The 56,990-nt window shown below is 67.0% G+C and carries 54 protein-coding genes and 1 tRNA gene (1 of these 55 cut by a window edge); 41 read left to right on the forward strand and 14 right to left on the reverse strand.

Annotated elements, in window-relative coordinates; all coding sequences use genetic code 11:
* Positions 1-354: 354 nt before the first annotated feature.
* From ASF72_RS10475 to xerD, 11 genes are all read left to right on the forward strand, one after another.
* Entirely contained in the window at positions 355-660 is a 306-nt protein-coding gene (locus ASF72_RS10475) for a hypothetical protein (RefSeq protein WP_056598683.1), read from the forward strand.
* Between the two features lie 421 nt (positions 661-1,081).
* On the forward strand, positions 1,082-1,771 hold the full coding sequence (locus ASF72_RS20795; protein ID WP_200933643.1) for a hypothetical protein: 690 nt from the start codon (positions 1,082-1,084) through the stop codon (positions 1,769-1,771).
* A 68-nt stretch (positions 1,772-1,839) separates the two neighbouring features.
* Positions 1,840-2,775 carry a hypothetical protein gene (locus ASF72_RS20800; RefSeq protein WP_235504705.1) on the forward strand — a complete coding sequence of 312 codons (936 nt, stop codon included), beginning with the start codon at positions 1,840-1,842 and terminating at the stop codon, positions 2,773-2,775.
* 5 nt (positions 2,776-2,780) lie between these two features.
* Positions 2,781-3,770 carry an HAD-IIA family hydrolase gene (locus ASF72_RS10485; RefSeq protein ID WP_056598689.1) on the forward strand — a complete coding sequence of 330 codons (990 nt, stop codon included), beginning with the start codon at positions 2,781-2,783 and terminating at the stop codon, positions 3,768-3,770.
* Between the two features lie 9 nt (positions 3,771-3,779).
* The gene (locus ASF72_RS10490; protein ID WP_056598692.1) at positions 3,780-4,019 is read left to right on the forward strand and encodes a hypothetical protein; all 240 of its coding nucleotides are present in this window, start codon (positions 3,780-3,782) and stop codon (positions 4,017-4,019) included.
* Positions 4,019-4,834, forward strand: coding sequence for a TlyA family RNA methyltransferase (locus ASF72_RS10495; RefSeq protein ID WP_050686049.1), 816 nt, complete (start codon positions 4,019-4,021; stop codon positions 4,832-4,834). Before ASF72_RS10490 ends, ASF72_RS10495 begins: the two co-directional genes overlap by 1 nt.
* Before the next feature lie 13 nt (positions 4,835-4,847).
* The gene (locus ASF72_RS10500) at positions 4,848-5,870 is read left to right on the forward strand and encodes an NAD kinase (protein WP_050686050.1); all 1,023 of its coding nucleotides are present in this window, start codon (positions 4,848-4,850) and stop codon (positions 5,868-5,870) included.
* Between the two features lie 4 nt (positions 5,871-5,874).
* On the forward strand, positions 5,875-7,614 hold the full coding sequence (gene recN / locus ASF72_RS10505; protein WP_056598695.1) for a DNA repair protein RecN: 1,740 nt from the start codon (positions 5,875-5,877) through the stop codon (positions 7,612-7,614).
* Positions 7,615-7,727: 113 nt separating this feature from the next.
* The gene (locus ASF72_RS10510) at positions 7,728-9,488 is read left to right on the forward strand and encodes a CTP synthase (RefSeq protein WP_056598698.1); all 1,761 of its coding nucleotides are present in this window, start codon (positions 7,728-7,730) and stop codon (positions 9,486-9,488) included.
* 25 nt (positions 9,489-9,513) lie between these two features.
* Positions 9,514-10,176 (forward strand): NUDIX domain-containing protein, encoded by a 663-nt coding sequence (locus tag ASF72_RS10515; RefSeq protein ID WP_050686055.1) that lies wholly within the window; start codon positions 9,514-9,516, stop codon positions 10,174-10,176.
* Positions 10,176-11,189 carry a site-specific tyrosine recombinase XerD gene (gene xerD / locus ASF72_RS10520; RefSeq protein ID WP_197273575.1) on the forward strand — a complete coding sequence of 338 codons (1,014 nt, stop codon included), beginning with the start codon at positions 10,176-10,178 and terminating at the stop codon, positions 11,187-11,189. Before ASF72_RS10515 ends, xerD begins: the two co-directional genes overlap by 1 nt.
* 15 nt (positions 11,190-11,204) lie before the next feature.
* Here xerD and ASF72_RS10525 read toward each other — a convergent pair whose 3' ends face one another.
* Positions 11,205-11,894: a hypothetical protein gene (locus ASF72_RS10525; RefSeq protein ID WP_231686072.1), complete on the reverse strand. Its 690-nt coding sequence runs from the start codon at positions 11,892-11,894 to the stop codon at positions 11,205-11,207.
* A gap of 68 nt (positions 11,895-11,962) precedes the next feature.
* On the opposite strand from ASF72_RS10525, the gene ASF72_RS10530 reads away from it, so the two are divergent.
* Positions 11,963-12,466 carry an NUDIX domain-containing protein gene (locus ASF72_RS10530; protein ID WP_056598701.1) on the forward strand — a complete coding sequence of 168 codons (504 nt, stop codon included), beginning with the start codon at positions 11,963-11,965 and terminating at the stop codon, positions 12,464-12,466.
* A 40-nt stretch (positions 12,467-12,506) separates the two neighbouring features.
* Here ASF72_RS10530 and ASF72_RS10535 read toward each other — a convergent pair whose 3' ends face one another.
* A complete protein-coding gene (locus ASF72_RS10535; protein ID WP_056598704.1) occupies positions 12,507-13,220 on the reverse strand; it encodes a response regulator in 714 nt (237 codons plus the stop codon).
* A gap of 2 nt (positions 13,221-13,222) precedes the next feature.
* The gene (locus ASF72_RS10540; protein ID WP_056598707.1) at positions 13,223-14,866 is read right to left on the reverse strand and encodes a sensor histidine kinase; all 1,644 of its coding nucleotides are present in this window, start codon (positions 14,864-14,866) and stop codon (positions 13,223-13,225) included.
* Between the two features lie 140 nt (positions 14,867-15,006).
* Here ASF72_RS10540 and ASF72_RS10545 point away from each other — a divergent pair, with 140 nt between their 5' ends.
* From ASF72_RS10545 to ASF72_RS10595, 11 genes are all read left to right on the forward strand, one after another.
* Complete coding sequence (locus ASF72_RS10545; protein WP_050686061.1) at positions 15,007-16,362, forward strand: cation:dicarboxylate symporter family transporter; 1,356 nt, start codon at positions 15,007-15,009, stop codon at positions 16,360-16,362.
* A gap of 232 nt (positions 16,363-16,594) precedes the next feature.
* Positions 16,595-17,494 carry a ParA family protein gene (locus ASF72_RS10550; protein WP_050686062.1) on the forward strand — a complete coding sequence of 300 codons (900 nt, stop codon included), beginning with the start codon at positions 16,595-16,597 and terminating at the stop codon, positions 17,492-17,494.
* Positions 17,495-17,501: 7 nt separating this feature from the next.
* Complete coding sequence (locus tag ASF72_RS10555; RefSeq protein WP_050686063.1) at positions 17,502-18,320, forward strand: segregation and condensation protein A; 819 nt, start codon at positions 17,502-17,504, stop codon at positions 18,318-18,320.
* Positions 18,317-18,973: an SMC-Scp complex subunit ScpB gene (gene scpB, locus ASF72_RS10560; RefSeq protein WP_056598710.1), complete on the forward strand. Its 657-nt coding sequence runs from the start codon at positions 18,317-18,319 to the stop codon at positions 18,971-18,973. Before ASF72_RS10555 ends, scpB begins: the two co-directional genes overlap by 4 nt.
* A 114-nt stretch (positions 18,974-19,087) precedes the next feature.
* Complete coding sequence (locus tag ASF72_RS10565; protein ID WP_050686067.1) at positions 19,088-20,293, forward strand: pseudouridine synthase; 1,206 nt, start codon at positions 19,088-19,090, stop codon at positions 20,291-20,293.
* A 3-nt stretch (positions 20,294-20,296) separates the two neighbouring features.
* Positions 20,297-21,406: a prephenate dehydrogenase gene (locus ASF72_RS10570; protein WP_050686069.1), complete on the forward strand. Its 1,110-nt coding sequence runs from the start codon at positions 20,297-20,299 to the stop codon at positions 21,404-21,406.
* A complete protein-coding gene (gene cmk, locus ASF72_RS10575; RefSeq protein ID WP_056598713.1) occupies positions 21,406-22,119 on the forward strand; it encodes a (d)CMP kinase in 714 nt (237 codons plus the stop codon). The genes ASF72_RS10570 and cmk overlap by 1 nt, the downstream gene beginning before the upstream one ends.
* 31 nt (positions 22,120-22,150) lie before the next feature.
* Positions 22,151-22,846 carry a lysophospholipid acyltransferase family protein gene (locus ASF72_RS10580; RefSeq protein ID WP_050686073.1) on the forward strand — a complete coding sequence of 232 codons (696 nt, stop codon included), beginning with the start codon at positions 22,151-22,153 and terminating at the stop codon, positions 22,844-22,846.
* Positions 22,843-24,393, forward strand: coding sequence for a ribosome biogenesis GTPase Der (gene der, locus ASF72_RS10585; protein WP_056598716.1), 1,551 nt, complete (start codon positions 22,843-22,845; stop codon positions 24,391-24,393). The genes ASF72_RS10580 and der overlap by 4 nt, the downstream gene beginning before the upstream one ends.
* Positions 24,394-24,540: 147 nt before the next feature.
* Positions 24,541-24,617 (forward strand) — tRNA-Pro (locus ASF72_RS10590).
* Between the two features lie 59 nt (positions 24,618-24,676).
* Positions 24,677-26,266 carry an ABC-F family ATP-binding cassette domain-containing protein gene (locus tag ASF72_RS10595; RefSeq protein ID WP_056598719.1) on the forward strand — a complete coding sequence of 530 codons (1,590 nt, stop codon included), beginning with the start codon at positions 24,677-24,679 and terminating at the stop codon, positions 26,264-26,266.
* A gap of 12 nt (positions 26,267-26,278) precedes the next feature.
* On the opposite strand, the gene ASF72_RS10600 is transcribed toward ASF72_RS10595, so the two are convergent.
* The gene (locus ASF72_RS10600; RefSeq protein ID WP_056598722.1) at positions 26,279-27,148 is read right to left on the reverse strand and encodes an Fpg/Nei family DNA glycosylase; all 870 of its coding nucleotides are present in this window, start codon (positions 27,146-27,148) and stop codon (positions 26,279-26,281) included.
* Positions 27,149-27,317: 169 nt separating this feature from the next.
* On the opposite strand from ASF72_RS10600, the gene gcvH reads away from it, so the two are divergent.
* The 5 genes from gcvH to ASF72_RS10625 all read left to right on the forward strand — a co-directional run bounded on the left by gcvH (position 27,318) and on the right by ASF72_RS10625 (position 30,408).
* The gene (gene gcvH / locus ASF72_RS10605) at positions 27,318-27,704 is read left to right on the forward strand and encodes a glycine cleavage system protein GcvH (RefSeq protein ID WP_050686078.1); all 387 of its coding nucleotides are present in this window, start codon (positions 27,318-27,320) and stop codon (positions 27,702-27,704) included.
* Between the two features lie 157 nt (positions 27,705-27,861).
* Positions 27,862-28,338, forward strand: coding sequence for an FHA domain-containing protein (locus ASF72_RS10610; protein WP_050686079.1), 477 nt, complete (start codon positions 27,862-27,864; stop codon positions 28,336-28,338).
* 23 nt (positions 28,339-28,361) lie between these two features.
* Positions 28,362-29,078 carry a transcriptional regulator FtsR gene (ftsR, locus tag ASF72_RS10615; RefSeq protein WP_050686080.1) on the forward strand — a complete coding sequence of 239 codons (717 nt, stop codon included), beginning with the start codon at positions 28,362-28,364 and terminating at the stop codon, positions 29,076-29,078.
* A complete protein-coding gene (locus ASF72_RS10620; RefSeq protein ID WP_050686081.1) occupies positions 29,078-29,581 on the forward strand; it encodes a bifunctional nuclease family protein in 504 nt (167 codons plus the stop codon). The genes ftsR and ASF72_RS10620 overlap by 1 nt, the downstream gene beginning before the upstream one ends.
* A gap of 233 nt (positions 29,582-29,814) precedes the next feature.
* On the forward strand, positions 29,815-30,408 hold the full coding sequence (locus ASF72_RS10625) for a MerR family transcriptional regulator (RefSeq protein WP_050686082.1): 594 nt from the start codon (positions 29,815-29,817) through the stop codon (positions 30,406-30,408).
* Positions 30,409-30,498: 90 nt separating this feature from the next.
* Here the strand turns inward: ASF72_RS10625 and ASF72_RS10630 are convergent, their stop codons facing one another.
* Positions 30,499-31,317, reverse strand: a complete 819-nt coding sequence (locus tag ASF72_RS10630) for a ParA family protein (RefSeq protein WP_056598725.1) — start codon at positions 31,315-31,317, stop codon at positions 30,499-30,501.
* 303 nt (positions 31,318-31,620) lie between these two features.
* Here ASF72_RS10630 and ASF72_RS10635 point away from each other — a divergent pair, with 303 nt between their 5' ends.
* Entirely contained in the window at positions 31,621-35,016 is a 3,396-nt protein-coding gene (locus ASF72_RS10635) for a pyruvate carboxylase (protein ID WP_050684124.1), read from the forward strand.
* 54 nt (positions 35,017-35,070) lie between these two features.
* On the opposite strand, the gene ASF72_RS10640 is transcribed toward ASF72_RS10635, so the two are convergent.
* On the reverse strand, positions 35,071-36,879 hold the full coding sequence (locus tag ASF72_RS10640) for an AMP-dependent synthetase/ligase (RefSeq protein WP_050684125.1): 1,809 nt from the start codon (positions 36,877-36,879) through the stop codon (positions 35,071-35,073).
* A 177-nt stretch (positions 36,880-37,056) separates the two neighbouring features.
* Between ASF72_RS10640 and ASF72_RS10645 the strand changes: the two genes are divergently transcribed.
* From ASF72_RS10645 to ASF72_RS10655, 3 genes are read left to right on the forward strand one after another with little or no spacing between them, the layout of a single operon-like run.
* Positions 37,057-38,148, forward strand: a complete 1,092-nt coding sequence (locus tag ASF72_RS10645) for an ROK family glucokinase (protein ID WP_056598728.1) — start codon at positions 37,057-37,059, stop codon at positions 38,146-38,148.
* A 52-nt stretch (positions 38,149-38,200) separates the two neighbouring features.
* Entirely contained in the window at positions 38,201-38,533 is a 333-nt protein-coding gene (locus tag ASF72_RS10650; RefSeq protein ID WP_050684127.1) for an ArsR/SmtB family transcription factor, read from the forward strand.
* Positions 38,533-39,282 (forward strand): cation diffusion facilitator family transporter, encoded by a 750-nt coding sequence (locus ASF72_RS10655; protein WP_056598731.1) that lies wholly within the window; start codon positions 38,533-38,535, stop codon positions 39,280-39,282. Before ASF72_RS10650 ends, ASF72_RS10655 begins: the two co-directional genes overlap by 1 nt.
* A gap of 8 nt (positions 39,283-39,290) precedes the next feature.
* Here ASF72_RS10655 and ASF72_RS10660 read toward each other — a convergent pair whose 3' ends face one another.
* The 4 genes from ASF72_RS10660 to ASF72_RS10675 all read right to left on the reverse strand — a co-directional run bounded on the left by ASF72_RS10660 (position 39,291) and on the right by ASF72_RS10675 (position 42,751).
* Positions 39,291-40,541 carry an Nramp family divalent metal transporter gene (locus ASF72_RS10660; protein WP_050684129.1) on the reverse strand — a complete coding sequence of 417 codons (1,251 nt, stop codon included), beginning with the start codon at positions 40,539-40,541 and terminating at the stop codon, positions 39,291-39,293.
* Positions 40,542-40,645: 104 nt separating this feature from the next.
* A complete protein-coding gene (locus ASF72_RS10665) occupies positions 40,646-41,173 on the reverse strand; it encodes a hypothetical protein (RefSeq protein ID WP_056598734.1) in 528 nt (175 codons plus the stop codon).
* Complete coding sequence (locus ASF72_RS10670) at positions 41,160-41,969, reverse strand: alpha/beta hydrolase (protein WP_056598737.1); 810 nt, start codon at positions 41,967-41,969, stop codon at positions 41,160-41,162. Before ASF72_RS10670 ends, ASF72_RS10665 begins: the two co-directional genes overlap by 14 nt.
* The gene (locus ASF72_RS10675) at positions 41,966-42,751 is read right to left on the reverse strand and encodes an alpha/beta hydrolase (RefSeq protein WP_056598740.1); all 786 of its coding nucleotides are present in this window, start codon (positions 42,749-42,751) and stop codon (positions 41,966-41,968) included. The genes ASF72_RS10670 and ASF72_RS10675 overlap by 4 nt, the downstream gene beginning before the upstream one ends.
* Positions 42,752-42,860: 109 nt before the next feature.
* Here ASF72_RS10675 and ASF72_RS10680 point away from each other — a divergent pair, with 109 nt between their 5' ends.
* Both ASF72_RS10680 and ASF72_RS10685 read left to right on the forward strand, forming a co-directional pair.
* The gene (locus ASF72_RS10680; protein ID WP_056598743.1) at positions 42,861-43,637 is read left to right on the forward strand and encodes a lysophospholipid acyltransferase family protein; all 777 of its coding nucleotides are present in this window, start codon (positions 42,861-42,863) and stop codon (positions 43,635-43,637) included.
* A gap of 109 nt (positions 43,638-43,746) precedes the next feature.
* Entirely contained in the window at positions 43,747-45,138 is a 1,392-nt protein-coding gene (locus ASF72_RS10685) for a class II 3-deoxy-7-phosphoheptulonate synthase (RefSeq protein ID WP_056598746.1), read from the forward strand.
* 75 nt (positions 45,139-45,213) lie between these two features.
* Here the strand turns inward: ASF72_RS10685 and ASF72_RS10690 are convergent, their stop codons facing one another.
* Together ASF72_RS10690 and ASF72_RS10695 are read right to left on the reverse strand one after the other, a co-directional pair.
* Complete coding sequence (locus tag ASF72_RS10690; RefSeq protein ID WP_056598749.1) at positions 45,214-47,406, reverse strand: Stk1 family PASTA domain-containing Ser/Thr kinase; 2,193 nt, start codon at positions 47,404-47,406, stop codon at positions 45,214-45,216.
* A gap of 103 nt (positions 47,407-47,509) precedes the next feature.
* Entirely contained in the window at positions 47,510-48,877 is a 1,368-nt protein-coding gene (locus ASF72_RS10695; protein ID WP_050684136.1) for a lytic transglycosylase domain-containing protein, read from the reverse strand.
* Positions 48,878-49,133: 256 nt separating this feature from the next.
* Between ASF72_RS10695 and ASF72_RS10700 the strand changes: the two genes are divergently transcribed.
* Entirely contained in the window at positions 49,134-49,487 is a 354-nt protein-coding gene (locus tag ASF72_RS10700) for an Rv2175c family DNA-binding protein (protein WP_050684137.1), read from the forward strand.
* A 12-nt stretch (positions 49,488-49,499) separates the two neighbouring features.
* On the opposite strand, the gene ASF72_RS10705 is transcribed toward ASF72_RS10700, so the two are convergent.
* Positions 49,500-50,594: a polyprenyl synthetase family protein gene (locus ASF72_RS10705; RefSeq protein ID WP_056598752.1), complete on the reverse strand. Its 1,095-nt coding sequence runs from the start codon at positions 50,592-50,594 to the stop codon at positions 49,500-49,502.
* Positions 50,591-51,118, reverse strand: a complete 528-nt coding sequence (locus tag ASF72_RS10710) for a hypothetical protein (protein ID WP_056598755.1) — start codon at positions 51,116-51,118, stop codon at positions 50,591-50,593. The genes ASF72_RS10705 and ASF72_RS10710 overlap by 4 nt, the downstream gene beginning before the upstream one ends.
* 140 nt (positions 51,119-51,258) lie before the next feature.
* Here ASF72_RS10710 and dinB point away from each other — a divergent pair, with 140 nt between their 5' ends.
* The 6 genes from dinB to ASF72_RS10740 all read left to right on the forward strand — a co-directional run.
* The gene (gene dinB, locus ASF72_RS10715; protein ID WP_056598858.1) at positions 51,259-52,428 is read left to right on the forward strand and encodes a DNA polymerase IV; all 1,170 of its coding nucleotides are present in this window, start codon (positions 51,259-51,261) and stop codon (positions 52,426-52,428) included.
* Between the two features lie 264 nt (positions 52,429-52,692).
* Positions 52,693-53,067: a DUF3040 domain-containing protein gene (locus ASF72_RS10720; protein ID WP_050684140.1), complete on the forward strand. Its 375-nt coding sequence runs from the start codon at positions 52,693-52,695 to the stop codon at positions 53,065-53,067.
* 414 nt (positions 53,068-53,481) lie between these two features.
* Positions 53,482-53,910 (forward strand): division/cell wall cluster transcriptional repressor MraZ, encoded by a 429-nt coding sequence (mraZ, locus tag ASF72_RS10725; protein ID WP_009358613.1) that lies wholly within the window; start codon positions 53,482-53,484, stop codon positions 53,908-53,910.
* Between the two features lie 167 nt (positions 53,911-54,077).
* Positions 54,078-55,070 (forward strand): 16S rRNA (cytosine(1402)-N(4))-methyltransferase RsmH, encoded by a 993-nt coding sequence (gene rsmH, locus ASF72_RS10730; protein ID WP_056598758.1) that lies wholly within the window; start codon positions 54,078-54,080, stop codon positions 55,068-55,070.
* Complete coding sequence (locus ASF72_RS10735; protein WP_050684142.1) at positions 55,067-55,723, forward strand: hypothetical protein; 657 nt, start codon at positions 55,067-55,069, stop codon at positions 55,721-55,723. Before rsmH ends, ASF72_RS10735 begins: the two co-directional genes overlap by 4 nt.
* Before the next feature lie 46 nt (positions 55,724-55,769).
* Positions 55,770-56,990: the 5' portion of a peptidoglycan D,D-transpeptidase FtsI family protein gene (locus ASF72_RS10740; protein WP_056598761.1), read on the forward strand. 582 nt of this gene lie beyond the right edge of the window; the window shows 1,221 of its 1,803 coding nt (coding positions 1-1,221); the start codon lies at positions 55,770-55,772; its stop codon lies off the right edge, out of view.

Below are 56,990 nucleotides of genomic sequence, written 5' to 3' on the forward strand. Positions count from 1 at the left end.
CCCACACCACGGTGCCGGCGCCACCAGGCCCCTAACCACCACCACGGGTTGACCTATCAGATACGGTCCCCAAACACCCCGAATAACAACCACAACCGATAGCGTAAATCGGTGAACTACCCGGCACTAATGGCCGGCGACGCTGCAGGGCATCGTTTTGTCTGGTGGCCCTCCCTCCTCCAGGAACACCGGGAAACTGTTCTCACGGACTACCTTCGTTTCGGTCGGCGAAGAAGCCGGCATCTTGAGGTCCCTGGGAGCGTGTGGAGAACAGCTGCCGCCCTGTTGCCTGGCGCAAGGTCCTTGGCCGGTACCTTTCCATCGGCCAGTGGTCCGAATTGTTTTGGCACTGTCATGGCAGCAGCCGGTGTTGTGGACGCGGCCGACACGTGGATGGTCCAGGAACCGTTTGAGAAGTGGCTCGCTATGGTGGCTGTACCCGGCGGAAATGACAGCAATGCGGGTACGGTCCTCGTCTGGCGTTCACCTACAGGCCTGGCCCAGCATGTTGCCATCACTGTGGGCGGCGGATATGCGCTGCATAAGCCCTCGCAAGGCTGGATGAGCCCAAGGAAGGTGCTGACCAGCCGCGAAGTCATCGCCAGTGCACGTCAATCCGGGCGGCGGCTCAGCCGGTACACGCTGGTGGGAGCGGTCTGATGCCATGATCAGGGTACGCCGGTGTATTGGGGGTTGATGTGAACATGGCCACGATCCCCGCCGGATTATGCTGCCGCGTGCCTGCGATTAGGACGGCTCGCCTAGAATTGATGAAGATGTACGGACTTGGAAGCGCTTGATTTCGGGTTGCGTAGTAAACGAAACACGCATATGAGCCACTGCAGTTGCGCCAGCGGTCGGCTCTCAACAGGAGGAATCCACATGGCCGAGAACAACGGCGGCAACCGCGGGAACGACCGGGGCTCATTCCGGGGAAACAACAACTCCGGCGGGGATCCCCGCGGCTTCAGGGGACGGGAAAACCGGGACAACAACGATCCTGCAACGCGCCCAGCCGGCAACGGTGAGCGTAAGCCCTTCGGTGACCGCGACCGTAAGCCTTTTGGTGACCGTCCCCGCCGTGACGGTGAAGACCGTGGCTTTGGTGGCGGGGAGCGGAAGCCTTATGGTGACCGTTCTGCTGCCGGTGGTGGAGCCGGGCGCGGCTTCGGTGGTGGCGACCGTGATCGTAAGCCTTATGGTGACCGGCCTGCTGCTGGTGGTGGCGCGGGCCGTGGTTTCGGTGGTGGCGGGGACCGTGAGCGTAAGCCTTATGGTGACCGGCCTGCTGCTGGTGGTGGTGCGGGCCGTGGTTTCGGTGGTGGCGACCGTGATCGCAAGCCGTATGGTGACCGTTCTTCGGGCGACCGCGAAAACCGTGGTTTCGGTGGTGGCGACCGTGATCGCAAGCCGTATGGTGACCGTCCTTCGGGCGACCGCGAAAACCGTGGTTTCGGTGGTGGCGACCGTGACCGTAAGCCCTACGGCGACCGTCCTTCGGGCGACCGCGAAAACCGTGGTTTCGGTGACCGCCCCCGACGTGAAGGCGACGGCGAACGCCGCAGCTTCGGCGGCGGCGACAACCGCAGGCCCTACGGCGACCGCCAGGAACGCGCCCCCCGCAGCTTTGACCGCGGTGGCGATTCCGGCCCGCGCAACTTCGGCCGCGACCGCGAAGAAGACCGGCCCGTTCGTGTTCCGAACGCACGCGACCTCCGCAGCGCCAACCGTCCCGACCGCGAACGTTCACCGCAGATCGACGAAGACGTAACCGGCAAGGAACTCGACCGCGCCACCCAGCACCAAATCAAGACCCTGGAACCCAAAAGTGCCGAATGGGTGGCCCGCCACCTGGTGATGGCCGGCCGGCTGATTGACGACGAACCCGAGCTGTCCTTCCAGCATGCCCTGGCAGCGAGCCGCCGCGGCGGCCGCCTGGCAGCAGTCCGCGAAGCCGTGGGCCTCACCGCCTACGCCGCCGGCCATTACGGCGAAGCCCTCCGCGAGTTCCGAACGTACCGGCGCATCAGCGGTTCCAACGTGCACCTGCCCGTTATGGCCGACTGTGAACGTGGCCTGGGCCGTCCGGACCGGGCACTCGACGTGGTCCGTTCCGAAGAAGCACAGGACCTGGATGCGCCCGGCAAGGTGGAGCTGGCCATCGTGGCCTCCGGCGCACGCACCGACCTGAAGCAACTCGACGCCGCCGTTTCCGAGCTGGAAATCGTCCAACTCGATATCAACCGCGCCTTCTCTTACAGCCCGCGCCTCTTCCGCGCCTACGCCGACGCCTTGGCAGCCGTGGGCCGGACAGATGAGGCCGCAAAGTGGAACAAGCAGGCCGTGGTCGCGGAAAACGCGCTGGGCCAGGGTGTTGACGAAGAACCCGACATCATCGACCTTGGCTGGGACGAGGAAGAGGAAGCCCGCGAGGAAGCCGAACGCCGCCGCCTGCTGGAACGTACCTCCGCGGAAGCCCCGCAGGCAGGCTCGGCACCTTCGGCTGGCGCCGTATCGGCAGAGGCCCTGTCCGGAGCTGGGGTGTCCGGCTCCACCGAAGCGGCCCACGAGGACGCGCAGGACGCCGCGATTGAGGACCAAGAGGCCGACTATTTCGCCTCCGACGACGCCGAATCGGATCTGGACTCCGTTGAGCAGGACGAGCTTGAGCAGGACGATCAGGAGCAGGGCGTCGAGGACCCGGACGACGCCGACAGCGGCGACCAGCCTGCAGACGCCGGTTCGCTGGCGGACCAGGACCGCCGGGAAGACTGACGCGGATGGCTGACGTAACCCTGATTTCCCGGTTTGATGCGCTCCTGGCGGACCTGGACGGCGTTGTCTACGCCGGCCCGGCCGCCATCCCCGGCGCCATCGAGTCGCTGCAACAGCTTGCGGGTGTGGGGGTGGGACTGGGTTATGTGACCAACAACGCATCCCGGTCCCCGGCGCAGGTGGCAGCCCACCTGCGCGATCTCGGTGCACCCGCCGCTGATGAGCAGGTGGTCAGCTCGTCCCAGGCGGCAGCGGACCTCTTGGCGTCGCTGCTGCCCGCCGGCGCCAAGGTCCTGGTGACCGGCAGCGCCGCGCTGGCCCACGAACTGGAACTCGTGAACCTGGTTCCCGTCTCCTCGCAGGACGAGGATCCGGTGGCGGTGGTGCAGGGCTTCGACCCCGGGCTCGGCTGGAAGGACCTTGCGGAGGCTACCTTCGTTGTCAACGCCGGTGCGCTGTGGGTGGCCACCAACACTGACATGTCCATCCCGCAGGCCCGAGGCATCGCCCCGGGCAACGGCACCCTGGTGGCAGCTGTCGCGGCGGCCACCGGCCAGAAACCGCGGGTTGCCGGCAAACCCGAAGCGCCGCTCTTCCACTCCGCCGCCAAACGGCTGGGCGCCGAGCGTCCCCTGGTGGTGGGCGACCGGCTCGACACCGACATCCTGGGCGGCAACAACGCCGGCTTCGCCACCGTGGCGGTCCTTACCGGCGTGGATACCCGCGAAACCATACTCGCCGCCAGGGCCGCGGAGCGCCCCACCTACATCATCGGCAGCCTGCCGGAATTGTTCCAGCCCTACCCGGACGTGACGCACGACGACGGCACCTACACCTGCGGCGCAGCCTCGGCCCGGGTGGCCAACGGCGCAGTCGGGGTCATCGGCAGCCCCGACAGCCTGGACGCCTGGCGCGCTGCGTGCGCCGCCTGGTGGGCTGCAACGCCCGACGCGGCCTCGGCCCAGGCGCCGCAGCTGGCCTGGCTCAATCACTAGACTGGTGGAATGACTGAGCTGAGCGCATCCGAGCATTCCGATCCAGTCCAGCCGTCACCGGACTGGCCGGAGGCGGCGGGCCCCGCAATCTCCGATCCGCGGGTGGCTGCGGTGCTGGCCAGGCTGGCAGAGCTCCCCGGGCAGCCCGTTGATACGCACGAAGAGGCGTACGCCGGGCTGCATGACGGGCTTCTGGCCGCGCTTAATGAAGAGCCGGCCGGCGCCGGATCCGCGGACGGCAACGCCTGATGCCGGTCCGTCTTGACCAGGCCCTCGTTGCCAGGGGCCTGGCACGGTCCCGTACGCACGCCGCAGCCCTGATCGCCGAAGGTAAAGTCAGCTCCGCCGGCCAGGTCCTCGCCAAGGCGTCCCTCCAGGTGGACGATGAGCGCGAACTCGCCGTCGAACACGACGCCCAGGACACCTATGCCAGCCGGGCCGGGCATAAGCTCGCCGGCGCGCTGGACGCCTTCCCGGACATTGCCGTGGCGGGCAAAAGGTGCCTCGACGCCGGCGCCTCCACGGGCGGCTTCACTGATGTCCTGCTGCGGCGCGGCGCCGCGCACGTGGTGGCTGTCGACGTCGGACACGGCCAGCTGGTGCCCCGGATCCGGAACGATCCGCGCGTGGAAGTCCATGAAGGCCTCAACGTCAGGTACATGGCAGCGGACGCGATCGGCGGCGCCGTGGCCCTGACAGTGGCGGACCTGTCCTTCATCTCCCTGACCCTGGTGGCGCTGCCGCTGGCGCTGGCCACGGAACCGGGCGGGGACCTGGTGCTGATGGTTAAGCCGCAGTTCGAGATCGGCAAGGACCGGCTGGGCCGCAACGGGGTGGTGACCTCCGAGCGGGAACGCCGGATGGCGGTGGAAAAGGTTGCCAACGCAGCGCTCGACGCCGGCACCGACCTTCGGGGCCTGGCAGCCAGTCCGTTGCCCGGCCAGGACGGAAACGTCGAATACTTCCTGTGGATAAAACGCAGGATGACCCAAGACCTGCCTAAGATCGAAGAGCGGGAGGCAGCCATCGCTGCCTTGCTCGGACGTATCTGGCCGAACCACTAGAGAGCGGAACCTGATGAGCAGGCGTGTCCTTGTCCTTGCCCACACCGGCCGCGAGGAATCACTGAAGGCTGCCTGGGAGGCCTGTGCCCTCCTGCACGCCTCCGGGATGGTTCCGGTGATGCAGGACTCCGAACTGGCTGACATGGAGCGGTTCTTCGGCCACCTGGCCCAGCCTGTGGAGGTGCTGCACAACCAAGTGCAACTCCCGGACGTTGAACTGGTGATGGTCCTGGGTGGGGACGGCACCATCCTGCGCGCTGCTGAACTGGTCCGCGAAGTTGATGTCCCCCTGCTCGGTGTCAACCTGGGGCACGTCGGATTCCTCGCCGAGAGCGAGCGGGCGGACCTCGCCCAGACCGTGCAGTGGATTGCCAGCCGTGAATACACGGTGGAAGAGCGGATGACCATCGACGTGCAGGTGTGGGTCAAGGGCCAGAAGATCTGGCACACCTGGGCCCTGAACGAGGCCGCCATCGAAAAAGCGAACCGGGAACGGATGCTCGAAGTGGTCACAGAAGTGGACGAACGTCCGCTCACGTCCTTTGGTTGCGACGGCATCGTTGTGGCCACCCCCACGGGATCCACCGCCTATGCCTTCTCCGCCGGCGGACCCGTGGTGTGGCCGGAGGTGGAGGCCCTGGTTATTGTCCCCATCAGCGCCCACGCCCTGTTTGCCAAACCCCTGGTGGTCTCGCCGCGGTCCCGGCTCGCCGTGGAAATCCTCAGCCGGACGGACGCCCAGGGCGTGCTGTGGTGCGACGGCCGGCGGTCCGTGGACCTGCCTCCCGGAGCACGCGTGGAAGTCACCAAATCCACCACCCCCGTGCGGCTGGCCCGCACCCACCAGACCCCGTTCTCCGCCCGGCTGGTCCGCAAGTTCGAACTGCCCATCCACGGCTGGCGCGGCCCCGTGCCCAAGGCCGAGTCGGTCCACACCGGCCCCATCCCGATCGTCCGGACGCCGAGGGTCATGCCCCCGCTGCCCGTGCCGCCGGACCACGAGGCCGCCCCCACCGATCCACCGACTGCAAAGTGACACCATGCTTGAAGAACTGAGAATCCGCGATCTGGGCGTCATCACCGACGCAACGCTGCCGCTGGGGCCGGGACTGAGCGTTGTCACCGGCGAAACCGGTGCCGGCAAAACCATGGTGGTGACCGCCGTCGGGCTCCTGCTGGGCGCCCGCGCCGACGCCGGCGCAGTCCGCAGCGGTGCCAAAAGTGCCACCGCCGAAGCCGTCCTGAAGCTCGACGCCGGCCACCCCGCCGTCGCCCGCGCCGTGGAAGCCGGTGCGGACGTTGAGGAGTTCGACGGCGGCGCTGAACTGATCCTGGCCCGCAGGCTGGGTGCGGACGGCCGCAGCCGTGCGTTCCTGGGCGGCCGGGCAGCCCCGGTGGGCGTCCTCGCCGAGATCGGCGAAACGCTGGTGGTGGTCCACGGCCAATCGGACCAGATCAGGCTCAAGGGCGCCACCGCGCAGCGCGGGGCGCTGGACAAGTTCGCCGGGGACACCCTTGCCGGGCCGCTGGCCGCCTACCAGGACCTCTTCGCGCACTGGAAGTCCAGCCAGGCGGAACTGGACGCCCTGCGCAATGCCGCCCGCGACCGGCTCCGCGAGGCGGAGTCCCTGCAGGTGGCCCTGGCCGAGATCGACGAAGTTGATCCGCAGCCGGGGGAGGACGAGTCGCTTAAGGCCGAGGCTGTAAAGCTTGCCAACGTGGAGGAACTCCGGATTGCCGCGAGCACCGCCCACCAGGCGCTTATCGCCGAAGATTTCGGCGACGCCGGTGACGCCACTACCCTGGTGGACGCTGCCAAACGGACCCTGGAACATGTGGCGGAGCACGACGCCGAGCTCGGCCAGGCCGCGGCCCGGCTGGCCGAGGTGGGTTTCCTGCTCAACGACATCGCCACCGACCTGGCCAGTTACCAGGCCGGTCTGGACACTGAAGGCCCGGAGCGGCTCGCCGAAATCGAGGAACGGCGGGCGGCGCTGGCGAAACTCGTCCGCAAATACGCGCCCACCATCGATGAGGTGCTCGGGTGGGCCGACCGCTCACGGGTGCGCTTCGACGAACTCCAGGACGACTCCACCCGCATCGAAACACTCGAGGCCGATGTTGCCCGCGCCGAGGCGGAACTGAAGAAACTGGCAACAGGCATCACTAAGATCCGCACCAAGGCGGCCAAGGACCTATCGTCCCGGGTCAGCGCGGAGCTCAAGGCCCTGGCCATGGCTGATGCCACCCTGGTGATCACGCTGGAGCCGGCCGCCATGCACGGCCCCCATGGCGCGGACGAGATCGCCTTCCTGCTGCAGCCGCATTCCGGCGCCCCCGCCAGGCCCTTGGGCAAGGGTGCGTCCGGCGGTGAACTGTCCCGTGTGATGCTCGCCATCGAAGTGGTGCTCGCCGCAGTGGACCCCGTCCCCACGTTTGTGTTTGATGAGGTTGATGCCGGCGTCGGCGGCCGGGCGGCTGTGGAGATCGGCCGCCGGCTGGCCTTGCTGGCCCGGCACGTCCAGGTCCTGGTGGTCACCCACCTGCCGCAGGTGGCAGCTTTCGCCGACCAGCACATCACGGTCACCAAAACCTCCGTCAGGGGAGCCGACGGCGGCACGGCCACCGGCTTCACGTCCAGTGATGTGCGACTCCTCGACGGCCCCGAACGGGTCCGCGAACTTGCCCGCATGCTGGCCGGGCAAGAGGATTCCGAGTCCGCCCGCGCCCATGCCCAGGAACTGCTGGATGACGCAAAACTCCTGCCGCAGCGGGCCTGATGGCTGCAGTCCGGAAATATTTGCAGAGGTCCACCCCTTGAACATCCGCCACGGTGGGACGCACACTTGAACGTTTGGGACAGCCGGTACCCGACCCGTGGAAGGCTCAATTGATGATAGGCTCGAATTCCGTGGTGCAGCGATCAAATTCCCGTGTAAATTCCCGGTTCCCGGGTTCATCCAAGACGACCAAACACATCTTCGTAACCGGTGGTGTGGCGTCCTCGCTCGGTAAGGGACTCACGGCTTCCAGCCTTGGTCACCTCCTGCGGGCCCGCGGCCTGTCTGTAACTATGCAGAAGCTCGATCCCTATCTGAATGTGGATCCGGGCACCATGAATCCCTTCCAGCACGGCGAAGTCTTCGTGACCGACGACGGCGCCGAGACGGACCTTGATATCGGGCACTACGAGCGTTTCCTCGACGAGAACCTCGAAGGCTCCGCGAACGTGACCACCGGCCAGGTGTACTCCACGGTGATCGCCAAGGAGCGCCGCGGCGAATACCTCGGCGACACCGTCCAGGTCATCCCGCACATCACCGATGAGATCAAGCGCCGGATGCGCCTGCCCGCAGAAGGCAAAAACGCCCCGGACGTCATCATCACCGAAATCGGCGGCACGGTGGGGGACATCGAATCCCAGCCGTTCCTCGAATCCGCACGCCAGGTCCGCCAGGACATCGGCCGCGGCAACGTCTTTTTCCTGCACGTGTCCCTGGTCCCGTACATCGGCCCCTCCCAGGAACTGAAGACCAAGCCAACGCAGCACTCCGTGGCCGCCCTGCGCTCCATCGGCATCCAGCCCGAAGCGATCGTCATCCGCTCGGACCGCGAAGTTCCGGACGCCATGCGCGAGAAGATCGGCCGCATGTGCGATGTGGACATCGACGCCGTGGTCAACGCCGCCGATGCGCCCAGCATCTACGACATCCCCAAGACCCTGCACACCCAGGGCCTGGACTCCTACATCGTGCGTGCCCTGGACCTCCCGTTCAAGGACGTCGACTGGACCAGCTGGGACAAGCTCCTCGAAGCAGTCCACAACCCCAAGCACCACGTCGAAATTGCCCTGGTGGGCAAGTACATCGACCTCCCGGACGCCTACCTGTCCGTGACCGAGGCACTGCGGGCCGGCGGCTTCGCCAACGACACCAAGGTCCAGATCCGCTGGGTTCCCTCCGACGAATGCGAAACGCACGAAGGTGCCGTCGCAGCACTCAAGGGTGTTGACGCCATCTGCGTTCCCGGCGGCTTCGGCATCCGCGGGCTGGAAGGCAAGCTGGGCGCCCTGAAGTTCGCCCGCGAAACCCGGCTGCCCGTCCTGGGCCTGTGCCTGGGCCTGCAGTGCATGGTCATCGAGTATGCCCGGAACGTGGTGGGCCTGGAAGGCGCGTCCTCGTCCGAGTTCGAGCCGGACTCCAAGTACCCGGTCATTGCCACCATGGCAGAGCAGCTGGAATTCGTTGAAGGCGGCGGCGACCTCGGCGGCACCATGCGCCTGGGCCTCTACGAAGCCAAGCTCGACGCCGGTTCGGTCATCGCCGAAACCTACGGCAAGACCACCGTCAGCGAACGGCACCGCCACCGCTACGAGGTCAACAACAAGTACCGCGACCAGATCGCCGCCGAAGGACTGGTCTTCTCCGGCACGTCCCCGGACGGCAAGCTGGTGGAGTACGTGGAGCTGCCCGCGGATGTCCACCCCTACTACGTGGCCACGCAGGCGCACCCCGAGCTGAGCTCGCGCCCCACCCGGCCGCACCCGCTGTTCGCCGGCCTGGTCAAGGCCGCCATGGCCCACCAGAACGGCACCGACACGGTAACCGCCGGCGCCTCGAAGGCCAAGCAGTCCGGTACGGTAGCCGCTAAGTAGTCCACAACGGAAAAGAGACGGCGCGATGCCCGGTACACCTGAAACCACCCCTGCCAGCAGGCAGGTTTCGGATGCACCGAGCCCGCGCCGTCTTTTGTCCACGGAGCAGGTCTACAAAGGCCGGATCTGGGACGTGGTCAGTGACACGTTCACGCTCCAGGACGCCGGAGCGCCCCTGACCCGCGACTACATCGACCACCCCGGCGCCGTGGCCGTCCTGCCCATGAACGCGGACGGCCAGATCCTCCTGCTCCGGCAATACCGGCACCCCGTAGGCATGGACCTTTGGGAAATCCCGGCCGGCCTCCTCGACATTGAGGGCGAGGACTTCGTGGTGGGCGCTGCCCGGGAACTGGCCGAAGAGGCCGACATTGCCGCCGGTACCTGGAACGTCCTGACCGACTTCTTCAACTCCCCGGGCTCCTCCAGCGAAGCCATCAGGATCTACCTTGCCCGGGACCTGACGGAGATCCCGCACCACGAACGGCATGAGCGCACGGACGAGGAAGCGGAAATCGAATTCCACTGGATCAGCCTTGATGAGGCCGTGGCGTCCGTCCTGGCCGGCCGGCTGCACAACCCGTCAGCCGTCGTCGGCATCCTGGCCGCCGCCGCTGCCCGGGCCAACGGATACGCTGACCTGCGGCCGGCGGACGCTCCCTGGCCGGCGCACCCCAGCCAGCGCTGATGGTCCCCGGCCCCTCGGCAGAGGCGATCCCGGCGGAAGCACCGGCACCGCAGGCACCGGCACCCCCTGCGCCGCCGCCGTCGGCCGTTGACCGGGGGATCACTGACTACCTCCAGCACATGGGCGTCGAACGCGGCCTGGCCGCCAATACCCTCGCCGCATACCGCCGCGACCTCTCCCGGTATGCCCGGTACCTGATGGCCGCTGGCCGCAACCAGCCGGCAGACATCACCCGGCACGATGTCACAGGATTCGTCCGTGCCCTCTCGGAAGGATCCGACGGCGGCTCAGTGCTGGGGGTGCGCTCCGCCGCCCGGACAGTCGTGGCCGTCCGCGGGCTGCACAAGTTCTGGGCCCTGGAGGGCTACACCACCGCCGACCCCGCCAGCGAAGTCCACCCGCCCATGCCGGGCAAGCGCCTGCCCAAAGCCATCAGTGTTGACGAGGTGACCCGGATCCTCGAGGCTGCCGGAACCGACACGGCGGCGGGGCTCCGGGACCGGGCGCTGCTGGAATTCCTGTACTCCACCGGTGCCCGGATCAGCGAGGCCGTGGGCCTGGACGTTGATGACATTTCCCTGGCTGGCCCGGACGAAGGCCCGGCGGTGGTTCGGCTGTTCGGCAAGGGATCCAAGGAACGGCTCGTGCCGCTGGGATCCTATGGCGCCCGGGCCGTTGACGCGTACCTGGTGCGTGGCCGCCCGCTGCTGGCCGCCAAGGGCAAAGGCACACCCGCGCTTTTTTTGAACGCCCGGGGCGGCCGGATCAGCCGGCAGAGCGCCTGGACCATCCTGAAGGCCGCCGCCGAAAAAGCCAACATCACCCGTGACGTCTCGCCGCACACGCTCCGGCACTCGTTCGCCACCCACCTGCTCGAGGGCGGCGCAGATGTCCGTGTAGTCCAGGAACTGCTGGGGCACGCCTCGGTGACCACCACCCAGGTGTACACCCTGGTCACGGCGGACACCCTGCGGGAAATCTACGCTGCAGCGCACCCCCGGGCCCTGGGCTAGGTCCCCGGCGCCGGCCTAAAGCACCGCTTCGATGGTCAACTCCACGGCGCCCAGCAGGAACGCGAGCACGGAGGATCCCATGGCAGCCACCAGCATCAGGCCCGGATGCGCCAGCCCGATCACCACGCGGCGCAGCCGCGGCCGGCCCCGCAGGAACGACTTTGGCACCCTCGACAGGACGGGGAACTGCCGCCAGCCGCGAAGCCGGCGCAGGAACCAGGCGCAGCGCGCCACAAAGGCCAGCCACAGGAGCGAGACCACCAAAGGGACCATGGCGGCCATCAGGTTCAGCCCCAGCGCCGTCACCTCCCGTTCTGAATCTCCCGCCAGCGCCTGGATGGTGGTGGAGATCGAAGCGCTGAGCACCACCGAGACCGCCCAGACCATAAACGCCGCCACCAGTGCCAGGAACCTCACAAAAAAGAGCCCCAGCACCGACTCCCGGACCGGTTTCACTTCGGTCCGCGGCGTGACATGCAGGACCGTCAGCGTGCACACCAGCGTGGGCAGGGCAGCCATGCCCACCAGCAGGTACCAGGTCCAGCCGGCCAGGTCCACAAATTCGTCGACGGCGATCAGCGCAGTCCAGAACCCGGCCCAGGCCCAGCCCCAGTGCAGCGGGTTGCGGACCAGCCAGGCGGGCAACCGCGCGTCGATCGTTGAGCTGCGGGCAGGCCGGAGCGCGTGGGCTGATTCTGGAGTCACAGGTAGAGCTTCCCACATGCCGGTGCCGCCGGCGCCGTGTGTCCGGGCGGCGCAACTAGGCTTGGCGCATGACTGCAGCACAGGTGACCCTCTGTTTCCTCCTCCGCGACGCAGCCGGCGGCCAGGAGGTCCTCCTGGGGCTCAAGCGCACCGGCTTCGGCCGCGGCAAGGTGGTGGGCGTAGGCGGCCATGTCGAACCGGGGGAGACCGTGCGGGCCGCAATCTGCCGCGAGGTACGCGAAGAGGTGGACGTTGTGGTTGCCGCCGCGGACCTGGTGCCGGCCGGAACCGTCGACTTTGTTTTCCCTTACCGGCCGGAATGGGACATGTTCACCACCGTGTTCCTGGCTCACCGCTGGGAAGGCGAGCCGTCTGAAAGTGATGAGATCACGCCACAGTGGTATCCAGTGGATCAGCTGCCCGTCCGGCAGATGTGGGCGGATGCCGAACACTGGCTCCCGGCCATGATCTCAGGGCGGCGCACCGACGTCAGGGTGGAACTGGCCGCCGACAATGACAGCGTCGCTGCCGTCAGCTACGCGGACTGGCCCGCAGGCCCGGCCAGGCCGTGACCCTGGAATACGTGCACGACGGCGGCACCCGCCGGGTGCCTCAGTGGCCGCCCCACCGGTATTCGTTCTCCGGCCGTCCCGGCGTACCGTAACGCGCCGTCCGGGAGACCGTTCCGGCGTCGGCCAGGTACTCGAGGTAGCGCCGGGCCGTCACCCGGGACATGCCCAGGGCGTCCATGACTTCCGTCGCCGAGACCGCGTACTGCTGCTCCTGCAGGAACTCCTGGACTGAGCCCAGGGTGGAGCTGGACAGGCCCTTGGGCAGCGGCAGTTCCGACGGGGCCCGGAGGCTGGCGAATGCCTGGTCAACCTCGCTTTGGGACGCCCCGGCCCGGCCTGCGCCGGCGCCCGCCCCGGCCAGCTGCCGGCGGAACTGCCGGTAGCTCTCGAGTTTGTCCGCGAACGTGGCAAAAGTGAACGGTTTGATCAGGTACTGGACCACGCCGATGGCCACGGCGCTGCGCACGATCGCCAGCTCCCGGACGGCGGTGATCGCGATGATGTCCGCCAGGATCCCGGCGGACCTCATCCGCCGGGCGATGTCCAGGCCGTGCAGGTCCGGCAGGTTCATGTCCAGGAGCACCAGCTCCACCGGATCGCCCGCCGCTGAAAACTCGGTGAGGAGGCGCAGCGCCGACTGGCCGTCCGGTGCGGTGCCGGCGAGCACAAACCCTTCCAGCCTGCCCACGTAGGCCGCATGCGCAGCGGCGGCGATGGCCTCGTCCTCAACAACGAGGACGCGGATCTCTCTCACGGTCAGTGCTCCTTTTCGGCGGGTTCGGCCGGTTCGGCGGGCAGGGTTGCCGGCAGGAAAACCTCGAACTTGGCACCGCGCCGGCCGTTGATGGCCAGCGTACCGCCCAGCCGCTGCACTGCCTGCCGCACCAGCGCCAGGCCGATGCCCCGGCTGCCCTGCCCTGACTGCTTGGTGCTGTAGCCGTGCCGGAAGATGTTCTCCGCGGCGGCCGCGCTGATGCCGGCGCCGGAATCGTGGACCGTCACGTCCAGGCCTTCCTCATCCGACTCCACCGTCAGCTGCACCCGGCGCGGCGGGGGGCCGTCTGCGGCTGCATCGATCGCGTTGTCCAGCAGGTTGCCCATGATGGTCACCAGGTCCTGGACTGCGACGCCGGCCACTGTGCCGGAGCCAAGGGCTGCCACGTCCAACTGGACGCCACGCTCGTGGGCTTCGGCCACTTTGCCCATCACCAGGGCCCCCAGGACCGGCTCGTCCACCGAACTGACCATGTCATCGGTCAGCCGCTGGCTCAGGGCCAGGTCCTGGGTGGCGAAGTCCAGCGCCTCCTGGGTCCGGCCCAGCTCCAGGAGCGAGACCATGGTGTGCAGCCGGTTGGCATGTTCGTGCGTCTGGGCCCGCAGCGCCCCGGAGAGGGTGCGCATGGTTTCCAGCTCGTTGCCCAGCGCCTCGATCTCGGTCCTGTCCCGCAGCGTGGCCACGGTGCCGTAAACATCAGCCCTGCCCCGGGAGCCAGCCCCTGCCGGCCCCTTCGCCGGCGCCTGGTTCACCACCAGGATGCGCGAACCGGCCAGGATGATCTCGTCCTTGACGGTCCGTCCCGACTCGAACAGCCGCCGTAGGCCATCGTCCAGCGGCAGGTCCGCCAGCTGCGGTGGCCTGGTGGGGTCCAGGCTGCTGGCCGCAAGGCCCAGGAGCTCGGCGGCCTGGTCGTTGTACATCACCACGCTGCCGCGGGTGTCGATGAGGATGAGTCCTTCCCGGACCGAGTGCAACACGGATTCGTAGTAGGCGAAGAGCTGCGAGAGCTGCTCCGGCCCCCAGCCGCGGGTGACCCGGCGGAGGTAGCGGCCCAGCAGCCACGATGCCAGGGAACCGCCCAGCAGCAGGGCCAGGCCGATGGCGAGCAGGGCAGGCAGCCGGGCGGCAAACGCCACGTCCACGGTGCGGACCGTGACGCCCGCGGCCACCAGGGCGCGGACGGTTCCGCCGGCGTCCTTCACCGGCACGATGGTCCGCACGGACGGGCCCAGGGTTCCCGCGGTGACCTCGGTGAACTCCTGCCCCTGCAGGGCGGCGTCAATGGAACCGATGTACGGCCGGCCCAGCTCCTCGTCCCGGGGGTGGGTCCACCGGGTCCGGTCCGGGGCCATGATGGTGATGAAATCGACGTCGGCCCCTGCCATCACCTCCCGGGCGTAAGGCTGCAGCAGGGCTGAGGGGTCCGGCGTCGCCGCTGCCGCCAGCACCAGGGGACTGGCGGCGATGGCGGAGGCGATGCCGGCCATGCGCAGGCCTGCCTCGTCATACGTGCGGTCCCTCGCGTCCAGGTAGGTGGCCGTCCCCACCACAGCGATGAACGCCACCACAATCAGCAGGTTCGCCACAAACAGCCTGCGGGCGATACTCCAGCTGTGGATCATCAGTACCTCCCACGACCAATATGAACGCAACGGTGAGCTGCGTCACGGTGTGCCCAATGATGGATATCACACCGCAAGGACGCCTTGAGCCCAGAATCTGTGCCGCAGCGTCTTCAAGATTATCCATAAGGAGACACATCATGGCCTCTCAACGAGGAGAGTCGCTCGGCACCCCCAAGGCCAAGCGCAAGGGCATCGACAAGTCGCACTACCTTTACATCGCCGTCATCGCCGCCGTAATCCTCGGCGCCGTGGTGGGCCTGATGTTCCCCGAGGTGGGCAAGTCACTCAAGCCCCTCGGCGACGGCTTCATCAAGCTCATCAAGATGATGATCGGCCCGGTCATCTTCTGCACCATCGTCCTTGGCATCGGTTCCATCGCCAAAGCAGCCACGGTGGGCAAGGTGGGCGGCCTGGCCCTTGGCTACTTCGTCCTGATGTCCACGTTCGCCCTGGCCATCGGCCTGGTGGTGGGCAACCTGATCCACCCCGGTGAGGGCCTGAAGCTCACCCCCTACGACCCCACCAAGCCGGCCGCCACCGACCCCACCGTCGCGTTCCTGCTCGGCATCATCCCCGGCGACATTCCGGTGCTGCCCACCCTGCTGGCCGCCATCCTGGTGGGCTTCGCACTCCAGAAGATGGGCCCGCAGGGCGCCCCGATCCTCAAGGCCATCGGCCACGCCCAGACCCTGGTCTTCCGGATCCTCATCATGATCATGTGGCTCGCCCCGATCGGCGCCTTCGGTGCCATCGCCGCCGTCGTCGGCGCCACCGGCTTCCAGGCCATCGTGAGCATGTTCACCCTGATGCTCGCCTTCTACATCACCTGCGCCCTGTTCATCGTCATCATCCTGGGCGGGCTCCTCAAGGTGGTCACCGGCGTGAACATCTTCAAGCTGATGAAGTACCTGGGCCGCGAGTACCTCCTGATCTTCTCCACCTCGTCCTCCGAAGCAGCGCTGCCCCGCCTGATCGCCAAGATGGAACACCTGGGTGTCTCCAAGCCTGTTGTCGGCGTCACGGTTCCCACCGGCTACTCCTTCAACCTCGACGGCACCGCGATCTACCTGACCATGGCATCCTTGTTCGTGGCCAACGCCATGGGCACGCCCCTTGACCTGGGCGCCCAGATCTCCCTCCTGGTCTTTATGATCATCGCCTCCAAGGGTGCAGCCGGCGTCACCGGCGCCGGCCTGGCCACCCTCGCCGCCGGGCTGCAGGCCCACAAGCCCGAACTGCTGGGCGGTGTCGGCATGATTGTTGGCATCGACCGCTTTATGTCCGAGGCCCGCGCCCTGACCAACTTCACCGGCAACGCGGTGGCCACCATCCTGGTGGGCACCTGGGTCAAGGAAATCGACGGCGACCAGGTGGGCCGCGTCCTCTCCGGCGAAGTGCCCTTCGACGAGCAGACCATGATCGCCGGCCACGGCGAAACGGTCCCTGCCGCCGACCCGGGCACCGAAACGAAGCAGGTCCCGGTCAACGCCTGACCAGCAACCCCCCAAGCACCCACCGCCTCCGCAGCCTGAGCTGCGGGGGCGGTGGTGTTTACCGGGAAAACCCCAACCTTCGACCTCAACCAGAAGGTCAAGGCTCAACATCCGGGAAAAGTCAAGTTGCCCGGAAAGCCCTGCCCGCGGCTGTAACCTTGGGAAGAAGAAGGAACGCTGCCGGCCCGTCCGGCGGCAGGACATCAACGTCAGTGAAAGTGTGGATAGATACGTGAGCAGCGAACAGGGTTCGGCAACTCTGGAGGGCACGGAATTCGACCTGGACAACACGGTCATGGGCCCCACCGGGCGTCCGTACCGCGAGTTCCCCGAGCCCGCGCCACTGTCCTCCCACGGTCCGGCGCGGGTCATCGCCATGGTCAACCAGAAAGGCGGAGTGGGTAAAACCACCTCCACCATCAACCTGGCTGCGGCCCTGGCCGAATACGGCCGCCGCGTCCTCCTGGTGGACTTCGACCCGCAGGGCGCCCTGTCGGCAGGATTCGGGATCAACCCGCACGAACTGGACCTCACCGTCTACAACGTCCTGATGGACCGCAAAGTGGACATCCGCGATGCCATCCACCAGACCGGTGTGGAAAACGTCGACCTGCTGCCGGCCAATATCGACCTGTCCGCCGCGGAAGTCCAGTTGGTCAACGAAGTTGCCCGCGAGCAGGTCCTTGACCGTGCCCTGAAGAAGGTCCAGGACGACTACGACGTTGTCCTGATCGACTGCCAGCCGTCCCTGGGCCTGCTGACTGTCAACGCCCTCACCGCCGCGCACGGTGTCATCATTCCACTGATTTGTGAGTTCTTCGCCCTCCGCGCCGTGGCGCTGCTGGTGGAAACCATCGACAAAGTCCAGGACCGGCTCAACCCGCGCCTGCAGGTGGACGGCGTGCTGGCCACCATGTACGACGCCCGCACCCTGCACAGCCGCGAAGTCATCACCCGGCTGGTGGAAGCGTTCGGCGAGAAGGTCTTCGAAACCGTCATCAAGCGCTCCATCAAGTTCGCGGACGCCACGGTGGCAGCTGAGCCCATCACCAGCTACGCCGGCAACCACGTGGGGGCTGACGCCTACCGCCGGCTCGCGAAAGAGCTGATTTCCCGCGGCGGCGCACCCTAGCCACGCCGTGGCCGAAACCAAACCCGGCTTCGAAGTACGGCTTGCCAACTTCACGGGCCCCTTCGACCTGCTCCTGGCCCTGATCGCCAAACACCAACTGGACATCACCGAGGTTGCCATCGCCACGGTGACCGACGAATTCATCAAGTACATCCGCAACCTGCAGCAGCAGGGCGGCGAGTGGGCCCTGGACGAGGCCAGCGAGTTCCTGGTGATCGCCGCGACGCTGCTGGACCTCAAGGCGGCCCGGCTCCTGCCTGCGGGCGAGGTGGAAAACGAGGAAGACGTTGCGCTCCTCGAGGCCCGCGACCTGCTGTTCGCCCGGCTGCTGCAATACAAGGCGTTCAAGCAGGTCGCGTCGCTGCTGGGGGACACCCTGCATGAGGAGGGCCAGCGGTTCCCCCGGCAGGTGGCGCTGGAGGGGCACTTCGCGGCCATGCTGCCCGAACTGGTGTGGAAACACAGTCCCGAACAGTTCGCCGCCCTTGCCGCAGGCGCGCTTAACCCCAAAACGGCCCCGCCCCCGGAGGTGGGCCTGGCCCACCTGCACGGACACGGCAGCAACGTCAGCGTGAAGGAGGAGGCCGAGCGCCTGGGCCTGCGCCTGCGGCAGCAATCACCCCTGACCTTCCGGGAGCTGATCGCCGATGCGGATTCGTCCCTGGTGGTGGTGGCCCGCTTCCTGGCCCTGCTGGAACTGTTCCGGGACAAAGCGGTGTCCTTCGACCAACCGGTGGCGCTGGCCGAACTCGCCGTGCACTGGACCGCCGGTCACGGCGACTGGTCCGCTGAGAATCTGAGCGAAGAATACGAGGAACAACTGTGAACCACGAAGTACCGAACGCCGGAGCCGGTGCGCAGGTCCACGAACTTCCCGGCGGTGCGAAGTCCGCCCTCGAGGCCGTCCTGATGGTCCTGGACCAGCCCGCCACGGAGGAGGAGCTCGCCGCAGGGCTCGAGCTGGACGTCCCCGCCGTCCGCGGCCTGCTCGAAGAACTGCAGCGCGAGTATAACGGTTATACTGTTAAAGCCCCGGATATGGAAAAGGCCAGCATCGCTGGTTTCGGCTCCAGCCCCCGGGGTTTTGAATTGCGGAACATCGCCGGTGGCTGGCGGATCTACTCCCGCACGGACTTCGCCGGCATCGTGGGCAAGTACGTGCTGGATGGACAGACGGCCAGGCTCACGCAGGCGGCATTGGAAACCCTTGCGGTCATCGCGTACCGCCAGCCCGTTTCACGGGCCAGGGTGTCTGCAATTCGCGGGGTCAACGTTGACTCTGTCGTACGGACACTCGCCCAGCGCGGGCTGATTGAGGACTCGGGAACAGATCCCGAGTCCGGCGCCATCCTCTACCGGACAACCTCGTATTTCCTGGAGCGGATGGGCATCGGTTCCGTCGCCGAGCTTCCGCAGCTGTCTCCCCACCTACCGGGGCTGGACGGCATCGCGGAGTTCTACGACGCCGAACGAATGTAGGCGGGGCACGTCCCCGCCTGCGCAAGATTACTCATCAGGGCAGACGAAGTCTGCACGGCTGGTTAGGGTTGTCCTTGGACACCTTTAAGAGCCAAAAACATTGAAGGACGGGTCATGACACAGGCGGGACGCCAGGGTTCACCACGTAACGGTTCGGGACGCAACACTTCCGGACGCAACACCCCCCAGGGGGGCGGCTTCAACGGCGGCTCCCGCGGCGGCGCGCCAAAGCGCGGCGCCGGATTCAACGGCGGCGGCGGGTTTGCCGGCGGCGACCGGCCGCACCGCGCCCCGAAACCGCGCGAGGAACGCTTCGTCGATCCGGACCTCGAGGCCACGGACAGCGGCCGCGGCCCGGACGCGAACCCGGCCAGGCCGGCGTCGCGCAAGCCTGCAGCACGCAAGCCCGGCGCCAAGAAACTGCCCGGCACCCCTGGCGCCCCGAAAGCCAAACCGCGCACCGGCAAGCCCGGCGCAGCCGCGTCACGGGCCTTCGGCAGCGAACGCTTCGGCCAGAACCTGGGCCCGGTCCGCCGGCCCGCCCGGAAGAAAGGCCCCCGAGGCGACGTGCCCCAGTCGGACCTGCACGACTCCGACGGCATCCGCCTGCAGAAAGTCATGGCCCAGGCCGGCGTGGCGTCACGCCGAGTCTGCGAAGAGATGATCGCCGAAGGCCGCGTGGAGGTTGATGGCCAGGTGGTCACCGAACTCGGCGTCCGGATCGACCCCAAGACCGCAGTCATCCACGTGGATGGCCTGCGGATCCAGCTGGACGAAACCCTCTCCTACCTGGTGTTCAACAAGCCCAAGGGCGTTGTGTCCACCATGGAGGATCCTGACGGCCGGCCCTGCATCAGCGACTTCATCCGCCACAACCACGGCGAACGCCTCTTCCATGTAGGCCGCCTCGACGTGGCCACCGAGGGCCTGCTGCTGCTGACCAACGATGGGGAACTCGCCAACCGGCTGACGCACCCCTCCTACGAAGTCCCCAAGACCTACCTGGTGCAGGTCCGCGGGCCGTTCCCCCAGGGCATCGGCGCTGAGCTGAAGGCCGGCGTTGAACTCGAGGACGGCATCGCGTCAGTGGACTCCTTCCGGCTGGTGGACTCCACCCCCGGCCACGTGCTCATCGAAGTGGTGCTCCACTCGGGCAGGAACCGGATTGTCCGGCGCCTGTTCGACGCCGTAGGCTTCCCCGTGCTGCGCCTGGTGCGCGTCAAGGTGGGCCCCATCGGCCTCGGCGACCAGCGCCAGGGCAGCATCCGGAACCTCGGCAAGCAGGAAGTCGGCCACCTGCTGGCATCCGTAGGACTCTGAGGCATGTCCGCTTTCCAAAGCCAGGGCCGCGGGCACCTGGATGGGCCCGTGGTGGTCCTTGGCACGGGACTGCTCGGTGCCAGCATCGGGCTGGGACTGCGGGGCCGCGGGGTTCCCGTGTTCCTCGCGGACCCTTCGCCCACCAACCAGGCTGTGGCCGTGGACATCGGTGCGGGCCGGCCGTTGCCTGAACTGGGCAACGGCAGCCCGCAGCTGGTGGTGGTGGCTGCACCGCCGGACGTCACTGCCGAGGTGGTGGCCGGCGCCCTCGCCGACTACCCGCAGGCAACGGTTGTTGACATCGCCAGCGTGAAGGCGGACATCCTGGCCCGGCTGCGCGCCACCGGCGCGGACCTGTCCCGGTACGTGGGGACCCATCCCATGGCCGGCCGGGAGAAGTCCGGCCCGGTGGCGGCGCGCGGTGAACTTTTCACCTCCATGCCGTGGGTGGTTTGCCCCACCCCGGAAACCTCCGGAACTGCACTGCAGGCGGCCAGGGCCCTTGGCGCCGACCTGGGTGCCGTGGTGTCCCAGTTCACGGCGGACGAGCACGACGCTGCCGTGGCGCTGGTTTCCCACCTGCCCCAGGTGATGTCATCACTGCTGGCCAGCCGGCTCCAGGGGACGCCGCTGCACGCGCTGTCCCTGGCCGGCAACGGGCTCCGCGACGTCACACGCATCGCCGCCAGCGACCCCACCCTGTGGGTTCAGATCCTTGGCGGCAACGCCGCCAAGGTGGTGGAGATCCTCTACGGCGTCCGTGACGACCTGAACCGGCTTATCGGCACCCTTGAGCAGCCCACCGCTCCCGGCGCACGGCTTGACCTTGCCCAGCTCATCAGCGAAGGCAACGCCGGGCAGGCCCGTATCCCGGGCAAGCACGGCGGACCCCCGCAGGCCTACTCCTGGCTCACGGTCCTGGTGGACGACAAACCGGGCCAGATCGCTCAGCTGCTGACCGAAATCGGTGAAATCGGGGTAAACCTTGAGGACCTGCGCCTGGACCACTCGTCCGGACAAAACGTCGGCATGGTGGAATTGTCTGTGTTGCCGAACAAGCACGACCACCTGATCGAAGCCCTTAACGACCGCGGATGGCGGGTACTTTCGTAATGACACAGGAACTTCTCGACACCATGCCCGCGCTCCGCGTGGGCCGGCCGCTGGTAGTTGCCATCGACGGGCCTTCTGGCTCCGGCAAATCCAGCGTCAGCAAGGAAGTGGCGCGCCGGCTCCGCCTTGCCTACCTTGACACCGGCGCGATGTACCGCGCCCTGACCTGGCACTGCGTTGACCAGGGCCTGGACCTGGAGGATGCGGCGGCCGTGGAGCAGGCCTCCCGGGACCTGGTGCTTGAGCTCAGCTCCAGCCCACAGGAGGACTTTGTCCGGGTGCGCGGAACGGACGTCACGGATGCCATCCGGGAGCCGGAAATCTCCGCTGCAGTCAGCGCCGTGGCCACCACTCTCGGCGCCCGGACCGAACTGATCCGCCGCCAGCGGGCGCTGATTGAAAAGCACCACCGCCGCATCGTCGTCGAGGGCAGGGACATCACCACCGTCGTCGCACCCGGCGCCGAAGTCCGGATGCTGCTCACCGCCAGCGAAGAGGCCCGCCTGCGCCGGCGCGGCATCCAGCTGGGCGGCACCCAAAGCGCGGAGCAGCTGGCAGCGCAGGTAACCCACCGCGACGCCAAGGATTCCACGGTGGTCAACTTCACCCAGGCAGCCGACGGCGTGGTGACCCTCGACTCGTCCGACCTGGACTTCGAGGAGACGGTGGATGCCGCCCTGGTGATCGTCACGAAAGTGCTGAACCGTGACTAAGGGCACAGCCGCCGTACCCGCCGGCTGGACCATGTCCTGGAGCCGGCCTGTGGGCTGGGTCCTGGACCACCTCATCTACCGGACCACCATCACCGGCAGGGACAACGTCCCCACCGGCGGCCCGGTGATCTTCGCCGGCAACCACATCAGCTTCCTGGACGGACCCGTGATGTTCGGGGCAGCACCGCGGCCCATGCACATCCTGGTCAAACAGGAAATGTTCAAGGGATTCCTGGGCCGGGTCCTCACCGCGTCCGGGCAGCTTCCCGTGGACCGGTCGGGGGACCGGGCTGCGCTGCAGCGGTGCACCAAACTGCTCGACGCCGGCCGGTGCGTTGGCATCCTGCCGGAAGGAACGCGGGGCAGCGGTGAAGCCGCGGGCATCAGCAGCGGCGTGGCCTGGCTGGCCCTGCAGACCGGCGCCCCGGTGGTGCCGGTCGCCATCCTGGGCACCAGGACCGGGGGCGAACACCTCGACTCAGTGCCCCGGCCGGGCCGGCGGTTGCACGTCAGCTTCGGCGGGGCCCTCACCTTGGGCCGCAGGGCCGGGGAAAGCGGGCGTGCTTCAATGGACAGGGCGGCGCAGGAGATCCGCGCAGCCCTGGCGGGGCACGTCCAGGACGCAGTCCGCCTCAGCGGACAGCGGTTGCCCGGCACCGGGGACCACACAGACTTGACAGCAGTAGCCGGGACGCCGGCAGATCAGACCTTAAGGACAATGCAATGAGCGATACGACTCAAACATCCGGCCACTCCGGCGCCGGCGAAGACGAATACACCCCCACCGGCTCCGACCAGGTGGCCGAGCGGATGGCAGCGATCGGCGACGACGAGGCGGAGCTCCGCGCTGCGTCCCTCCGGGCCGGCCTGGCTGACTACGACCTCGACGAGGACGACGCCGCCCTGCTCAGCGGGGACTACGACGACGCGGACTTTGACGGTCCCGTCCAGCTGGACCCGGTCCTGGCCATCATCGGCCGGCCCAACGTGGGCAAGTCCACGCTGGTCAACCGCATCCTGGGCCGCCGTGAAGCGGTGGTGGAAGACACCCCCGGTGTCACCCGCGACCGCGTGATGTACGCCGCCAACTGGAACGGCCAGAACTTCACCCTGGTGGACACCGGCGGCTGGGAGCACGACGCCCGCGGCATCCACGCCCGCGTTGCCGAGCAGGCCGAAATGGCCGTGGAACTGGCCGACGCCGTGCTCTTTGTGGTGGACTCCGCCGTCGGCGCCACTGCCACGGACGAAGGCGTGATGAAAATGCTGCGCCGCAGCAAGAAGCCCGTCATCATGGTGGCGAACAAGGTGGACGACTTCGCCCAGGAAGCCGACTCGGCAGCACTCTGGGGCCTCGGCTTCGGCGAGCCGTACCCCGTCTCGGCCCTGCACGGCCGCGGCGTCGCGGACCTCCTCGACCACGTGATCGAGACCCTGCCCGAGTTCTCCACCATCGAGGGGGTGGAACGCTCCGGCGGTCCGCGCCGGATCGCCCTGATCGGCCGTCCCAACGTGGGCAAGTCCTCGCTGCTGAACAAGCTGGCCGGCTCCGAGCGCGTGGTGGTGGACAACACCGCCGGCACCACCCGGGACCCGGTTGACGAATTCATCGAACTCGGCGACCGGACCTGGCGGTTTGTTGACACCGCAGGCATCCGCCGCCGCCAGCACATGGCCCAGGGCGCGGATTACTACGCCTCGCTCCGGACCCAGGCTGCCCTCGAAAAAGCCGAGGTCGCCGTGGTGCTCCTGGCCGTGGACGAGGTCCTCAGCGAACAGGACGTCCGCATCCTGCAGCTCGCCATCGAATCCGGCCGGGCCATGGTCCTGGCCTTCAACAAATGGGACCTGCTTGACGATGAACGCCGCAGCTACCTGGAGAAGGAAATCGAACGGGACCTGGCCCACGTTGCCTGGGCTCCGCGCGTCAACATCTCCGCGCTGACCGGCTGGCACAAGGACCGTCTGGTGCCTGCCCTGGACCTGGCCCTGGAAAGCTGGGACAAGCGCATCCCCACAGGCCGCCTCAACGCCTTCCTCGGCGAACTCGTGGCCGCCCACCCGCACCCCGTCCGCGGCGGCAAGCAGCCCCGCATCCTCTTCGGCACCCAGGCCTCCAGCAGGCCGCCGAAGTTTGTGCTGTTCACCACCGGATTCCTGGATCCGGGCTACCGCCGCTTCATCACCCGCCGGCTCCGGGAAACGTTTGGCTTCGAAGGAACACCGATCGAGGTCAACATGCGTGTCCGGGAAAAACGCGGCAAGAAGCGTTAATTCCGACACACCTGGAAGGCAACAGCCGGAAAGTGTCACAGGCACCCTCCGGAATCGTGTAAGCTCTTCTAGGTGGTTCGGCCGGACTGCTGATGGAAATCCTGAAGGAATTCGGGGTGGACATACAGCGGAGAACGGCGGAACCAGCGGGCTGTAGCGCAGCTTGGTAGCGCACTTGACTGGGGGTCAAGGGGTCGCAGGTTCAAATCCTGTCAGCCCGACCAAATAAGGAAAAAGCACCCGAACATCGGGTGCTTTTTCCGTTTAAGCAGGAAGGACCGCAGTGAGCCTGGTTCGATTGAACGATGTCCACGTCCGTTTCGAGAACACGCAGATCCTGCGCGAGGCGTTTTTCCGCCTCGACGCCAAAGACCGGGTTGGCCTGATCGGCCGGAACGGCTCCGGCAAAACCACGCTGCTCAAACTCGTCCTGGACCAGGTGGAACCCGAGTCCGGTACCGTATCCGTGGATGAGGGCATCCGGATCGGGTACTTTTCCCAGTTCTCCGAACTGGACGGCACCGCCACCATCACCGAGGTCCTTGACGCCCTGTTCGTCGAGGTCCACGAAGTCGAGGCCGAACTGGCAGCCATCGACGCCGCGATCGCCGCCGATCCCGCAGGCGGCCCTGAGCAGGACCGGCTGATTGTCCGGCAGGCCGAACTGTTCGAAGCCATGGACCGGCTCGACGGGTGGGACTACCACCGGAAGATCGACCAGGCCCTGACCAAGCTCGGTTTTGTGGAAGCGCACCGGAGCTGCGCCATCGACGACCTCTCCGGCGGCTGGCGTAACCGCGCGGCCCTCGCCAGGATCATCCTGGAGGAACCGGACGTCCTGCTCCTGGATGAACCCACCAACTTCCTGGACATCCAGGGGGTGGAATGGCTGGAAGCGTGGTTCCGCGATTTCAAGGGCGCAGCCATCATCGTCTCCCACGACCGGAAGTTCCTTGACTCCGTCGCCACCCGCATCGTGGAAGTGGAGAACTTCCACCTCCACGAATACCCCGGAAACTTCGCCGAGTACGTCGTCACAAAACAGTTCCGGCTCAAGAGCCTCGAGGCCCAGTTTGTGCACGAATCCGAGCTGCTGGCCTTTGAAGCGGAGGGCATCGCCGACAGGCGCGAGGCCGCCAAAGCCGCCAGCAAGGGACTGAACAAACAGCTGGCCGGCATCAGGAAATCCCGGGCGCCTCGTCCCGTGGACGAAATCATCACCGAAATCTACCGCGGCCTGCACGTCAAGGACGTGCTGTGCCGGGTCAACGGGCTGGGCAAAGGGTACGGGGACCGCACGCTGTTCGCCGGCCTCGACTTCGAGGTCCGCCGCCGGAACCGGATCGTGGTGCGGGGCGCCAACGGCAGCGGCAAAAGCACCCTGCTGCGCGTCCTCACCGGCGAGGAAACAGCTGACACGGGCACCGTAGCCTGGGCTGCCGGCGCCAAAGTCATCTCCTACAACCAGGTCCTCGAAGACCTGGACGACGACGACACCCTCACCCACGCGGTCAACGCCATGCCCGACAGCCTGGCCCTCACCGCCACGCGCAAGTCGGTGGGACGCTTCCTGACCATGTTCCAGTTCTCCGAGGCGGACAAGAAGAAGCGCATCCGTGAACTGTCCGGCGGGCAGCGGGCCCGCGTCGCCATGGCCCAATGCCTGCTGTCCGGGGCGGCCGTGCTGCTCCTCGACGAGCCCACCAACCATTTGGACCTGCCCAGCACCCAGGTGATGGAACGCGCCCTGCTGCACTTCCCGGGCGCCGTGGTGGTGGTGAGCCACGACAGGTTCTTCACGGACAAGATCGCCAACCAGCTGATTGTGTTTGGCGGGGCAGCGGACGGAACCGTGGAAGTCCGGGCCGCCTAGTACCTCCGGGGTTTACTTCAGGAACTTCGACGTCCGGCGGTCTGCCAGGATCTTGCCCTTGGTCTGGCACGTGGGGCAGTACTGCAGGGCAGTGTCCGCGAAGGAGACCTCGCGGACGGTGTCCCCGCATACCGGGCAGGGCAGCCCGGTCCTGGCATGGACCCGCAGGTGGCTTCTTTTGACGTCCTTGAGGTCCTGCGGCGGCTTGCCCCGGGCCTCGGCCAGCGCCGCACCGAGGATGGTGTGGATGGCAGCGAACAGGGCAGCCACCTCGTCGGCAGCCAGGGACTTGGCGATCGCGAACGGTGAAATGCGCGCGGCATGCAGGATCTCGTCGCTGTAGGCGTTACCGATCCCGGCAATAATGCCCTGGCTTCGAAGGACCCCCTTGATCTGCTGCGGACTTGCCCGCAGGATCTCCGCAAAGGTGCCGGCGTCGAACCCTGTACTGAACGGATCCGGCCCCAACGAAGCGATACCCGGCACCTCCTGGGGGTCACGCACCACGTAGACGGCAAGGCTCTTGCGCGTACCGGCCTCGGTCAGGTCAAAGCCGTGGGGACCGTCCGGACCCTCGAACGCCAGCCGTGCGGCAATGTAGCCCTTGCCCTGCTTCAGCCGGCCGGCTGCGGGGGAGTCGGTGAAACGGACCCACCCTGCACGGGCCAGGTGGAACACCAGGGACAGGCCACCGGCATCGATGCTGACGAACTTCCCGAACCGGCGCACACCGTCCACCGTCCGGCCTTCCAGCGCCGTATACGGCGGGTCGGCCGTCTTGAGGACCGCGAACGACACAATCTGCACCGAGGACACCACGGCGCCCCGAAGGTGCTCGTCCAGGAATCCGGCCAGGCCGGCCACTTCCGGCATCTCCGGCATGTCCTACCGGCCCGGTTCCGGGCAGCGGGTGCGGGCGCGTCCACTCATGGGTCCCATCTTGTCGCAAAAGCCCCGCGAATGCAGCCACCGGATATGCCTATACTTTCACCGGCGGTCCGTTTCAGGGCCGGCGTTGACCTTGGTGTCCGAGCCGATTGAAAGGCCCCTGATGAGCAACATTCCCGAAGAGCTGTCCTACACCGCCGAACACGAGTGGGTCACCGCTCCCAACGCCGAGGGCGTGGTCCGGGTAGGCATCACCGACTTCGCGCAGGACGCGCTGGGTGACGTGGTGTATGCCCAACTGCCCGAAGCCGGCACCAAAGTTACGGCGAACGAAGTGGTGGGCGAGGTTGAATCCACCAAAAGCGTCAGCGACATCTACGCTCCCGTCAGCGGCGAAGTGGTGGCCCGCAACGAGTCGTTGGACAGTGATTCGGCCCTGATCAACACCGATCCCTATGGTGACGGCTGGCTCATCGAGGTCAAACTTGCCGAAGCGGACGCCGTTGAGTCGTTGCTCAGTGCATCCGAGTACGAACAGCAGGTAGGCTAAAGCCAACCGGTAAATCCGGTCCGGCCCCAGCGTTCCAGGCACGGCGTCTCCGCACGTCAGCTACAGGATGGGGTGCCGGAGCCGGACCTGCTGGGCAGAGCCGGTGGGTAATCGTTGGAAGCGGGCGCGCGCCCGCTGCGGAAATGAGGAGGAATCCATGGCTGGCCACACACAGAACCCTGCCGACGGGGAATACGGCACGGGTGCGGCTGGAGCGTCGGAGACCACCTCGATCCATCTCACACCGGTGGCGGACGAGCCCACCATAGCCCCGAAACTCTCCACCGAGGAACGCTCCTCCGTGGAAGCGCTGCCCGCGTTCTCGGCATTGCTCGTGGCGCACAGCGGCCCCAACGCCGGTGCCCGTTTCCTGCTGGATTCGGACGTCACCACCGCCGGACGTCACCCGGACGCTGATATTTTCCTTGACGACGTCACGGTCTCCCGGCGGCACGTCGAGTTCCGCCGCACCGCCAAAAGCTTCGAAGTGGTGGACCGCAACAGCCTGAACGGCACGTACGTCAACCACGACCGGGTGGACAGTGTGGAGCTCAAGTCCGGCAGCGAAGTCCAGATCGGCAAATTCCGCCTCACCTTCTACCTGAGCCCTGCCAGCGCTGCAGGCCGCAGCTGACCCGGGGACCACTGCCTGTGGCAATGGCACAACCCGAACGCCGGGGACCCCAGGTCCTGAACATCGGCGAAGTCCTCGCGCAGCTCAGCGGGGACTTCCCCGGCATGACCGCGTCCAAAATCCGGTTCCTTGAAGAAAAGGGACTTATCAACCCGCGGCGCACCCCCGCAGGTTACCGTCAGTATTCCGATGGCGACGTTGAGCGGCTCCGGTTTGTCCTGGCCCTGCAGCGGGACCAGTACCTCCCCCTGAAAGTCATCAAGGACTACCTTGACGCCATTGACAGGGGAGAGCGGCCGGAAAACCTGCCGCCCGGTGTTGTGGTCTCACCCCGGATCGTCTCCGACGAACTCGCTGCCGAGCTGCAGAACCGAGGCCGGACCCTGACTGAGGAACAGCTCCGCACCGAATCCGGTGCCAGCGTTCCCCTCCTTCAGTCGCTCCTGAGCTTTGGCCTGATCACCCACACCGGTGGCCGGTTCGAGGAACATGCCCTCCAGGTGGCCCGCGCCTGTGTGCAGCTGGAAAGCCACGGGCTCGAACCCCGCCACCTGCGGCCGTTCCAGGCCGCGGCCGAACGCGAGTTCGGGCTCGTGGAGCGCGTTGTCGCCCCGCTGGCATCCCGGAAGGACGCCGCGTCGCAGGCCCGGGCCGCCGAAGCCGCCCGCGAAATCAGCGACCTCTGCCTCACCCTCCACCGCGCCCTGGTGCAGGACCACATCTCCCGCATGGACATCTGATGATTGAAGTGGAAATCGTGGGCGTGCGGATCGAACTGCCCTCCAACCAGCCCCTGGTACTGCTCCGGGAAATCCACGGGGAACGCCACGTACCCATCTGGATCGGCACCCCTGAGGCGAGTGCCATTGCGCTGGCGCAGCAGGGAGTGGTCCCGCCCCGGCCCATGACCCATGACCTCCTGGTGGACGTGGTGGAATCCCTGGGCCACGCCGTGGTCAGCGTCAACATCGTTGCCGTTGAGGACAACATCTTCTACGGCCAGCTCCAGTTCGACAATGGGACCACCGTCAGTTCCCGGGCATCGGACGCCCTGGCCGTGGCGCTCCGGGCGAAATGCCGCATCTGGTGTGCCGACTCCGTGATGGATGAGGCGGGCGTGCGGATCACCGAACACGATGAGGGTGAGGACACCCAGCCGGGACCCACCGCCGACGAGGAGCGCGAGCTACGCCGGTTCCGGGAGTTCCTTGACGACGTGGAACCCGAGGATTTCGACAGCTGAAGGTCACGTTAAGGTTAAAGTTGAGGCTGAAAGTTTCGACACGCCTGCGCAAAGCCGTCAACGTCTTTGACCTTGTGCCCTGCCGGGCCTAACGTCGAAGTATCAAGTTCCCATTGCTTACGGCAGCCGGGCAAGTCACACTGGAAAGTGCGCCCTGCGGAAATTACATTCATGGCCTTTGTGCCTGATGACGCTGCAGTTGTTCCCGGGAGCGCACAACAAGGAGGATCCAGGTGAGTCCCAAAGGCGAATCAGGCGGGCTGAAACAGCCCACTGCCGGCGTTGCTCTGCCCGTCAGCGGAGCCCAGGGACTCCTGTTCACGGAGGATCTCCCGGTCCTGGACGAGGACGCGGGCTACCGCGGCCCTACGGCGTGCAAGGCCGCTGGCATCACCTACCGCCAGCTGGACTATTGGGCCCGCACCGGGTTGGTGGAACCCGCTGTCCGAGGCGCCGCCGGCTCCGGTTCCCAGCGCCTTTATGGCTTCCGGGACATCCTGGTCCTGAAAGTGGTCAAGCGGCTCCTGGACACCGGGGTTTCGCTGCAGCAGATCCGCACAGCGGTGGAACACCTGCGGGAGCGCGGAGTGGAGGACCTGGCCCAGATCACGCTCATGAGCGACGGCGCCAGCGTCTACGAGTGCACCTCAGCGGACGAAGTCATTGATCTTGTACAGGGCGGCCAGGGGGTGTTCGGCATCGCCGTGGGCCGCGTCTGGCGTGAGGTGGAAGGCAGTCTCGCTTCCCTTCCCAGCGAACACGCCGCCGAACAGTCCTTTCCCGACGACGAACTGAGTAAACGCCGGGCGGCACGGAAGATCAGCTGATACCAGGCTGGAACCCGGCCAACCAGGCAACGAGAAAGGGCCGCTCATTGGAGCGGCCCTTTCTCGTTGCCTGGGTGCAGTGCGGGGTTGTCAGCGCGCGCGGCTCCGCAGGCCGGCTCCTGCTGCCATCAGGTTCGCCAGCAGGTCGTCAAAAAGCAGGGCGGCGGACTTGGCGGAATCACCGGGCCAGTGGTGCACCGGATGGGCGGCGCCCTGGATCTGCTGCCAGTTGGCCTGCTCCGGAATCCGGGGGCTCAGCAGGAGGTCGCCGAACATTGATTCCATTTCCGCGAGGCGGTAGGTGTGTTCGGATGACCCGGACCGGACCCGGTTGGCCACGATCCCGGCGGGGGAGAGGTTGGGGGCGAACTCGCGGCGGAAGAGCTGGATGGCGCGCATGGTGCGTTCCGTTCCGGCCACCGAGAACAGGCCCGGCTCGGCCACCAGGGCCACTTTGTCGCTGGCTGACCAGGCCATCCTGGTCAGGCCGTTAAGCGACGGCGGGCAATCGATCAGCACCAGCTCGTAGGTCCCGGCGCCGGTCAGCACCGTTGACAGCCTGCGGAGGTCGCGCCGGCCAAGATCAGGCCGGTCGTAGATGCCCGTATAAGCGGAGCCCACCGCAACATCGAGCACGGCGGGGCCGGCACCGTTGCTCTTGGCCCGGGCGGTCCAGCCGCTGCCCACCACGTTCTCCGCAAGCCTGGCGCGGCGGGGGCTTTTCAGCATCCGGCCGATGTCCAGCTGGCCGTCCTGCTGGACGCCGAGGGCGGTGGTGGCGTCCGCGTGCGGATCAAGGTCCACAACCAGCGTGCGGATGCCCGCGGCCAGGGCCGCAGACGCCAATCCTGTGGTGACGGAAGTCTTACCGACTCCACCCTTAAGGCTGCTGATGCTGACTACTTGCACTGGAAGACCAAAACCTAACGCCGGATGCCGTGTTGGGAGCAGAGATGCTCCGGCGGAGCCGAAGCAGGGCAGCCCTGCTGCCCCAACCATCATATGTTGACGGCCGGGCTAATCTTGCGTTCAGCAGGCCCCGGGCATGGCACCGGTGCCCATAGCCGGGAGCCGGTACTTTTGGGCCCGGTGGAAGCGGCGAGGAGATGACGGCGAAATCTGTGACGGTTGCCACAAAGATTTGTGTTTGGCGGCAACGGTCCTAGACACTGTGACCACTCACCGATCCACCCGCGATGATGCAGGAGAAGTATGTTTTCCAAGATTCTGGTGGCCAACCGCGGCGAAATCGCGATCAGGGCCTTCCGCGCCAGCTACGAGCTGGGCGCCAAGACCGTTGCTGTGTTTCCCAACGAGGACCGCAACTCGATCCACCGCCAGAAGGCCGATGAGGCCTACCTCATTGGCGAGCAGGGACACCCCGTCCGGGCCTACCTGGACGTTGCCGAAGTTGTACGGGTGGCCAAGGAGTCCGGTGCGGACGCCATCTACCCCGGCTACGGCTTCCTTTCCGAGAACCCGGACCTGGCCCGCGCGGCAAAAGAAGCGGGCATCACCTTTGTTGGGCCGCCCGCCGAGGTCCTGGAGCTCGCCGGCAACAAGGTCGCAGCCCTGAAGGCTGCCAAGGAAGCCGGCGTGCCCGTCCTTAAGTCCAGCGAGCCGTCCAAGGACCTCGACGAACTGATCGCCGCCGCCGACGAAATCGGCTTCCCCATCTTCGCCAAGGCCGTGGCCGGCGGCGGCGGCCGCGGCATGCGGCGCGTCGACACCCGTGAAGCGCTTCCGGAAGCTCTCCAGGCAGCCATGCGCGAGGCGGACGCCGCATTCGGGGACCCCACCATGTTCCTCGAACAGGCAGTCCTGCGGCCCCGCCACATTGAAGTGCAGATCCTCGCGGACGCTGAGGGCAACGTGATGCACCTCTTCGAGCGTGACTGTTCCATCCAGCGCCGGCACCAGAAGGTCATCGAGATCGCCCCGGCCCCCAACCTGGATGAAGGCATCCGCCAGGCCCTCTACCGGGACGCCGTAAAATTTGCCCGCGCCCTGAACTACGTCAACGCCGGAACCGTCGAGTTCCTGGTGGACACCGTGGGCGAACGCGCCGGACAGCACGTGTTCATCGAGATGAACCCCCGCATCCAGGTGGAGCACACCGTGACGGAGGAAGTCACGGATGTGGACCTGGTCCAGGCCCAGCTGCGGATCGCCGCCGGCGAAACCCTCGCGGACCTCGGCCTGTCCCAGGAAACCGTCCAGCTCAAGGGCGCCGCCCTGCAGAGCCGCATCACCACCGAGGACCCGGCCAACGGGTTCCGGCCCGACGTCGGAAAGATCACCGGTTACCGTTCCGCCGGTGGCGCAGGCGTAAGGCTCGACGGCGGCACCGTCTACTCGGGTGCCGAAATCAGCCCCCATTTCGACTCCATGCTGGTTAAGCTCACCTGCCGCGGCCGGGACTACCCTGCTGCCGTGGCCCGGGCCCGCCGGGCCCTCGCGGAGTTCCGGATCCGTGGCGTCTCCACCAACATTTCGTTCCTGCAGGCGGTGCTGGACGATCCCGACTTCATCGCCGGCAACGTGGCCACCAGCTTCATCGACGAACGCCCGGAGCTCCTGAAGGCCCGCGTCTCCGCTGACCGCGGCACCAAGCTCCTGACGTGGCTGGCAGATGTGACAGTCAACAAGCCCAACGGCGAACTGAAGGTCCACTCGAACCCGGCAGACAAGCTTCCCGCCGTCAAGGGCCTGCCGGCGGCACCCGGTTCCCGCCAGAAACTCCAGGAGCTCGGACCCGAGGGGTTCGCCGCGTCGCTGCGGGCGCAAAACGCCGTCGCCGTCACGGACACCACGTTCCGCGACGCGCACCAGTCGTTGCTGGCCACCCGTGTCCGCACCCGCGACCTGGTGGCAGCCGGACCCGCCGTCACGGCGCTCCTGCCGGAACTGCTCTCCGTTGAGGCCTGGGGCGGTGCAACCTACGACGTTGCCCTGCGCTTCCTCGGCGAGGACCCCTGGGACCGGCTGGCGGCCCTGCGCAAGGCGCTGCCCAACGTCTGCCTGCAGATGCTGCTCCGCGGCCGGAACACCGTGGGTTACACCCCGTACCCGGAAGAGGTGACCGAAGCCTTCGTTAACGAAGCGGCTGCCACCGGCATCGACATCTTCCGGATCTTCGATGCGCTCAATGACGTCAGCCAGATGGCCCCGGCCATCCGCGCCGTCCGGGCCACCGGAACCGCCGTGGCCGAAGTGGCACTCTGCTACACCTCGGACATGCTCGACCCGGCGGAGACGCTCTACACGCTTGACTATTACCTGGCCCTGGCGCAGAAGATCGTCGACGCCGGCGCTCACATCCTCGCCATCAAGGACATGGCCGGCCTGCTGCGCCCTGCCGCCGCAGCCAAACTCGTCACCGCCCTTCGCGAGCGGTTCGACCTGCCGGTGCACCTGCACACCCACGACACCGCAGGCGGCCAGCTGGCCACGCTCCTGGCGGCCGTGGACGCCGGTGTGGACGCCGTGGATGTGGCCTCCGCATCCCTGGCAGGCACCACCAGCCAGCCTTCCGCTTCGGCCCTGGTCGCGGCGCTGGCCCACACGCCCCGCGACACCGGGCTCAGCCTGGCCGCCGTCAGCTCGCTGGAGCCGTACTGGGAGGCGGTCCGCCGCGTCTACGCCCCGTTCGAATCCGGCCTGCCGGGCCCCACAGGGCGCGTGTACCAGCACGAGATCCCCGGCGGCCAGCTCTCCAACCTCCGCCAGCAGGCAATGGCCCTGGGCCTGGGGGAGCGTTTCGAAGCCATCGAGGACATGTACACCGCTGCGGACCGCATCCTGGGCCGCCTGGTGAAGGTCACGCCGTCGTCCAAGGTGGTCGGTGACCTGGCCCTGCACCTGGTGGGCCTGAACGCCGACCCGGCGGACTTCAACGAAAACCCGCAGAACTACGACATCCCCGATTCCGTCATTGGCTTCCTGTCCGGCGAACTGGGGGATCCTCCCGGTGGCTGGCCGGAGCCGTTCCGCACCAAGGCACTCCAGGGCCGGGCCGTGAAGGTCCGGGACGTGGAGCTCAGCGCCGAGGACAGCGCGGCGCTGAAGGCGGATTCCAAAACCCGCCAGCACACGCTGAACCGGCTCCTGTTCGCAGGCCCCACCAAGGACTACCTCAAGAGCGTCGAAACCTTCGGCAACATCTCGGTCCTGGATACCCGCGACTACCTGTACGGGCTGCAGCAGGGCACCGAACACGAGATCACGCTGGAGCGCGGCGTCCGGCTGATCGCTTCCCTCGAAGCAGTCTCGGAGCCGGATGAGAAGGGCATGCGCACCGTGATGTGCACCCTCAACGGCCAGTCCCGGCCCGTGGTGGTAAGGGACCGGTCAGTGGTGAGCAACGTCAAGGCTGCCGAGAGGGCAGACCCGGCCCAGCAGGGCCACGTCGCAGCGCCGTTCGCCGGCGCCGTAACGGTGACCGTGAAGGCCGGTGACACCGTCAGCGCCGGGGATACCGTCGCCACCATCGAAGCCATGAAGATGGAGGCGTCCATCACGACGCCGGTGGGCGGCACTGTTTCACGGCTCGCCATCTCCGCGGTGGAGCAGGTCCAGGGCGGGGACCTGCTGCTCGTCATCGCCTAGGCAGCAAAAAAGCGCGGGGCCACGTGAGGTGGCCCCGCGCTTTTGTGTTCCCCGTCAGCCCCGCGGGGCCGCGTACATCTCGTCGATGACCGTCTCGAAGTCCTTCATGACCTGGGCCCGCTTGACCTTCATGGATGGGGTCAGGTGCCCTGACGCTTCGGTGAAGTCAGCCGGGACGATCCGGAACGACTTGATGGCCTCCGCCTGGGAGACCGAGGCGTTGGCCGCGGTGATGAGGTCCTGGACGGCGGCCTTCACCACGGGATGGCCCGCAGCGTCCGCCAGGGACGTATCGCCCGGCAGGCCGTGGCGCTGGAGCCAGCCCGGCAGCGCCTCGGTGTCCAGCGTGACCAGTGCTCCGATGAAGGGCCGGTTATCGCCCACCACCAGCACCTGCGACACCAGGGCGTCAGCCCGGATCTGGTCTTCGAGGAGAGCCGGGATCACGTTCTTGCCGCCGGCGGTGACGATGATTTCCTTCTTCCGGCCGGTGATCCAGACGAAGCCGTCCTCATCGAGGCGGCCGATGTCACCCGTCCGGAACCAGCCGTCCACGAAGGTTTCGGCCATCAGCTCTTCGCGGTGGTAGTAGCCGTGCATCACGCAAACGCCCTTGGCGAGGATTTCGCCGTCGTCGGCAATCCTGACCGCGTTGCCCGGCAGCGGCTTGCCGACCGAGCCGATCTTGATCCTGGACGGGGTGTTGACCGAAATCGGCGCCGTGGTTTCGGTCAGGCCGTAGCCTTCGAGGACCTGCATTCCGATGCCCTGGAAGAAGTGGCCCAGGCGTTCGCCCAGGGGGCCGCCGCCGGACACGGCGTGGGCAACCTGCCCGCCCATGGCGGCGCGGAGCTTGCCGTAGACCAGTTTGTCGAAAAGCGCGTGGCGCAATTTGAGGCCCAGGCCCACACGGCCGTCCTGCCGGGCTTTGGAGTAGGCGATCGCGGTATCGGCTGCCCGGTGGAAGATGGCGCCCTTGCCACCGTCCTCGGCCTTGGTCAGTGCCGAGTTGTAGACCTTCTCAAAGACGCGGGGTACTGCCAGGATGAACGTGGGCTCGTAGCTCTGCAGGTCCGCCAGGAGGTTCTTGATGTCCGGCGTGTGGGCCACGGTGGTGCCACCGGCCATGGCCAGGACGGAAATGAACCGGGCGAATACGTGCGCCAGGGGAAGGAACATGATGGTCTTGGCGTTTTCGTGGACGATCTCGCCGATGATCGACAGCGCGTTGTCCGAGAGTTCCACAAAATTGCCGTGGGTCAGTTCACAGCCCTTGGGCCTGCCGGTGGTTCCGGAGGTGTAGATGATGGTGGCGACGTCGGCCAGGCCGGCCGTGGAGCGGCGCTGCTCCAGGTCCGCATCGCTGACGTCCCCGCCGGCCCCGCGGAGGGCATCCAGGCCGGCGCCTTCCAGCTGCCAGACGTGCTGGAGCCCCGTCAGGGCCTCGGACGTGACGGCCTGCCGGATGATGTTCTCGTGGTGCGCGGACTCTGCAAACGCGGCCACGGCGCCGGAGTCGCCAAGGTTCCAGGCCACCTGCGACGGCGACGACGTTTCGTAGATCGGGACCGAAACCGCGCCGGCGAACCAGATGGCAAAGTCCACCAGGGACCACTCGTAGCGCGTCCGGGACATGATGCCCACGCGGTCACCGGCACCCACGCCGCTGGCGATCAGGCCCTTGGCCAGGACCTGGACGTCGGCCAGGAAGTCCGTGGCGGAAATGTCCTGCCAGGCGCCTGCCGCATCAAGCCGGGAAAACAGTGCGGGGTTGCTGGCTTTGGTGGCCTGCCGCAGTACCAGGTCGGTGATGTTGGTCTCCGGTGCGACAACAACAAGAGGCGGAACACTGAATTCGCGCACTATAGCTCCTTTGATATCCGAGGTCCCGCGCTGGGGTATGCCCCAAGACTAGTACGCCCGCGCAGGCCCATGCAGTAACCAAAGCTACTGGTGAGTAACTTAGTCGTCAATCGGTCCGGCGCCCGGCGTGTGCCGGATTCGCTGCCCGGTCCCGGTGCCGACCTAGAATGGTGGACTATGTACGCACCACCCCCCGGCGAACAGGCCGGCTCCCCGAGAAGGTCCGCCCCGTGGCGGCGCAGGCCCGCCGCCTACCGCGCCAGGGCCCGGCACGGTGAAGGCTTCCGCGAGCACCTGAGGCTGGGCCGGAAGGGCCTGGCCATCGGGATCGACATCGGCGGCACCAAGGTCGCCGCAGGCGTGGTGGACGCCGAAGGCAGGATCCTTCGGGAAGCCCGGCGGTCAACGCCCGGCAACGATCCGCGGGCCGTGGAACGCGTCATTGTGGAACTCGTGGCGGAACTTGGGCAGGGCCACCGGATCTGGTCCGTGGGCATCGGCGCTGCCGGCTGGATGGACCTTGACGGCGGCACGGTGCTGTTCAGTCCGCACCTCGCCTGGCGCAACGAGCCCCTGCGCGCCAACCTCCAGCGCCTGCTCCGCCGCCCCGTGCTGCTGGCGAACGACGCCGACGCCGCTGCCTGGGCCGAATGGCGCTTTGGCGCCGGCCAGGGCGAGGACCGGCTGGTCTGCATCACGCTGGGCACCGGAATCGGCGGGGCCATGGTGATGGACGGCAGGGTGGAGCGGGGACGCTTCGGGGTGGCCGGCGAATTCGGCCACCAGGTCATTATGCCCGGCGGGCACCGCTGTGAATGCGGCAACCGGGGCTGCTGGGAGCAGTACGCCTCCGGCAACGCCCTGGGCCGGGAAGCCCGGCTGCTGGCCAGCGCCAACTCGCCCATGGCGCAGGACCTGCTGACGGCGGTGGGCGGACATGCGGACGCCATCACCGGGGTGGTGGTGACGGAGCTGGCGCTCGCCGGCGACTCCGCTTCCCGCGAACTGCTGGAGGAAGTGGGGGAGTGGCTGGGCCTGGGTCTGGCTAACCTCGCCGCAGCCCTGGATCCAGGCCTCTTTGTGATTGGTGGCGGGCTGTGTTCGGCCGGGGAGCTCCTGGTGGAACCGGCCCGTAAGGCTTTTGCCCGCAACCTGACGGGCCGGGGTTTCCGGCCCGTGGCAGGCATCGAGCTGGCGGCGCTGGGGCCCAAGGCCGGTCTGATCGGTGCCGCTGACCTGTCCAGGGTAAGCAGCCGCGTCCGCAGCTAGCCGGACCAGGCGCTGGTTCAGTTCGGTACATCGATGGATGTACCATTGCCGCATGGAGACTTTAGCTGCCACGTCCGTCCTGGCCCGATTTGGCTATGCCCTCTCGGACGCCACCAGGGCCCAGGTGCTGCTGGCGCTGCGCGAAGCCCCGGCATACCCGGGCGACCTGGCGTTGGCCGCAGGCGTCAGTAAGCAGAGCCTGTCGAACCACCTGGCCTGCCTGCGCGGCTGCGGGCTGGTGGTCGCGGTCCCTGAAGGCCGCCGGATGCGTTACGAACTTGCCGACCCCCGGCTGGGTGATGCCTTGACCGCCCTGCTCGGCGTGGTGGCCGTCGCCAAGGCCGGGTGTGCCTGCGGCAGCGGTGCTGTGGACGGCTGCTGCTGATGGCCGCCGCGTCCGCAGTCCAGGCCCCCACCCGGGACCGCCGTGCCGTCCTGTCCCGCCGGATCCGGTTCCTTGTGGCCGCCACCATCAGCTACAACGTGGTGGAGGCGGCGGTGGCACTGACGGCTGGTTCCCTGGCATCCTCCAGCGCGCTGATCGGATTTGGCCTGGACTCCATTGTCGAGGTGCTCTCCGCCGCTGCCGTGGCCTGGCAGTTCGCGGGCCGTGACCCGGAGGCCAGGGAGAAGACTGCGCTGCGCCTGATCGCGTTTTCCTTCTTTGGCCTGGCCCTGTTTGTTTCGATCGATGCCGTCAGGGCGTTGGCCGGGGCCGGGGAAGCGGACCACTCGACGGTGGGCATTGTGCTCGCAACGGTCAGCCTGGCCGTAATGCCATTCCTGTCCTGGGCGCAACGGCACGCCGGCCGGGAGTTGGGTTCCCGGTCCGCCGTCGCCGATTCAAAGCAGACCCTGCTTTGTACCTACCTGTCGGCTGTCCTGCTGGTGGGCTTGGTCCTCAATTCAACGCTGGGCTGGTCCTGGGCTGACCCCATCGCCGCTTTGGTGATCGCCGGCATTGCCGTCAAGGAAGGTTTGGCCGCATGGCAGGGCGATGCGTGCTGCGCGCCCTCCTTTACCGCCGCGGACCCCGCAGCCGTCGCGGAGAATGCCGACGGTGCGGACAACGAAGATGCAGCCACAGCCGGGTGCGCCTGCTGCGCACCCCAGGAGCGCCCCGGCGGGGCGTGAGGCTCCGGTCAGGCCTGGTCGAGGAACGTCAGGACGATCAGCACGCAGTTCAGGACCACAATCAGGGTGGCGCTGGTCCAGCCTGCGATCTTCAGGGGCATGGAGTCGGTGTGGATGCCCATGATCTCCCGCTTGCCGGTCAGCCGGATGAGCGGAATCAGGGCGAAGGGGATGCCGAAGCTGAGCAGCACCTGGCTGAGCACCAGGGCAAGGGTGGGTTCGATGCCCGCCGCCAGGATGATGAGGGCCGGGATGAGCGTGATGACCCGGCGGGTCAGCAGCGGGATCCGCACCTTCAGGAGCCCGCCCATGATGGTGGCGCCGGCGTAGCAGCCCACGGAGGTTGAGGCCAGTCCGGAGGCCAGCAGGCCGATGGCAAACACAACGCCGATGGCCGGGCCCAGCGCCGACGTAACGGCTGCGTGGGCCCCGGCAATGGTGTCGGTGCCCTCCACCCCGCGCAGGCTGGACGCCGCCAGCAGCAGCATCGCGATGTTGACCACGCCGGCCAGCAGCAATGCGCCGGCCACATCGAAGCGTGTCGCGCGGATGAGCCGGGTGCGTACGGCCGGGTCGGGGGAGAAGCCGTGCCGGTCCCGGGCCAGGGCGGAATGCAGGTAAATGGCGTGCGGCATCACGGTGGCACCGAGCATGCTCGCCGCCAGCAATACGGTGTCCGTTCCTTCAAACCGGGGGACCAGGCCGGCCAGGGCGCTCCCCGCGTCCGGCGGGTTCACAAACAGGCCGGAGACAAAACCCACGGCAATGACACCAAGCAGAACCAGGATGGCAAGCTCAAATGACCGCTGGCTGCGGTTGGACTGCAGGGTGAGCAGCAGCATGGAGGCGATACCGATGATGACCCCACCGACCGGCAGCGGAAGGCCGAACAGCAGGTTCAGGGCCACGGCACCGCCAATCACCTCGGCCATGTCGGTGGCGCCGGCCACAATTTCGGCCTGGACCCAGTAGGCGCGGCGCCGCTTCGTCCCAAGGCGCCGGCCGAGGATTTCCGGCAGGCTCAGCCCCGTCGCAAGCCCCAGCTTGGCTGACTGGTACTGGATCAGCACCGCCATGGCATTGGCGGCCACCAACACCCATACCAGCAGGTAACCGAAGTTGGCCCCGGCCGTGAGGTTGGCGGCAACGTTGCCCGGATCCACGTAGGCAATGGCGGCTACGAAGGCGGGCCCCAGCAACAGCAGCCGGGACCAGGCGCGGGGCGTCGCCGGCTTTTTATTCAAGGTGGTGACGGCCATGATGTGTCCTCGTCGTTGGGGGCGGTGCTACGACGAGAATAGCTTAATTTAGGTGAACCGAAAAGTAGTGTTGAGGGCGCCCTTCACATCAGCAGCCGGCCGGCTCAGACGCGGGCGCCGTCGTCGCCGTCTGCCTTCTCCGAGGGCAGCTTCATGATCAGGTACACCGTGCCCAGGACAAACGCGGCAACAATCCCCACAATGGCCAGCACAGGTGCTGAACGCCAGAACATCACGGAGAGAAGCAATGCCACCGGGCCGCCCACCGCTCCGAGCCAGGCGAGGACGGTCAGCGGATCCGTCCCGGCCAGGCTGGGCGGTTCGGCAGGGACAAACCCGTCCTCGTCGTCGTCCTCCACCCCGTAGTCCCGCGGGCCCGGGAGCGCGGAGGATCCGCCGCCGGCGTCGTTGGCACCCGCAACTGCAGGTTCGGCAGGGAGGGAACCGGCGAGGCCCAGCGGATCGAAGTCCCGGAAGGTCGGGGCAGCGCGCCGGCCGGCGTCTGTGGCGCCGTCCATGGGGGCGGCGCCGGCGGCGGGGGAGTCCTCCTGCAGGCGGGCCACCAGGTCCAGCCACACGGCATCATCCTGGTTGGCGCCCTGGTCAGGAGCGCCCGGGTCATGCCTGGCCATGCCGGGCCTCCTGGTTGTCGGAGCTGGAGCCGGAGCCGGAAGCCGGCGGAACCAGGCCGTTGATGAAGTCCACGGAGCCCTGGAAGATCCGGTCCGCATCGTTGTCCATGGTGGCCACGTGGTAGCTGTTCTCCAGCCGCACCAGCTCCAGCGGCGCATGGGTCAGGCCGCGGCGGAGCGCAGCGATGCTGGAATCGGAGACCACATGGTCAACGGTGGAGCGGTATACCTGGACCGGGGCGGTGACGCGGGGCAGCAACCGGACGGTGTCCTTGAACATCTTGTTCAGTTCGTGGGCCGCGGCAACTGGCGTGCGGAGGTAGGCGCCCTCATCCATGCCGGGCTTGAGGATGTCGTTGGAAATCGGTGGGGTCGACTTGAGCACCAGCTTCAGGATTCCGGCCAGGGGCGCGCGGGGATCGTCCAGCACCAGTCCGGGATTCACCAGGACCACCCCGGCTACGGGGCGGGTGGCCGCGATCCGCAGCGCCAGGGCGCCGCCCATGCTCAGGCCGGCAGCAAACACCTGGTCGCACTGGGCGTCCAGGTCCAGGTAGGCCTCATCAAGGGCGTTATGCCACTGCTGCCACCGGGTCCGGGCGAGGTCCTGCCAGCTTGTGCCGTGGCCCGGGAGCAGCGGCATCCGCACGGCAAACCCGGCCGCAGCGAAGGCTTCCGCCCAGGCCCGAAGACCATGCGGACTGCCGGTGAAGCCATGGGAGAGCACCACCCCGGTGCGTGCGCCGCCCTCGCCAAACGTGCTGCTGAAGGGGCTGTGGTCAGGGCCGCCGGTCATGGGCTCTCCAGGGTGCTTGCGCGGGCGTTGGCGTCAAAGAACGCGCTCGAGTCCGAGAAGATCCGTGGCGCGTCCACGTCAAGCGTAGCCACATGGCCGCTGCTATCAAGGTCCACCACCGCCACCAGGCGCGGGCCAAGCCATTTTTTCAGCAGTTCCAGCGAGGTGGGCGGCACCACCACGTCCGTCCGGGATTTGAAGACCTGCACGGGGGCCGTGATCCGGGGCAGGCCCCGGGTGGCGGCAGCGAAGAGCTTACGCAGTTCGTGGACGGCTGCCAGCGGGGTGCGCGAGTAGTCGCCGTCCTCGGTGCGGGGCGCGGTGGTCATTTCCTCCTGGATGGGAATAGTGGTCCGCTGGAAGTACTTAAGGACGCCGATCACGCGCACCCGCCGGTCGTAAAACGTCAGGCCGGGATTGACCACGGACACGCCGGCCACCGCGTGCCGGGACGCTGCCAGCAGGGCGATGGTGCCGCCCATCGACAGCCCCGCCACGTAGCAGGTGTCCGTGCGTGCCCGCAGTTCCAGGAATGCCGCCTCGTAGCTGGTGAACCATTCGCGCCAGCCGCGCCCGGCCAGGTCCCGCCAGGAGGTGCCGTGGCCGGGAAGCAGGGGAACTGTCACCGCATAACCCTGCGCCGCCAGGTACTCGGCCCAGGGCAGGACGCTGAGCGGGCTGCCGGTGAAGCCATGGCAGATCGCCACGCCGATCCGCGCATTGGGCCCATGGCCCGGTGAACTGTAGGCCGCAGGAGGGGCTGGAAGGCTGCTTTCGGGCATGGCTCCATCGTGTCACTGTTCCGGGGAATTCTCACTAGAGTAGGGTTGCAGTCAATTGCTGACCAGGCCCGACGCGGGGCCTGACGGCCGCCTTCGGAGAGGTCACCACGTGTTCTATTGGGTCATGAAAAGGATCTTCCTGGGTCCGGTGCTAAAGCTCCTTTTCCGCCCGTGGGTCAAGGGACTGGACAACATTCCGGCCGAGGGCGCGGCAATCATCGCCTCCAACCACCTTTCATTCTCGGACTCCATTTTTATGCCCCTGATGGTGCGGCGGCCGGTGGTGTTCCTGGCCAAATCGGAGTACTTCACCGGGACCGGCGTCAAGGGCAGGCTGACGGCACTGTTTTTCCGGCTGACCAACCAGTTGCCCATGGACCGCTCCGGCGGGGCCGCATCTGCTGCATCGCTCGGCGCCGGCATGGACGTGTTGGGCCATGGCGGCTTGCTGGGCATCTACCCGGAAGGGACCCGCAGCCCCGATTCCCGTCTCTACCGCGGCAAGGTGGGGGTGGCCAGGCTGGCCCTGGAGGCCGGGGTCCCCGTGGTCCCGGTGGCCATGATCGGCACCGACAAAGTCCAGCCCATCGGAAAGCGGCTGCCCAACATCCGCCGGATCGGCATGATCTTTGGTGAGCCACTGGACTTCAGCGAATACCGGGACCAGGCCGAGGACCGCGCCGTCCAGCGGAAAGTTGCCGACGCCATCATGTTCGAACTGATGCGCCTGTCCGGCCAGGAATACGTGGACGAATATGCCGCCGTGGTGAAGCTCCGGCTCGCCGGCGCCCCGGCCGCCGTCGACCGCTCCCCGGACGCCGTGCCTCAAGGTGGCACCGTGGACGGGCAAAAAGAGTCCGACGACGGGGCTGCCGCCACCGGATAGCGCCGCGCCCGGCCCTGCCGGAGCGGCCCAAGCGCAGTTGTGACGCCGCAGCGTGGGCGCGTGACAGCGGCTGTGTCGCGGCGGTCCGGGCTGGCGCTAGTCTTAGGGGGTGACTGAGCTATCTGCAAAACCTGCCTTTTCCCTGTCCGGCACCGCCCAGAGCGGTGCAGCCAACTATCCCGGACTGGACCACTGGCGGGACCTCCCCATCGCCCAGCAGCCCAGCTGGCAGGACCGCAACGTTTTCGAAGCCTCTGTGCAGGAGCTTTCCGTTGTTCCGCCGCTGGTCTTCGCCGGCGAAGTGGATGTCCTGCGCGAACGCCTGGCCGCCGCGGCCCAGGGCAAGGCCTTCCTGCTCCAGGGCGGGGACTGCGCCGAGACCTTTGAGGCCGCCACGGCGGACAAGATCAGCGCGCGCGTCAAAACGATCCTGCAGATGGCAGTGGTCCTGACGTACGGTGCCGCCATGCCCGTCATCAAGATGGGACGCATGGCAGGCCAGTTCGCGAAGCCGCGTTCCTCCAACGATGAAACGCGCGACGGCGTGACGCTCCCGGCCTACCGCGGCGACATCGTCAACGGCTACGAGTTCACCCCCGAATCCCGCGGCCACGACGCCGCCCGGATGCTGCGCGCCTACCACACCTCGGCGTCGACCCTGAACCTGATCCGTGCCTTCACGCAGGGCGGATTCGCCGACCTCCGTTCCGTGCACCAGTGGAACAAGGGCTTCACCGAAAACCCGGCCCACGCCCGCTACGAGTCCCTGGCCCGCGATATTGACCGGGCCATCAAGTTCATGGATTCCTGCGGCGCCGACTTTGAGGCGCTGAAGCGCGTTGAATTCTTCGCCAGCCACGAAGCCCTCCTGCTGGACTACGAGCGGGCGCTGACCCGCATCGACTCCCGGACCGGCCTGCCGTACGACACGTCCGCCCACTTCCTGTGGATCGGTGAGCGGACCCGGGAACTGGACCACGCGCACGTCGACTTCCTCTCGCGGGTCCGCAACCCGATCGGCGTCAAGCTCGGCCCGTCCACCACGGGCGACGACGCGTTGCGCCTCATCGACAAGCTGGACCCCGAGCGTGAGCCGGGCCGGCTCACCTTCATCACCCGCATGGGCGCCGGCAACATCCGGGAGAAGCTTCCCGCCGTCGTGGAGAAGGTCACGGCCTCCGGTGCGCAGGTCCTGTGGGTCACCGACCCCATGCACGGCAACACCGTCACCTCGCCCAACGGCTACAAAACCCGCAACTTCGACGACGTCATCGACGAGGTGCGCGGTTTCTTCGAGGTGCACCAGGCCCTGGGCACCGTCCCGGGTGGCCTGCACGTCGAAATGACCGGCGACGACGTTGCCGAGTGCCTGGGCGGCGCCGATCCCGTGGACCAGGAAGCGTTCCTGGACCGTTACGAATCCGTCTGCGACCCGCGCCTGAACCACATGCAGTCGCTGGAGATGGCGTTCCTGGTGGCAGGGGCGCTGGCCAAGAACTAGAGGCTGACAGAAGAAATGCCCGCCGGCCAGGAAACCCCTGGCTGGCGGGCATTTTCCGTTAACGGTCCGGTCCGGCTAGACCACGGTTAGTGTAATGACGGAGCCGAAGGGAGCTTTGGTGTTCACCGGATCCTGGGCTCGGACGGTACCAAAGAAGCCGCCAAGGATTTTGTCCTCACTAACAACGAAACCGAGCTTCTCCAGCGCTGCCCGTGCGTCCGAGGCCTGTTTGCCGATGAAGCTTGGCACGTCCACCATGCGCGGCCCCTTGGAGATGGTGAGCGTGACCGTGCCGCCCCTGGTGAGGGTGCCGTTCGCGGGGGACTGGCTCGCCACTGATCCTTCGGGGACCTTCGCGTCGAAGACCTCCTCGGCGGCCACCTCTGCCTTCAGCCCGGCCGCTTCGATGGCCTTCTTGGCAGCGTCTTCCTTCTGGCCCACCACGGACGGGACCGGAAGGGGCTGCGGGCCCTTAGAGACCGTCAATGCCACTGGCGTTCCGTGCCGCACCGCTGTTCCCCCCGCAGGGTCCTGGCTCATCACCACGCCGGCCGGCACTTTTTCGTCAAAAGCCTCCGTTACGGCGCCCAGCGCCATTTCCGCCGTGTTCAGTCCGGCTTTGGCCTCGTCCAGGGTGCCGCCGGCGAAATCCGGCAGCGGAAACAGTTGCGGGCCCTTGGATACGAACAGGGACACCGGCTGGAACTTCCGGATTTCGACGCCGGCACCCGGCTCGCTGCCCACCACCAGCCCGCTGGGGACGTCGTCGTCAAAAACATCGCTGGTGGTGGCGCGGAAGCCAGCCTGGTCCAGGATCTGCTGGGCCTGCGCAACGGTCTTGTTGGCCACCGCAGGAATGCTGGCTGCAGCCCCGGGGCCCATACCGAAGAACCAGCCTGCCCCGGTGGCCAGCAGCGCCGCGATGACCAGGATGACCACCCACAGGACGCCGCGGCGGCGGGGGCTGCCCTCGCGGAGGGTCCGCACGGGGGTGGCAGCCGCACGTGCCCGGGCCTTCTCCGACTCCTTATCCAGCCTGCGCTGTTCACGTTTGCCGGGCAGCGGTGCGACCGGTTCCCAGGGACCGGCCTGCCGGTTGTCGTCCCGGTCGCCGGGCGGCGTCAGGGCATGCCCGGAGCCGGGCGCCGCCCACGCCGCCGGCTGGGAGGCCGGCTGCGAGGCCGGCTGCGCGGCGTATCCGGGCCGCTGCGCATCCTGCCCGCCCGGACCGCCCGGCGGGCGGGACGGCGGCATGATGGTGGTTGGATTGCTGCCTTGGGAAATGAATTCGGTGGGGTTTTGTACCGCGGGAATGAACTCTGTGGGGTTGTGGGCCGCCGCGATGTGCTCCGTGGGGTGCTGGACCGGGACGGGAGGCATGCCGGTGTGTCCGGCGCGGGCCGGGGGCTGCAGGTCCAACTCCGGGTCCGTGAGGTTGGTGCGGATGTGGCGCAGCTCCTGGAGGAGGGCGGCGGCGTCCACGGGCCGGTTCTCGGGGTCGTTGGCGGTGCACCACTGCACCAGTTCGTCCACTTCGGCGGCAAGGCCCGGAACAACCGCCGACGGCGGTCCCACCGTGGCGTGAACGTGCTGGTAGGCCACCTGGATGGTGCTCTCGCCGCTGAACGGCTGCCGTCCGGTCAGCATCTCGTAGAGCATGATGCCCACCGAGTAGACATCGCTCCGGGCGTCGGCGGGTTTGGTGAGGACCAGTTCGGGTGACAGGTACGCCACGGTTCCGATGAGGGCTCCGGTGCTGGTGGCGGTGGTTACCGCCCTGGCCAGGCCGAAGTCGCCGATCTTGATCCTGCCGTCGTCGGCGATCAGCACATTTTCCGGTTTGACGTCCCGGTGGATGAAGCCGGCGGCGTGGGCGGCGGCGAGGCCGGCCACCACGGGATCAATAAGCGCCAGCGCCAGCCGGGGCGGCAGCGGGCCCTTGTTGTTGAGGAGGTCACGCAGGGTGTGGCCCTTGATGTATTCCATCACCAGGTACGCCGTGGAGTTATCGGTGCCCTGGTCGTAAACGCCCACCACGTGGGGGTGGGAAAGCCTGGCGGCCGCCTTGGCTTCGCGGCCCAGGCGGTCAAGGAACGTTTCGTCGGCTGAGAGGTAGGGGTGCAGCACCTTCAGGGCCACTTCGCGCTCCAGGCGCTGGTCCATGGCCAGGTAAACAGTGGACATGCCGCCGCGCGCCAGCTTGGACAGCACCGCGTAGCGGTTGTCCACCAGCGTTCCGACGAGGGGGTCTGACACGTGTTCCTGCATCCCTCGATCCTAATCCCGCAACGGAAAGGGCCCGAACCGGCTCATTCCGGTCCGGACCCTGTCCGCACTGCATGATGCGGGCCCGGCAGCCGGGCCCGCAGTCCTAGCCGAAGCTCTGCTGGTGTGCCTTGATGCTGGCGACGTAACGCTTGGTGTCGTCGTACATGCCGTACTTGCTGACGGAATACTGGCCCTGGTAGTAGCCGGCGATGGCCGAGTCGCGATCCCTGCTGGTGGCGAGCAGTTGCCTGATGATGGCAACACCAGCGGTGGCGTTGTCATACGGGTCAAGCAGGTTCAGCTTCCGTCCCACCAGGTCGGACGCCCACTGGCCGGAACTCGGAATAACCTGCATGGTGCCGATGGCGTTGGCGGGCGAAACCGAACGGTGGTCGAAGCTGGACTCCTGGAACGCGAAGGCCAGGGCGAGCGAGGGCTCAACGCCCATCTTCCGGGCCGTGTCGGCAACAATGGTCTTCATTTCGGCCCGGGACGGAACCGGGGAGGCGTTCAGGAGTGCCTTGTTCTCGTTGGCTGAGCTCACCACAGCGGCCGGGTAGCTGAAGCCCAGGAACGAGCTGGGGACCAGCGGCGCGGCGGGCGCAGCCGGAGCCGCAGGTGCAGCAGGGGCGGCGGCAGCGGGGGCTGAACCATTCGGGATGACCAGTTTGCTGCCGGGGTAGATGATGGCGCTGGCGTTCAACCGGTTTGCGGTCAGCAGGCTGGCCAGGCTGACGCCGTTCCGGGAAGCGATGGCCCAGAGCGTGTCGCCGGCCTTGATGGTGTACTGGCCCGAAGCAGGCGACGTGGCGGACGTGTTGGCCAGCGGGGCTGCCGGGGCCGGGGCGGCTGCGGGCGCGCCGCCTGCCCCCACCTTGATCTTCTGGCCCGGGTAGATGATCGAATTCATGCCCAGGTTGTTCCAGCTGAACACGTTGGACAGGCTCACGTTGTGCCGGGCAGCGATGGCGCCGAGCGTATCGCCGGGCTTGACCGTGTACGTGGCTCCGGTGGACGGCGCGGCTGCCGGCGCAGCCGGGGCTGCGGCCGGGGTGGCCGGTTTCGCGGAGCCGGGGAGCTTGATCTTCTGGCCGGGGTAGATGATCGTGTTGGCCTGCAGGTTGTTCAGGGCCAGCACCTCGTTGGTGCCCAGGCCGTACCGGCCGGCCACGGCGCTGATGGTGTCGCCACGCGCAATGGTGTACTCGGCGGGTACTGCCGGCGCGGCGGGGCGCAGGGCAGGAATAGCGGCAGGCACGGCGGCGGCGGGGATGATTGTTGCCACCTGTGCGGCCTGGGCCTTCAGCGCCGCTGCGAGGGTGGCGGGGATGGCGCGGGCAGGCTGCTCGGCGGCCGCCGGCTGCGCGAGTGCAAGGGACGACAAAACAACCGCGGGCAGTGCCGCGGTGGTGGCGGCAATCATCGGCAGACTCGGCCTGGTGGAGTGCTTGCGCGGACGGAACGTCGTCATGGAATGGATCCTCTTCTCACTGCGGGGGGTCATAACGGCTTTCAACGGTGGGGAGGCCGTTGTCATATTTGATACTAATGTTAGTCAAGTTATTGCTGTTACCAGTGTGATCAGTGTGAATCTCTCATGAATCCGGGATTAGCACAAGAATTCCGGTAATTGCCGTAACGCGGAAATTCCTGGTGTGTCCGCGGGCCGGGGCAGCGGCGGCGGTTCCGACTAGGCGGCACGGTACGCGGCATGGCAATCTTGGTCAGTGAGTAATGTAGAAAACCTTGTGGGCGAATGGTTGCCCCTGCCCGACGTCGCCCAGTTGCTGGATATTTCCATCACCAGGGTCCACAGCCTGCTCGATGAACGGTCCCTGGCCGCGCTCAGGGTCGGTGCGCGGCGCATCCGCTCGGTCCCCGCGGCTTTTATCCAGGACGGCCTGGTGGTGGACAGCCTCAAGGGGACCATCGTGGTCCTGGCCGACGCCGGGTACTCCGATGAGGACCTGATCATCTGGCTGTTTACCCCGGACGAATCACTGCGCGGGCGTCCCATCGACGCCCTCCGCGAGGGCCGGAAGACCGAAATCCGACGCCGGGCCCAGACCCTGGCCTGGTAGCGGCACATTCCCTCAGGACGCGCGGCTGACGGTGGCCTCGGCCAGCCGCCGCAGCGCCGTCTTGGGCAGCTCGTCCAGGTCCAGGGCCTCGAGGGCGTCAAAAGCCGCCGCCCCGAATTCGTTGATCAGCACCTCGGTTGCCTGCAGCGCACCGGACTCCTCAATGATCCTGCGGATCTCCAGGATGTCTTCGTCGGAAAGGTCCTGGCTGCCCAGGCGGGAGTCGATGAACGCGGATTCGGCTTCTGAGGCCTGGTCCAGGGCGAGGGCCACCAGGACCGTCCGCTTGCCTTCGCGAAGGTCGTCGCCGGCAGGTTTGCCGGTGGTCAGCGGATCGCCGAAGACGCCCAGGACGTCATCGCGGAGCTGGAAGGCCTCACCCAGCGGCAGCGCGAAGGCCGAATAGCCCCGCAGCAGCTCGTTCGACGCACCGGCCAGGGCGCCGCCCAGGGCCAGCGGATGTTCGGTGGAATATTTGGCGCTCTTGAACCTGATGATGGAGTGCGCCCGGCTGACTGCCCCGGCCCGGTCCCGGACCGGGCCGGCCACCTCCTCGAGGATATCCAGGTACTGCCCGGCCATGACCTCGGCGCGCATCAGGTTGAAGATGAGCCTGGCCCGGCTGCCGGCAGCCGCCCGCTCGCCGATGTCCGTGAAGGCTTCCTCGCTGAACGAAAGGCACAGGTCCCCGGCGAGGATACCGGCGGCCTGTCCGAAGCGTTCGCTGTCCAGTGCCCAGCCCTGGGCACCGTGCAGCTGGCTGAAGCTGCGGTGCACGCTGGGTCCGCCGCGCCTCGTATCGGACCGGTCGATGATGTCGTCATGGATCAGGGCGGCGGCCTGGAAAAGCTCCAGCGCAGCTCCCGCCGTGACCACCTCAGCGGCGGCGGGATCGCCGCCGGCGCCGCGCCAGCCCCAGTAACACATGAGGGCCCGCAGGCGCTTTCCGCCGGTGACGAGGTTGGAGATGGCCCCCATAATGGGGTCGATGTCCGGGGAGATGGCGGACATCACTGACTGCCGCGACGTGAGGAACAATGTCAGCTCCCCGGCCACAGCCGCCACGAAGTCGGCCTGCTCATTGCGAAGCTGCTCGGCCGCCGTCACTTGGCGGACCCGGCTGCGACGTTGGCGCCGATGGTGAAGGTGCTCACGCCGGCCTTCTCCACCACGGAGAGGTTAACGGTCTCGTTGTCGCCGCGCACGAAGTCCTTGGACGGCTGGCCGGCGACGGCATCGCCCGGGACGGCTTTGAAGCCCTGCGGCTCCAGCGCCTTGGTGTAGAAATCCACGACGGCGGCAGCCGGCGCGTTCACGGTGGCCACCAGGCCAACGGTGGCCAGGGTGGAGGCCCTGTCGAAGCTGCTTGACTGGACAGTGGCCTGCGGCATAAGGGGCAGCAGCTGCTGCGGGAACCCCGCCACCAGGGCGCCCACGGTGGCGGAGGTATTGGGCGACGCCGACGGGCTGGGCGGCGCAGTTGCAGCGGTTTCGGCGGCAGCCGGCGAGGAATCGGAAGGGCTGGGAGCGGGGGACCCCGACGGTGTTGGGCTGCAGGCCGCCAGGGCCAGCGCGGCGCCGGCCGCAGCGGCGGCCAGGCCAGTGGTTCGAAGTCTTCCAAAGACCGTCACAGGGGCGTTCCTCCTGGTGTTGATACCGGATGCAGCCTCCAGTTTAGTCAGTACCAGCGGATAGGATTACAGCCGTGCAGCAACAGGGTAGGGACCAGCCGGTGCAGCCAGCCGCCACGGGCCGCCGGCGCCAGTGCATCATGCACGTGGACATGGATGCCTTTTTTGTGTCCGTCGAGCTGCGGACACGGCCCGAACTTGTGGGCAGGCCGGTGATCGTGGGATTCCCCGGCGAACGTTCGGTGGTCCTCTCAGGCTCCTACGAGGCCAGGGCCTTCGGCGTCAAATCAGCAATGCCCATGGCCGTGGCCATGAGGATGTGTCCGCAGGCCGTGGTGATTGAACCCCGACACAAGCTGTACTACGAGGTCTCGGCCCAGCTGATGGCCATCTTCGAATCCGTCACGGACCTGGTTGAGCCGCTCAGCGTGGACGAGGCGTTCCTGGACGTCACTGGGGCCCTGCGCCGCCTCGGCCCGCCCCGGGGCATCGGCGAACTGATCCGCCGCCGCGTGGCCGCCGAGCTCGGGATCACCGCCTCCGTGGGGATCGCCGAAACAAAGTTCGTTGCCAAAATTGCCTCCACCCGATGCAAACCCGACGGTTTGCTGATGATCGGCCCGGACCAGACCGTGGCCTACCTGCACAGCCTTCCGGTGGGCGCCCTGTGGGGCGTAGGCGCCAAGACCGCCGACGTCCTGGCCAACATGGGGATCAGGACCGTGGCGGATGTGGCCGCCACGCCAGTGGCCACCCTCAAGCGGACCCTCGGGGCCACCGGCGAACACGTCCACAACCTGTCGTGGGGCATTGACGCCCGCCCGGTCACCCCCACGCGGCTGGAGAAGAGCATCGGCGCGGAGGAGACCTTCGCCGTGGACACCGCGGACGACGCCCTCCTCCACCGGGAGATCCTGCGCTTGGCACACCGCACGGCAGGCCGGCTGCGCAGTGCGGGGATGGTGGCCCGCACTGTCGCCCTGAAGCTGCGGTTCGCCGACTTCTCCACCATCACCCGAAGCCGCACCGTCCAAACGCCGGTCGACAGTGCGCAACTCATCTACGCGGTGGCCCTGCAGCTGCTGGAATCGGTGGGGGAGCGGCCCATGACCGTCAGGCTGGTGGGGGTCAGGGCGGAACAGCTTGAGGATGCCGCACGGACGTCGCTGCAATTGAGCTTTGACCGCCGGGATGACAACTGGCGGGCGGCCGAACAGGTCCTGGACCAGGTCACCCGGAAATTCGGCAACAAGTCCGTCCTGCCGGCCCGATTGATGGAACCGGACGCCGGTGGGGAACCCGCAAGCTAACTGTCCGGGATGCAGCCGGTTGGAAAGTCATTGCCGTCTTTCAGATCGGGCCCCAACAAACTATCCTTATTACTACATAGTTTTTGAGTGAATGGACTTACTGCCGGACCCTCTTGGACATGCTCCCGCTCCGTGGGCTGCGTGCCTGGTCCCCGCTACTGCCATCGACGGCACGGCGGGAACATTCCAGGCACCCCAGTCGTTGATGGATACAGAGTACTGGCTGGGACCAGACCGGACGTTGGCCTAGTAAAGGAGGTCGTGATGCCGCTGTCGGAGCACGAACAAAAGCTGCTTGAGCAGCTGGAAAAGCAGCTTCACGAGGATGACCCCAAGTTTGCAAACTCCATGGGGTCGGATCCAGGACGCTCCTGGTCAACCAGGCACGTCGTTATCGGCGTCCTGTGCACGTTGGCAGGGATCTTCCTGCTGTTGGTGGGCGTGACCCTGCAAAACATCATTCTGGGTGTGCTGGGCTTCATCGTTATGGGCGGCGGTGTCTACTTCGCGACGATGCGCAGCTCGGCCGCGGCCAAAGCCGGCAACAAGGCGGGCAGCCCCAAGCCCGGGAAGCAGCGAAGCTCGTTTATGAACAGCCTCGAAGAGCGCTGGGACGAACGGCGCCGCGGCGAACCCTAGGCCGGTATGCCGGTCCCAGGACCGGCACTCCACGTTTGGCCACCGCCACCCTGTCCCCTCCACTTTGCCCCCCGCCATCCGGCGGGTGCGGCAAAAGGCCCGCTTCGGCGGGCCTTTTGGCGTTTAAGCGCCGGATCAGCGATCCTCCGGAGCCGGTTCGCGCCACGCCTCTTCCCGGCGGTTCGCGCCACGCCTCTTCCCAGCGGTTCGCAGCCCGGCTCCGTGCCCTGAAGCCTCCACTTCGCACCACCGGCGCAAAAACGCGGCAGGTGGAGCCAACGGGACCCGGTTCCACCCCTCAGGTGGAGCGTTTTGCGTTGACTGTGGTGGAAAGTGGAGTAATGTGGAGGACATAAGAGGGTAGTTGCAACATAGGGGATGTGCAGTTCCTGACAGCGGACAGGCGGTGGGCCAATGTTTCTTGGCACACATTCGCCGCGTCTGGATGAAAAGGGCCGGATTATCCTTCCCGCTAAGTTCCGTGAGGAGCTTGCCAGCGGACTGGTGCTGACAAGGGGCCAGGAACGTTGCATCTACGTTTTCAGCGAGAAGGAGTTTGCGCGGGTTCACGAGCAGATGCGGGAGGCACCAATTTCCTCCAAGCAGGCCCGTGACTACATCCGTGTTTTTCTCTCTGGAGCCTCGGATGAGGTACCGGACAAGCAGGGGCGGGTCACCATCCCCCCGGCGCTTCGGGAGTACGCAGGGCTTGGCAGGGAACTGGCCGTCATAGGTGCAGGATCCCGCGCGGAGATCTGGGACGCCCAGGCATGGAACGAGTACCTCGCGGAGAAGGAAACAGCGTTCTCCGAAACTGATGATCCGATCCCGGGCATTCTTTAGGATCCCGGGCGGACAGCAGGAACGCTTCTTGATCGGGATCTCCAGCCGGCCCGTCGACCGGCCAACCTGGCTCACTTCCCCGGAGCCAGGCGGGCAGGACGGTAGGCGCGGATGGGGATCCAGACCAAGAAGCAATCAGCAGTACCAACGGCGAGAAAGGACGAGGCATGAACGAACACCCCAAGCCCACGTCCGAACGCCATGTGCCGGTCCTCAAGGACCGGTGCATTAATTTGTTGGCACCCGGATTCGAAGCTGCCCGGCTCCGCGGCGAAACGCCCGTGGCCATCGATGCCACGCTTGGCATGGGCGGGCACTCGGAAGCCATGCTGCAGCGGTTCCCGGACCTTCACCTCATCGGCATCGACCGCGACGAAGAGGCCCTGGCGCTGGCGGGGGAGCGGCTGGCTCCCTTCTCAGCCCGGACCGACCTGGTCCACGCCGTGTACGACGAGATCGCGGATGTCCTGGCGGATCTCGGCGTCGCGAACGTTTCCGGAATCCTGATGGACCTCGGCGTCTCGTCCCTGCAGCTGGACGAACGCGAACGGGGTTTCGCTTACTCCTTCGACGCGCCCCTCGACATGCGCATGGACACCAGCCGCGGGCAGACCGCTGCCGACGTCGTTAACAACTACAGCGAAGACGAACTGGTCCGGATCATCCGCAAATGGGGTGAGGAAAAGTTTGCCGGCCGCATTGCCAACCGGATTGTGGCCGCACGTGCCGTCAAGGCGTTCCGCACCACCGGCGAACTGGTGGAACAGATCCGCTCCGTAGTCCCCGCCGCTGCGGCCAAGTCGGGCGGGCACCCCGCCAAGCGGACGTTCCAGGCTCTGCGGATCGAAGTGAACGAGGAACTCGAAGTGCTTGAACGGGCCGTCCCGGCTGCCGCCGATGCACTGGCCATGGGCGGCCGCCTGGTGGTGATGTCCTACCACTCGCTGGAGGACAAAATCGTCAAGGGCGTCCTGCAGTCCCGTTCCAAATCCTCGGCGCCCCTCGGCTTCCCCGTGGAACTTGAGGAACACAAGCCTGAACTGAAGACCCTGACCAAAGGCACCGAGGTGCCCACCGCCGTCGAAATCGCTGAAAATCCCCGCGCCGCTTCAGCAAGACTGCGGGCAGCGGAACGTATCCGAGCCAGGAGAGCTGCATGAGCACCGCCGCCGTCAAGAACTTTCCCGCCGTCAGCGGCAGGTCAGCCGGCGCCGGCGTGCCCGCTGCAAAGCCCGGCGAAAAGCGGCGGGAGCGCACACCGCTCTCAGTGGTCAGGACGGTGCCCCGTAAACGCCGGGCCCCGTTTGTGGTCCTCTGCTTCGCACTGTTGGCCGTTGCCCTGGTGGCTGTGCTGGTCCTGAACATTTCGGTGTCCACCTCGCAGTACCAGCTGGTGGAACTGCGCGCCACGCAGAGCAAACTCACCAAGGAAAACCAGGACCTGACCCAGCAGGTGCAGAACTTCGAGGCGCCGCAGAACCTTGCGGCCAAAGCGAAGGACCTCGGCATGGTGGCTTCCACTGTCCAGGGCCAGATCGACCTGTCCACGCTCACCGTTACGGGTAAGGCCACCCCGGCCGTGAAGGGCACCACGGAAGGTGCCGTGATACCGGCGCCGGCCGTTGCCGGACAGCTGATTGTGGTGCCGCCGGCCACTAAGGGTGAGCCGCTGGAGAGCCGGAAACCTGCCGAAGCCGCACCGGCCGCGGTTGCGCCGGTGGAGAAGCCCGCCGCGGCAGCGCCGGCCGCCCCGAAAGTGGAGTTGAACGGCGGGTCCGTGCCGGCTCCCCAGCAGAAGGCCCCCGGGCAGTAACGTAGGACAGACAGGCACGACGGTCGAGCAGCAAGGAATATCGCAGGTGGCGCAGAAGACCGGAAAAGCACTGGCAGTCAAAGCCCCCAACGCCACCAAACGGTTGCGGCTGGGCCTGAGCATCATGCTCGCCCTGCTCCTGGTGGTGGGCGGCAAGCTCTTCCTGGTCCAGGGCCTGGACGTTGGCGGTATCGCCGAGGCCGCCCTGGACAAGCGCATGACCCAGACCACGCTGCCCGCAGAACGCGGCAGCATCCTGGACTCCAACGGGACCGTCCTTGCCAACAGCGTGATCCGCTATGACATCGTGGTGGACCAGGTGCTGAACACCGCCACGGAAAACTTCCGGCGCCTGGATACTGTCGACGGCGAACCCAAGCTGGTTACCGTCAGCCGGGACCAAGGCATCAACGAACTCGCCACCGCCCTTGGCATGGAACCCGCTGCCGTCAGGGAAGCACTGACGGGGGACAAGAAGTACTACGTTGTCGCCAAAGAGGTCAAACCCGAGGACGAGGACCGCATCTCCCAGCTTCAGATTCCCGGGCTTGTCAGCCAGGGTGTCAGCAAGCGTGTTTATCCCAACGGCTCCGTGGCCGGCGGGATCGTGGGTTTCCTCCAGGACGGAACCACCGGCCAGGCCGGTATCGAACAGACCCAGGACGGGTTGCTGAAGGGCACCGACGGCAAACGACTGTACGAGGAAGGCGCAGACGGGCTCCGGATTCCCGTGGGCTTTGACGAACTGACCCCGCCGGAGGACGGCAAGGACGTCAAGCTCACCCTGAACTCGGACCTGCAGTACTTCGCCCAGCAGGCCATCCAAAGCCAGTCGGACAAGCTGGGCGCCGAGTGGGGCGTCATCATTGTGATGGACGCCAAGACCGGCAACCTCGTGGCCATGGCCGACACCAACGCACCCGACCCCAACAACCCCGGGTTGGTGGCTGCGAAGGACCGCGGCGTCCGCTCCGTCACAGCCGCCTACGAACCGGGTTCGGTCCAGAAGATGATTACCGCAGCAGCCCTCATTGACGAGGGCAAAGCCAACCCCTTGAGCGAATATACGCTCCCGCCCTCCTACACCGTGGACGGGCAGACATTCACAGACTCCTTCTCCCACGGCACCGAGGAGCGGACGCTCGCCGGGATCCTTGGCTACTCCATGAACACGGGAACCGTGATGGCCGGCCAGCAGCTGTCCAAAGACCAGCGGTACGACTGGCTGAAGAAATTCGGGATCGGCGAAGCCCCCGATATCGGCCTG

The sequence above is a fragment of the Arthrobacter sp. Leaf141 genome (assembly GCF_001424565.1).
GTDB lineage: Bacteria > Actinomycetota > Actinomycetes > Actinomycetales > Micrococcaceae > Arthrobacter.

Bases quoted from the DNA above. Each gene is read 5' to 3' on its own strand.
- ASF72_RS10540 (WP_056598707.1), bottom strand. From the start codon at position 14,866: ATGATCCACAGCTGGAGTATCGCCCGCAGGCTGTTTGTGGCGAACCTG.
- dinB (WP_056598858.1), top strand. From the start codon at position 51,259: ATGCACGTGGACATGGATGCCTTTTTTGTGTCCGTCGAGCTGCGGACA.
- ASF72_RS10695 (WP_050684136.1), bottom strand. From the start codon at position 48,877: ATGACGACGTTCCGTCCGCGCAAGCACTCCACCAGGCCGAGTCTGCCG.
- ASF72_RS10650 (WP_050684127.1), top strand. From the start codon at position 38,201: ATGGAGACTTTAGCTGCCACGTCCGTCCTGGCCCGATTTGGCTATGCC.
- ASF72_RS10515 (WP_050686055.1), top strand. From the start codon at position 9,514: ATGCCCGGTACACCTGAAACCACCCCTGCCAGCAGGCAGGTTTCGGAT.
- ASF72_RS10655 (WP_056598731.1), top strand. From the start codon at position 38,533: ATGGCCGCCGCGTCCGCAGTCCAGGCCCCCACCCGGGACCGCCGTGCC.
- ASF72_RS10670 (WP_056598737.1), bottom strand. From the start codon at position 41,969: ATGACCGGCGGCCCTGACCACAGCCCCTTCAGCAGCACGTTTGGCGAG.
- mraZ (WP_009358613.1), top strand. From the start codon at position 53,482: ATGTTTCTTGGCACACATTCGCCGCGTCTGGATGAAAAGGGCCGGATT.
- ASF72_RS10485 (WP_056598689.1), top strand. From the start codon at position 2,781: ATGGCTGACGTAACCCTGATTTCCCGGTTTGATGCGCTCCTGGCGGAC.
- ASF72_RS10735 (WP_050684142.1), top strand. From the start codon at position 55,067: ATGAGCACCGCCGCCGTCAAGAACTTTCCCGCCGTCAGCGGCAGGTCA.
- ASF72_RS10660 (WP_050684129.1), bottom strand. From the start codon at position 40,541: ATGGCCGTCACCACCTTGAATAAAAAGCCGGCGACGCCCCGCGCCTGG.
- ASF72_RS10580 (WP_050686073.1), top strand. From the start codon at position 22,151: ATGTCCTGGAGCCGGCCTGTGGGCTGGGTCCTGGACCACCTCATCTAC.
- ASF72_RS10545 (WP_050686061.1), top strand. From the start codon at position 15,007: ATGGCCTCTCAACGAGGAGAGTCGCTCGGCACCCCCAAGGCCAAGCGC.
- ASF72_RS10495 (WP_050686049.1), top strand. From the start codon at position 4,019: ATGCCGGTCCGTCTTGACCAGGCCCTCGTTGCCAGGGGCCTGGCACGG.
- ASF72_RS10635 (WP_050684124.1), top strand. From the start codon at position 31,621: ATGTTTTCCAAGATTCTGGTGGCCAACCGCGGCGAAATCGCGATCAGG.
- ASF72_RS10675 (WP_056598740.1), bottom strand. From the start codon at position 42,751: ATGCCCGAAAGCAGCCTTCCAGCCCCTCCTGCGGCCTACAGTTCACCG.
- cmk (WP_056598713.1), top strand. From the start codon at position 21,406: ATGACACAGGAACTTCTCGACACCATGCCCGCGCTCCGCGTGGGCCGG.
- ASF72_RS10610 (WP_050686079.1), top strand. From the start codon at position 27,862: ATGGCTGGCCACACACAGAACCCTGCCGACGGGGAATACGGCACGGGT.
- der (WP_056598716.1), top strand. From the start codon at position 22,843: ATGAGCGATACGACTCAAACATCCGGCCACTCCGGCGCCGGCGAAGAC.
- ASF72_RS10500 (WP_050686050.1), top strand. From the start codon at position 4,848: ATGAGCAGGCGTGTCCTTGTCCTTGCCCACACCGGCCGCGAGGAATCA.
- recN (WP_056598695.1), top strand. From the start codon at position 5,875: ATGCTTGAAGAACTGAGAATCCGCGATCTGGGCGTCATCACCGACGCA.
- ASF72_RS10620 (WP_050686081.1), top strand. From the start codon at position 29,078: ATGATTGAAGTGGAAATCGTGGGCGTGCGGATCGAACTGCCCTCCAAC.
- gcvH (WP_050686078.1), top strand. From the start codon at position 27,318: ATGAGCAACATTCCCGAAGAGCTGTCCTACACCGCCGAACACGAGTGG.
- ASF72_RS10510 (WP_056598698.1), top strand. From the start codon at position 7,728: ATGATAGGCTCGAATTCCGTGGTGCAGCGATCAAATTCCCGTGTAAAT.
- ASF72_RS10565 (WP_050686067.1), top strand. From the start codon at position 19,088: ATGACACAGGCGGGACGCCAGGGTTCACCACGTAACGGTTCGGGACGC.
- ASF72_RS10475 (WP_056598683.1), top strand. From the start codon at position 355: ATGGCAGCAGCCGGTGTTGTGGACGCGGCCGACACGTGGATGGTCCAG.
- ASF72_RS10600 (WP_056598722.1), bottom strand. From the start codon at position 27,148: ATGCCGGAGATGCCGGAAGTGGCCGGCCTGGCCGGATTCCTGGACGAG.
- ASF72_RS10690 (WP_056598749.1), bottom strand. From the start codon at position 47,406: ATGCAGGAACACGTGTCAGACCCCCTCGTCGGAACGCTGGTGGACAAC.
- ASF72_RS10530 (WP_056598701.1), top strand. From the start codon at position 11,963: ATGACTGCAGCACAGGTGACCCTCTGTTTCCTCCTCCGCGACGCAGCC.
- ftsR (WP_050686080.1), top strand. From the start codon at position 28,362: ATGGCACAACCCGAACGCCGGGGACCCCAGGTCCTGAACATCGGCGAA.
- ASF72_RS10645 (WP_056598728.1), top strand. From the start codon at position 37,057: ATGTACGCACCACCCCCCGGCGAACAGGCCGGCTCCCCGAGAAGGTCC.
- ASF72_RS10570 (WP_050686069.1), top strand. From the start codon at position 20,297: ATGTCCGCTTTCCAAAGCCAGGGCCGCGGGCACCTGGATGGGCCCGTG.
- rsmH (WP_056598758.1), top strand. From the start codon at position 54,078: ATGAACGAACACCCCAAGCCCACGTCCGAACGCCATGTGCCGGTCCTC.
- ASF72_RS10490 (WP_056598692.1), top strand. From the start codon at position 3,780: ATGACTGAGCTGAGCGCATCCGAGCATTCCGATCCAGTCCAGCCGTCA.
- ASF72_RS10665 (WP_056598734.1), bottom strand. From the start codon at position 41,173: ATGGCCAGGCATGACCCGGGCGCTCCTGACCAGGGCGCCAACCAGGAT.
- ASF72_RS10720 (WP_050684140.1), top strand. From the start codon at position 52,693: ATGCCGCTGTCGGAGCACGAACAAAAGCTGCTTGAGCAGCTGGAAAAG.
- xerD (WP_197273575.1), top strand. From the start codon at position 10,176: ATGGTCCCCGGCCCCTCGGCAGAGGCGATCCCGGCGGAAGCACCGGCA.